A 56,608-nucleotide genomic window follows, 5' to 3' on the forward strand; every position below is an offset into this window, starting at 1 on the left:
GCAGCCAGTCCCCCGCTTCCAGCGCGGCCCGCATCCGGGCGAGGAACCCGGCCCGCTCGTCGGGCAGCAGGTTGCCGATGGTGCCGCCGAGGAATGCCACCAGCCGCCGACCGCCGGTGGGCAGCCGGTCGAGGTCGCGGGTGAAGTCCCCGACGATGCCCCGCACCCGCAGCCCCGGATAGTCGACGGCGAGGGCTTCGGTGGAGGCGCGCAGGGCACTTATCGACACGTCCAGCGGCACGAACGTGCCCAGGCCACCGCGCCGGGTGAGCGCGTCCAGCAGCAGCCGGGTCTTCTCCGAGGAGCCGGACCCGAGCTCGATGAGCGTCTTCGCGCCGGTCAGTTCGGCGATCTCGGCCGAGCGTTCGGCCAGCACCGCGCGCTCGGCGCGGGTCGGGTAGTACTCCGGCAGCCGGGTGATCTCGTCGAACAACTCGCTGCCCCGCGCGTCGTAGAACCACTTCGGGGGCAGCCACTTCGGCTCGGCGGTGAGCCCGACCCGTACGTCGTGCCGCAGGCTGCGCGCGATGTCCTGGTCGTCCAGGTGGATCTCGAGCGGCTCCGTGCCCATCTGTTCTCCCTTCTCCGTTGGATGTCGGCCCGAACGGCCGGGCTCACCGCGTCGCGATCGGCTGCTGATGCAGCTGCGTCGCGGTGGCCTGCACGAGCTGACCGTCCGGCACCGGTCGCCAGCCCGGCTCGTCGTCGTGCGGTTCCGAGGCCAGCAGCACCGAGGTCGGCGTGGTACGCACCGACAACGCGTGCCCGGCCGTACTGGCGATCACCGTGCGACCGTCGGTGAGCAGCAGGTTCAGCCGGGACCCGGGGGCGGCCACCGCGACCGAGGTGACCGTCTCGGTGACCGCGCGGGCCGGCGGCACGCCCGCCCGCAGCCGGGCGCGCACCAGCGCCCAGAGCAGCGCCGAGTCGGTGGCCGCGTCGAGGGTGAGCAGGTCACGCACGGGTAGCTTCGCGGCGAGTGGGACCACCGAGTCCGGCCAGCCGCAGACCACGCCGTTGTGGCTGAACAGCCACCGCCCCTCGGCGAAGGGCGCGGCGGCCGGCTCCACGACCGCCATGCCGACGGTGGCCGAGCGCACCGCGGCCAGCACCGCGCCGCTCGCGGTGACCGCAGCGAGTTCGGCGATCGTCGGATCGCTCCAGATCGGCTGGGCGCGCCGGTACCGCACCGGCGGGCCGTCGCCGGGGTACCAGCCGACGCCGAACCCGTCGGCGTTCACGGTCCCGCCGCCGCGCATGTCCCGCGGTGCCCAGGACTGGCGCAGCAGCGAGTGCGGCGGATCGAAGAGCAGCTCGCGCAGGCTCAACGGTGGCCCGAGATAGGCCAGGTGGCGGCACATCAGGCGACCGGCTCGACGACCGTCACGAGTGCGTCTCGTCGGGGTGGGCGGCACGGGCGCAGCGGAAGCCGCTGAAGATCTGCCGCCGAATGGGATAGTCCCAGTTGCGGAACGTGCCCCGGCAGGCGGACCGGTCGGTGCCGAACGAGCCGCCGCGCAGCACCTGGTAGTCGGCACCGAAGAAGACCTCGGAGTATTCCCGGTACGGGAAGGCGGCGAAGCCCGGATAGCCCCGGAACGGGGTGCTGGTCCACTCCCAGACGTCGCCGATGAGCTGGTGCACGCCCAGCGGCGAGACCCCGGCCGGGTAGCCGCCGACCGGTGCCGGCCAAAGGTGCCGCTGCCCCAGGTTGGCGTGCGCCGAGGTGGGCTCCTCGTCGCCCCAGGGGTAGCGGCGGGAGCGGCCGGTGGCCGGGTCCCAGCGGGCCGCCTTCTCCCACTCCGCCTCGGTCGGCAGCCGCTTGCCCGCCCAGGCGGCGTACGCCTGGGCCTCGTAGAAGCAGACGTGCACCACCGGTTCGTCGTCGCGAACCCGGTCCCACCGGCCGAAGCGCCGGTACGCCCAGCCGTCGCCGTCGCGCTGCCAGTGCATCGGGGCGCTCAGCTCGGCCGCCTGGCGGTGGCGCCAGCCGGGCGCGCTCCACCAGCGCGGATCGTCGTACCCGCCGTCGGCGATGAACTCGCGGTACGCCCCGTTGGTCACCGGCGCGGCGTCGATCACGTACGCGGGCAGCTCCACCCGGTGAGCGGGCCGTTCGTTGTCCAGCGCCCACGGGTCGGTGTCGGTGCCCATCACGAACGGGCCGGCGGGCACCAGCACCTCGCCGGTCACCGGCGTGACCGGCTCGGGTGGCGGCGGCGCGTGCAGCACGGCCGGGCCGGCGCGCAGCTGGTGGGTGGCGAGCATGGTCTCGTCGTGCTGCTGCTCGTGCTGCACGATCATGCCGAAGGCGAACCCGTCGGCGACCAGCCGGCGGCTGTCGAAGGAAACCCGGTCCAGCAGGTCGTGCACCTTCTCCCGCACGGTCGCCAGGTACGCCCGCGCCTCGGCCGGCGGCAACAGCGGCAGCGACGGGCGGTCCCGCCGGGGCTGTTTGAAGGCGTCGTAGAGGTCATCGATGTCGCACCGGACCGGTTCCCGGCCGCCGACGTCCCGGACCAGCCAGAGTTCCTCCTGGTTGCCCACATGGGCCAGGTCCCACACCAACGGCGACATCAGCGGCGAGTGCTGACGCACCAGGTCGGCATCGTCGACCGCCTCGGTCAGCAGGGCGGTACGGGCCCGGGTACGCGCCAGTTCCGCCGCGATCCGGCCGCGCAGCTGCTCCGCGTCCTCCCGGCCGGTCAAGGTGTCGGTCACCGTTGCCTCCTCATCGCGGCCTGCCGCCGTCGTACACCCTTGTCGATCTCGTCGTGCAGGGCCGCCGGCAGGTCGAGCCGGGGCAGCGCCGCCACGGCCAGGTCGAGCAGTCCGGCGGCGGCCGCGGCCAGGCCGGGGTTTGCCAGGCCCTGCCGGGCGGCGATGGTCCAGTCCTCGGCCACCGGCATGGCCACCGCGGTCGCCGCGCCGATCGTCTCGGCGTCGGCGAACAGGGCGGCGACCACCGCCAGCGGCACCACCCAGCCCCTGCCCGGCTGCGCGTCGAGGTAGCGCAGTTCGAGGTAGCCGCGCGGCCGGACCGGCGGGAAGAGGGTGCTCACGTGGTATTCCAGGTCGTCGGTGGTGGGCGGCCGGGGCAGCGCTCCGTCGAGCCAGTCGGCGAACGTCACGTCCGGTGGTGGGGTCCAGTCGCCGTCGTCCCGAACGCAGAGCAGCGGGGCGGCGAGCACGTACGCCGTCCACGCGGCGACCGGGTCCGCCTCGACCGGTCCCGGCGTCCAGACCGGGGCGGTGCGGGCCGGGTCGATGCGCCACCACGTCACCATCCGCGTCGATGCCCAGCCGGTGTCCCGGCCGGCGTGCCGCCCGGCGGTGGCGAACGCGGCGAGCAGCGGTGGCCCGATCGCGTGGGCCAGCACCCAGCGGGCGCCGAGTTGCTCGGGCTCGCCCGCGTCCAGGCAGACCTGTAGGCCGGCGCTGCTGTACATCATGGCCTGCCCGGCCGGGCCGTGCCGGTCGAAGACCCGGCGCATGGCCCGGTAGCGCGGTGTGTCGATCATCGGCTGCGGCGGCCGGTACGGGTCCATTCCGGCCTGACCGAGCCGCAGGCCAGCGGCTTCCAGCAGGCCGGTCAGCTGGGTGATGTCGCAGTGGGTGGCCTCGACCAGGGCGGCGACGCAGGCGTGCGGCGGGGTGGAGATCTCCAGTTGGCCGCCGGGCTCCACGGTCACCGAGCCGCCCCGGAGCAGTCGCCGGGCGGGGCTGGTCGGATCCAGTGTGGTGGGGCTGTACGGGCCCAGGGCCGCGGTCAGTCGCGCGGCCTCGACGGGGCGGGCAGGGTCGACGGCGTCGTGCACCGTCCATTCGAGCTCGACACCGGTGTAGGTCGGTGGGCCGGTCTTGAAGCAGATCCGGGCGAGGTGCCGAGCGGCGGCGGCACGGTCGCGCAGCACCACGACGCGGTCCAGCTCGGGCGACATCACCATGTGCTCGCTCCCTTCCCGGCGCCGGTGCGGCGCTGGCACCGTACCCTCACCGAGTGACATCACCGGGTCGCCGACGGCCACCCCTCCTGTCTATCAGGAGCCGGCCGCGTACCGAGGGTGATTCACCTTGGGTGTGTTCGCAACCGGAGCGGGCCGCCGGGCACACCGAGCCCTCGGGCCCGGTGTCCCGCCCGCGCGAGGTCAGGAATCGTCGCCGTCGGTGCCGGCGTCCGCCGAGGAGCCGTGCTTGGCCAACCACTTCGGATCGGTCTCGGCAAGCAGCTGCCGACAACGGGTCGGTACCTGCTCGGCGCCGCCGGCCGCCACCACGAGATCGTGGAAGGCGGGCGAACGCAGTGCCTTGTCCCGTTGACGCTCGGACTTGGACAGGTACGCCTTGCAGTGGCCGGCGTGCTCGGGCCCGAAGTACGCCGTCGGGTCGACGGGCGACGGGTCCGGCACGGGCTCCGCCCGGGTCGACGCCGACGGGTCGTCGGTCGGCACGTCGGTCGGCACGTCGGTCAGCGGGTCGGCGGGGGCGCTGGCGGTCGGGCCTTCGGTGGTCGTACGGGCACCGCCGGTGGGTCCGGGTGCCACCGTCTCCTGCGCCGGCGGTGCCGCCGCCGGCTCCGCCGAGTGGTCGAGGCCGGCCGCAGCCAGCGCGGCGCCTGCGGTGGCGGTGGCGGTGAGGCCGGCGAGCCAGAGCACCGCGCTGGCGGTGAACCGGCGTCGTCGCGGTCGTTTCGCGGGCTCCCTGGTGGCGGTCTGGCGGGCCGCGCGGAACGCGGCGAGGGCCGCCTGCTCACCGGCGAGTTCCTGCGGACGGGGCGCTGCGGCGGCGGCCCGCAGCAGTTCGGCCAGCGGGTCCGGCGGCCCGGACGGGCCGGCCGCAGGTCGTGGCCCGCGGGCGGCGTCGAGCAGACGATCCTGCTCGATTCGGTTTCCGGACCGCGCCAGCCGGCGCAGGATCATACGAATTTTTCCCATGTCAGCCGTCCACCGCCTCGGTGTGCGGCAGCTGCGGCGACGGGCCGCTGCGCGGCCTCGGCACATCCCGGCCGGCCGATCCGGCGGCGTCGGCGGGGTCGGTTGCCCGGTCGAGCAGCAGCGCCAACCGCCGCAGTCCGCGGTGGGCCGCGGTGCGCACCGCACCGGCCCGGCGTCCGAGCACCCGCCCGGCGGTCTCGGCGTCGAGGCCGACGACCGCCCGCAGTAGGACCGCCTCGGCCTCCCGGGGTGGCAGACTCGCGATCATGGCCAGCGCCGCCTCGGTGCCGATGCGCTCGCCGGCACGTTCGGCGGTGTCGGCGTCCCCGGCCAGGTCGGTGAGTTCCTGGACCGGCACCGGCAGCACCGGACGACGACGTTGCCGGCGCAGATGGTCCATCGCCCGGTTCCGCCCGATGGTGACGACCCAGGCCCGGAACTCGCCACCGGTGAAGGTGGGCAGGTCGCGCGCCACCTGAAGCCACGTTTCCGACGCGACGTCCTCGGCGTCCGCGCCGACCAGGGCGGTCAGGTAACGCAGCAACCCGGGCTGAAGGCCGCGGTAGAGAAGCCGAAAGGCCTCCTCGTCACCGGCCTGGGCCGCCTCGACGGCCTGACTCAGCTCACCGGTCATGGCCCTGCCGCTTCCGTTCCACCAGCCCTCTCGCGGGGACGTCCGCCGGGCCGGCGCACACGGCGCGGGCCCGGGCCTGGCGGGCAGAGCCCGCTTCCCGGCCCACCCGTCGAGCTGTTCACCGTCAACCTGTTCATCAGCTGACGGACAGGTCAGCACCGCCAACCGGACGAGCAGACACCAAGCGGCCCGGACGGCGAATCGACGGTACACGACCCCCCAGGACGCCGCCGGAACCGGGCACCGGCCGAGACCGACGGATCCCACCGGACACCCGCCGTGACCCGAGGTGCCGACGGGGTCACGTACGGGCGCGAGCAGGCATTCCGGGCCACTGGGAGCGCGGACCCGCGAACGCGCCGTTGATGACCACTGTGGGTACGGTGGAGCCGTGTTGTCTTCGGAGGTCGTACTCAGCGGTCGTTACCGCCTGGACGAGCGTGTCGCGACCGGCGGCATGGGAGATGTCTGGCGCGGCACCGACCTGATCCTGGGCCGGCAGGTCGCGGTCAAGGTGCTGCTGCCCTCGCTGGTCTCCGACCCCGACTTCATCGCCCGGTTCCGCGCCGAGGCCCGGATCATGGCCGCGCTGCGCCATCCCGGAATCGTCCAGGTCTTCGACTGCGGCGAGGACGACCTGCCCGACGGAGGCCGGGCCGACTACCTGGTCATGGAGTTCGTCACCGGCGTGCCGCTGTCCAAGCGGATCGAGGCCGAGGGCCGGCTGGACGTCAGCGAGACCATGTCCGTGGTGGCGCAGGCGGCGCAGGCGCTGCACGCCGCGCATCTCGGCGGCATCGTGCACCGCGACGTCAAGCCGAGCAATCTGCTGGTCCAGGAGGACGGTTCGGTCGTTCTCGTCGACTTCGGCGTCGCCCGCTCGACCAATGTGACCAGCATCACCAGCACCAACGCGGTCCCCGGCACCGCCCTGTACATGGCGCCGGAGCAGGCGGCCGGGCGACCGGTCTCGGGAGCGACCGACCTCTACGCGCTCGGCGCGGTCGCGTACTGCTGCCTGACCGGCAGCCCACCGTTCACCGGCGACAACCCGCTCCAGGTCGCGGTCCGGCATCTCGACGATCCGCCGCCGGAACTGCCGCACGACATTCCGGAGGCGGTCCGGATCCTGGTCGCCCAGGCCCTGGCCAAGGATCCGGCCGACCGGTTCAGCAGCGGCGCGGCGATGGCGGAGGCCGCCCGGTCGGCGGTGTCGGACAGCTCCCTGCCGACCGCGATGGTCCCGGCCGCCGCGACGCTGCGCCACGCCGGTCCGCAGACCCGCACGGAACTCACGGCGGCGGACACCCCGCCGGCCGGCCGGCGGGGACGTCGCGGCACCCTGATCGGTGCGCTCACCGCCGTCACGGTCGGGCTGGTCGCGCTCGGTGCCGCCCTCGGTGCCACCCAGGAAGCCCGTGCCCCGGCGGTGACGGTGCCGACCTCCTCGCCGAGCGCCGAGACCACGACCGACGCGGAGCCGTTGCCGAGCGCGGACCAGAGCGTGCCCGCCGAAGCGCCCTCGTACCGTCCGCCGGACTCGGCGGGCACCCCGACCGGGTCGCGTTCACCGGCGCCGACCACCACGCAGCCCAGCGAGTCGCCCACCCCCGACGCGCCCGACCCGACGCCGTCGAGCAGCGGCCCGACCGACGGCCCGACCACTCCCACCACGGAGCCCGGCACGTCGGCACCGAACTCGCCATCGCCGACCACCGCCGCACCTCCCGGGGGCGGAGATGGTGACGGGGGTGCCGGCTAGGCCCCGTCGCTCGCCACACCCCGCCGAAATCACCGAAACGGACATCGGGCATCACCGCACGCTCTAGGCTCCTCACGTGCAGTTATCGCCGACTTGTTCGGGAGTCCCGGTGAGTGTGGAGAAGTTGGTCGTCATCGGCCAGGGTTACGTCGGCCTGCCGCTCGCGGTACGGGCCGCCGAAGCCGGCCTGGACGTGGTCGGCCTCGACGTCGACACCAACCGGGTCAAGCGGCTCGCCTCGGGTGAGTCGTTCGTGGCGGACATTCCGGCCGATCGGCTCGGCCGGGCGCTGGGCAGTGGCCGCTACCGCCCGAGCAGCGAGTACGCCGACGCCGAGGGCTTCGACATCTGCGTGATCACCGTGCCCACGCCGCTGCGCGACGGCACGCCGGACCTGAGCTTCGTCGAGCAGGCGGGGGCCGGCATCGGGCCGTACCTGCGGCCGGGCTGCACGGTGATCCTGGAGTCGACCACCTACCCGGGCACCACGGAGGAGTTGCTGCGTCCGCTGCTGGAGTCGGCAAGTGGGCTGCGCAGCCCCGGCGACTTCCACCTCGGCTACAGTCCGGAGCGGATCGACCCCGGCAACCGGACCTGGCGGCTGGAGAACACCCCGAAGGTGGTCTCCGGCGTGGACGCCGCCGCCCTGGCCCGGGTCGACGGCTTCTACCGCCGGCTGGTGGAGCAGACGGTACCGGTGGACTCCACCCGGGTGGCCGAGCTGACCAAGCTGATCGAGAACACCTTCCGCCAGGTCAACATCGCCCTGGTCAACGAGTTGACCATGCTCTCGCACCAGCTGGGCATCGATGTGTGGCAGGCGATCGACGCGGCGGAGACCAAGCCGTTCGGCTTCATGCCGTTCCGGCCCGGCCCGGGGGTCGGTGGCCACTGCCTGCCGATCGACCCCTGCTACCTGTCCTGGCAGGTGAAACGCCGCCTGGGCCGGCAGTTCCGGTTCATCGAGCTGGCCAACGACGTCAATCACGAAATGCCCGAGCATGTGGCGCAGCGGGTGATGGCGGGGCTGAACCGGTCCGGCCGGTCGGTCAGCGGCGCCCGGCTGTTGCTGCTCGGCCTGACCTACAAGCGCAACACCGCCGACATGCGCGACTCGCCCGCCGTCGAGGTGGCCCGCCGGCTGCGGGAGCTGGGCGGCGAGGTCCGGGCGGTCGAGCCGTACGCCGAGCCGCACCACCTGCCCGACGGGGTGTTGACGGTCGACCTGACCGAGCACGAGGTACGCGCGGCAGACGCCGTGGTGGTGGTGACCGACCACGACGCCTTCGACTACGACCTGGTGGGCCGGCACGCCCGCTACGTCCTCGACACCCGCAACCGCTGCACCGGCCCCACCGTCGAACGTCTCTAGTCCGCGAGCGCCGCCACCACCGGCACGGCCAGCGCCCGCCGGGCCGGCAGCACCGACGCGGCCAGGGCCGCCAGCACCGCCACGGCGAGGATGCCACCGAGCTGCCCCCAGGGCACCACCAGGACGAACTGCCCACCCAGGCGGGCCAGCAGCGCCATCGCCCCGGCGGCGACAGCGGTGCCCAGGGCGACCCCGAGCACCGCACCGACAAGCGCGGTGAGCACCGCCTCGGTGGCGAGCATGGCGCGCAGCCGTCCCGCGGTCAGCCCGACCGCCCGCAGCACCGCGTTCTCCCTGGTCCGTTCCACCACCGACAGGCTCAGCGTGTTCGCCACGCCGACCAGCGCGATCACCACGGCCAGACCGAGCAGCGCGACCACGAAGGCCAGCAGCATGTCCACCGTGCCGGTGAGCATCCGCTTGTACGCCCCCTGGTCCAGCAGGTTGACCGTCGGGTAGTCGACCAGGACCTCCTCGATCGCGGCCCGAGCCGAGTCGGCCGACACCCCGGCGGCCGGATCGATCTCCGCCAGGTAGCCCCGCACCTGCGGGAAGAGCCGGCTGAAGTCGGCGGCGACCAGGTCGACCAGGTGCCCGGTCGGTGCCGAATAGATCTCTCCTTCCGCGCCGGTCACCACCGCCGCCACCTCGAACCGCTCACCGCGCAGCACGATGCGGTCCCCGACCGACAAACCGCGCCGCGCCGCCAGTTCCCGGTGCACAAGTACCCGGCCCGGCCCGAGCCGGTCGGTACGGCCGGCCAGTACGCCGTCGAGCCGCCGGTCCACCAGGGCCGGGTCGGCGGCGCGGAACACCACCTCGTCGACGGTCTGCGTACGGGTCTCGTGCACCACGCCCAGTTCGGGTCGGGTGGCCAGCGCGTCGACCACGCCAGCGGGCAGGTCGACGCCGATCCCGGTGACCAGGAAGTCCACGCCCACCTGGGCGTCCACGCTGCGCTCGATGGCCGTCTTGGTGCTCTGCGCGCCCACCACGAAGGAGGCGACCAGGCCGATGCCGATCACCAGGGCGGTGGCGGTGGCGGCCACCCGCCGTGGATTGCGCACCGCGTTGGCCACGGCGAGGGTGGCGGTCACCCCGAAGATCCGACGGGCGGGCGCGCCGAACACCCGGACCAGCGCCGGCACCAGGACCGGCCCGAACAGGACGATGCCGAGGAAGGTCAGGATCCCGCCGAGGGCGACCAGCGGGATCTGCCCGGCCCGGGCCGCGCCGGCCAGGGCCGCGACACCGGCCGCCAGGAGCACCGCGCCGAAGGCCAGGCGCACCCGGCCGGCGGGCCGGGTGACCTGCACGGCCGCGTCGGTAAGCGCCGCCACCGGAGCGACCCGGGTGCCGTGCCAGGCCGGTACGAGGGCCGCGCCGACGGTGAGCACCGTGCCGGCGACGAGACAGCCAAGCACCGTGCCGGCGGTGATCGTCAGCTCGCCGTTCAGCGGGACGGCCAGCCACGCCATCAGCGCCGTCAGGCCGGCCGCCAGCCCGGCGCCGAGCACCACGCCGAGCCCGGAGGCGACCAGGCCGACCAGTCCCGCCTCCAGCACGGTGGCCCGGAACACCTGTCCCCGGGTGGCGCCGACCAGGCGCAGCAGCGCGGTCCGGCGGGAACGCTGGGCGAGCACGATGGTGAACGTGTTCGCGATGACGAACCCGGCCACCACCACCGCCACCCCGGCGAAGGTGAGCAGGACCAGGTTGAACTGGTCGACGTCGCGCACCGCGTCGGTGACGGCCTCGTCCAGGATCGCCTGCCGGGTCCGTACCGTCGGACCAGTCCCGACGGCCGCGGTGATCCGCTCGGCGAGCGCCTGGTCGGAGACCCCCGGTTCGGCCGCCACCATGATCCGGCCGTAGCCCTCCTCGCCGCTGACGGCGAGCGCGTCGGTGCCGACCAGGCCGATGAACGGTCCGCCGATGTCCCGCGTGGTGTTTGCCACGTCGACCGTGCCGACCAGGGTGTACGGCCGGGCCGCACCGCTGGCGCCGCCGATCCGGACCGGTGTGCCGAGGTCGAAGCCCTGCTCGGCGACTGTCTGTTCGTCGAGCACCACCTCGCCGGACCTGGCCGGCAGCCGCCCGGTCACCAGGTCGTACGACTGGAGGGCCGGATCGGTGGGCACCGCGGCGAGGAACCCGAAGCCGAGCACCGGCCGGCCGTCCGAGCCCACCACCCCGGCGGTGCCGGTCAGCTCGCCCTCGGCGGCGCGTACCCCGTCGACCGTGCGCACCCGGTCGATAAGTGCCCCCGGTAGCGGTTCCTGGTCGGCGTAGACGCCGACGTCGGTGTGCCGGTCGAAGGTGGCCGCCCGGTCGTAGGTGCCGGCCCGCATCCCGTCGACGAAGATCAGTGTGCCGGCGATGAAGGCCACCCCGAGCACGACGGCGAGGGCGGACATCAGCATGCGCAGCGCCTCGGCGCGCACCGAACGCAGGGTCACCCGGAGCATGCTCACCGCCCCCTTGCCGGCGCGGCGACCGGACCGGCCGCCGCAGTGGAGTCCAGCTGGCCGAGCACGTCGAGGATCCGCTCGGCGGTCGGCTCGCTCAGGTCCCGGACCAGCCGGCCGTCGGCGAGGAAGACCGCCCGGTCGGCGTAGGCGGCGGCGACCGGGTCGTGGGTCACCATCACCACGGTCTGCCCGAGGGTGTCGACCGCCTCGCGCAGCAGCCCGAGCAGGGCGGCCCCGGAGCGGGAGTCCAGGTTGCCGGTCGGCTCGTCGGCGAAGATCACCCACGGCTTGGTGATCAGGGCCCGGGCCACCGCGACCCGCTGTTGCTGACCGCCGGAGAGTTCGGCCGGGCGGTGCCGCAACCGGTCACCGAGCCCGACCGCGGCGACCACCTGGCGCAGCCAGGCCGGCTCGGGCCGCCGGCCGGCGATGGCCAGCGGCAGCACGATGTTCTCCTCGGCACTGAGCGCGGGAAGCAAATTGAATTTCTGGAACACGAAGCCGATCCGGTCCCGGCGCAACAGGGTGAGCCGCCGGTCGTCGAGGCGGCCCAACTCGGTGTCGCCGACCCGGACCGTGCCGGCGGTGGGCCGGTCCAGACCGGCCAGGCAGTGCATCAGCGTCGACTTGCCGGAGCCGGAGGGGCCCATGATGGCGGTGAACCGGCCGGCGGCGAAGTCGACATCGACGCCGTCGAGGGCGACGACGCCGGCCGGACCGACGCCGTACTGCTTGCGCAGTCCCCGGGTGGTGACGGCGACGCTGGCGGTGACGTGGGCGGGTGGTGCGTGGGACACGTGCTGCTCCCGTACGGAAAGTGCTTCGCGGACCCTTCCGACGCTATGGAGAGCAGCGGTCCATCGAGATCAACCCACCCGCTCGAGGGCTGTCCACCCCAGGTAGTCCCGACCGGGTGCGCTCGTCCGCCTCAGGTCGTACGCCGATCCTGGACGCCCGGGGTGACCAGGCCCGTCTCGTACGCCAGCACCACCGCCTGCACCCGGTCGCGCAGATTCAGTTTGGCCAGGATCCGGCCGACGTGCGTCTTCACCGTCGCCTCGGCGACGTGCACCCGGCCGGCGATCTCGGTGTTCGACAGGCCCTCGGCGACCAGCAGCAGGATCTCCCGTTCCCGTTCGGTGAGCTGGGCCAGCCGGGGATCCTCGGCGGGGCCGGCGCCGAGCTGACCGGCGAACCGGTCGAGCAGCCGTCGGGTGATCGACGGGGCCACCACCGAGTCGCCCCGCGCGACGACCCGGATCGCGGCCAGCAGTTCCTCCGGTGGCACGTTCTTGAGCAGGAAACCGCTCGCCCCGGCGCGCAGCGCGGCGAACGCGTCGGCCTCGGTGTCGAAGGTGGTCAGCACCAGCACCCGCGGCGGCCCGGCCGGCCGGTCGGCGCAGAGCCGCCGGGTGGCCTCCACGCCATCCATTGTCGGCATCCGGATGTCCATCACCACCACGTCGGCCTCGACCCGGTCCAGCACCCGCAGCGCGTCCGCGCCGTCGATCGCCTCGCCGACCACCTCCAGGTCGGGCTGGGAGTCAAGCACCATCCGGAACCCGGCGCGGATCAGCGCCTGGTCGTCCACGATCACCACCCGCGTCATGCCGCGATCACCTCCGTTGCGGAGGACGAGGGTAGCGGCAGCCGCGCCTGCACCTGCCAGCCGCCGGCCAGCCGGGGACCGGCGGCGAGGCTGCCGCCGTACATCGAGACCCGCTCGCGCATGCCGATCAGACCGTGGCCGCCGGGCGGTGCCGGGGCCACCGGCCCGCTGCCGCCGCCGTCGTCGACCACCCGCAACTCGACGGCGTCGGCACCGTGCACCAGGGTCACCGCCACGTCGGCACCGACCCCGGCGTGCTTGAGCGCGTTGGTCAGCGCCTCCTGGACCAGCCGGTACACGGTCAGGTCCAGCGCGGTGGGCAGCGGGGTCGGCGCGCCGGTCACCGTGTACCCGACCCGCAGCCCGGCAGCGCGGAACCGGTCCAGCAGGGCGGGCAGTTCGGCCACCGCGGGACGCCGATGACCGGGCTCGCCCGGCGGCGCCCCATCCGCCGGGTCCAGCTGCGCCCCATCCGCCGGGTCCAGCTGCGCCCCATCCGCCGGGTCCAGCTGCGCCCCTTCCGCCGGGCCCGCCGTGGCGCGGGCCGGCGCCGGCCCAGGCCACCGGTCGGCGGCCGGATCCGGCGGGCTCGGATCCCGCAGTACGCCCACCAGCCGACGCATGTCCTCCAGGGCCTGCCGGCCGGTGTCCGCCACCACCTTCACCGCGTTGCGGGCCGTCTCCGGACTCTGGTCGATCATGTAGCGGGCCCCGTCCGCCTGAACGATCATGACGGCCATGCTGTGTGCCACCACGTCGTGCAGTTCCCGGGCGATCCGGGTGCGCTCCTCGGCCACCGCCGCCCGCGCCTCGGCCTCCCGCTCCCGTTCCAGGGTCGCGGCCCGCTCCTCCAGGCTGAGCACGTACAGCCGGCGGGTGCGCACGTTCAACGCCACCAACCAGACCGCCCCGGTCACCAGGCCGAAGTAGATGGCAGTGAAGTACCAGGCGACCTGTGACGGGGTCTGCACCGCGGCGAAGACCACTCCGATCATGGCGACGATCCCGGCCAGCACCCCGTCGCGCAGCCGGTCGGCGTACTTGACCACGCTGTAGAGGGCGATGAGCACCGCCACGTCGTACGGCATCGGCGCCCAGCCCAGAGCGACCTGGACGAAGGCGAGCACGGCCACCGCGACGGTCACCGCCACCGGCCGGACCCGCCGGAACAGCAGGGCCACCGCCATCGCCACGCCGATCGCGGCGGACCACCAGCCGCCCGGCTGGATGGCCGCCGGCGCCACCCCGAGCAGTATCACCACGCCGGCGACCGCGACGTCGAAGACGACGGTGGGTAGCGACCGGCGGAAAATCCGAGCATTCATCGTCACCCAGCGTAGGTGTAAGGAAGGGCCCCCTGTTAACGCCTGCGGTATAGCAGGGGGCCCCGCTTAACATTCGACAGCGGCCGAGCGGCTCGTCGTCGGCGGCGGCTCCTGGTCGGCCCACCACTACCACGGGCACAGCTACTCCTCGGACATCCAGAAGGAACTCGACGTGCTCGAACTCAACGACTGGCCGGGCTGGACGGCCAAGCTGGTCCAGTACCGCGAGTTGAACGTGCAGACCCAGCCCAGCTACCTGAACTGGTAGCCGTCCCCCGCACGGCACCGCCGCCCGATCGAGTTTCGTCGCTGCCAACCGGGGTACCTCCCCCGCCGACGAGAAAGGGGTGACGATGACGCGCAACGAGTACCACGTGGTGCCGGACGGTGGCGGCTGGAAGGTCGAACAGGGCAGCACCGTCGTCGGCACGTACGACACCAAGCAGCGCGCGGTCGAGGTCGGCCGCGAGGTGGCGCACGGCAACGAGCCCAGCCAGCTCGTGGTGCACACCGCCGACGGGCGGATCGAGACCGAGTACACCTACCGGGACGATCCGTACCCGCCGGCCGGCTAGTCGGCCGCACCGGCGACGGCCTGTCGGCACCATCCCCCTCAGGTGCTGCCGGCAGGCCGTCGCCATGCCCACCCCACACCGGCCCCATCGGCGCCGACGGGCCCTTCCCGGTGACCGTGCCGGCCGTCACCCCTGGTGACGGCGGAACCCGTGCCGTACGCCCGGCATGTCAGGATGACCGGCCGTGACCTGCACCGGGGATGCCCCGCCCGCCCCGAACCGACCGGCCTGGCGCCGGTTCCACCCACTCGACGCGATCGCCGTCGCGCTCGCGGTGGCCGGGATCGGCTGCGTCGCCACCGGAGCACTGCCCCGACCCGACGCCGCCGCCACCCTCGGGCGGATCCTGCCGCTGCTGCTCTTCCTCGGCACCGTGGTGGTGCTCGCCGAACTGGCCGCCGCAGCCGGCCTCTTCGACGTGCTCGCCACCCGGATGGCCGTCGTGGCCCGGGGTAGCTGGCCCGCCCTCTTCGCACTCTGCGTCGGCCTCGCCGCCCTCACCACGATCGCGCTCAACCTGGACACCACTGCGGTGCTGCTCACCCCGGTGCTGCTCGCGCTGGCGGTCACCCTGCGCACCGCCGTCGCGCCGCTGGCGGTCACCACCGTCTGGCTGGCGAACACGGCGAGCCTGCTGCTGCCGGTCTCCAACCTGACCAACCTGCTGGCCGCCGACCGCATCGGGCTCGACCCGCTGGCGTACGCGGAAATCATGTGGCTGCCCCAGCTGGCCGTCCTCGCGGTCACCACCGTGCTGCTCTGGTGCTGCTGGTGGCGCCGCGACCGGCCGGCCGGTGGCCGGTTCCCGGCACCGCAGGTGCACCGGCCGGCCGACCCGGTGCTGTACCGGACCGCGCTCGGTGGCTGCCTGCTCTTCGTCGGCGCGATCCTGACCGGCGTACCGGTCGGCCTCGCCTCGGCGGTCGCGGCCGGTCTGCTGGTGGCCGGCTTCGCGATCCGCTCCCCCGGTACGCTGCGCCCGGCGCTGCTGCCCTGGCGGCTGCTGCTCTTCGTCACCGGACTGTTCCTGGTCGTCCAGACGATCGGCCAACACGGGCTCAACGAGCTGGTGGCCTGGCTCGCCGGACCCGACGGCGGGGTGCTTGGCGCGCTACGCGCGGGCGGTACCGGCGCGCTGCTGGCCAATCTGGTGAACAACCTGCCCGCCTATCTGGCCGGCGAGGCGGCGCTGCCACCCGGCGACCGGCAACGGCTGCTCGCCCTGCTGGTCGGCACCAACGTCGGGCCGCTCGCGCTGCCCTGGGCGTCATTGGCGACGCTGTTGTGGCTGGAGCGGTGCCGGGCCGCCCGGGTCAAGGTGCCGATGCTCCGGTTCCTCGTCACCAGCGCCGCCGTGGCGGTGCTCGGCACCCTCGCCGCCGCCGGTGCCCTGCTGCTCACCCGCTGAGCCGACGCCGACCGGCACCAGCACCGGCCGCGCCGGCTCCGCCTGACCGCATCGACACCCGACCGCCCGGCACCGGCACCACCACCACCGGCCGCCCGCCCCGTGCCGGGCGGCCAGCGGCGTCAGGCCCGACGCACCGGCAGTTGCAGCTCGGTGACGCCCTTGTCGGGCTGGTCCGCGCAGTACTCCAGGTAGAACTCGCGGGCAAAGCCGTCCGCCCGCCAGCCGTTCTCCTCGATCCACCGGGCCAGCACCTGCAAACTCTGGTCGGCCGTGACCATCGAGCCGTGATGGATCGTCGTCGCCGCGGTGATCGCCGGCAGTTCCACAACTGTCACCTCGTGGCCCGGCGGGTCGACGTCGATCCCCACCGCGGCGTGCACCACCACAGCCTCACCGTCGTCGGCCGGGTCGTACCAGGCAAGTGCCGGCCCGGCGGGGCGGATGTCAGCGTCCGCCAGCCGACGGAACAGCTCCGGGTAGAGCGGGGTCAACGCGGGCGCGATGTCCGCCCCGTCGTAGCTGGCCGCGACCGCGGACAGCGCCGCGACCCGGATCGGGGAGATTTCCTTGATGACGACATCCTGGCTGGTCATCCGACCCTCCGTCTCGATCATGTGGAGCCTCGCCTCGACGCCGGCCAGGCGGGCGGTGTCCGCCGCCATCTGCGCCTCCAACTGTGCTCTGCGCAGCCGCAGCATGCCGCGCAACTCGGTGCTGTCGACCGCCTCGTCGAGGATCGCCCGCACCTGGCTGAGGGTCAGCCCCAGCTCCTTGAGAGCGATCACCCGATTCAGCCGACCCAGTTGGGCAGCCGTGTAGTAGCGGTAGCCGCTGTGCGGGTCGACGGCGGCCGGGCGGAGCAGCCCGAGGCTGTCGTAGTGCCGCAGCATCCGTACCGACACCCGGCCCAGGTTGGCGAAGTCTCCGATAGTGAACATGGCCCCTCCACGGTCGACGCTGACACGGTGTCAGAGTCAACCCCGGGCCACCGTCAGCCGGGCAGGGGTGCCTCGTCACCTCGGTTGCGGCGCGGGGAGACGAGCCGACGCACCATCGGGGCGGCGTTCCACCGGGCCGCGCCGACCAGGTCACGGGCGTGCTCCAGCACCGTGTAGTCCGGACGGGCCCGACCGGCGGCGATCGCCGCGTCCAGGTCGTTGTCGCAGCGCATCAGCACGCTGTCGAAGTCGCGGCGCACCGGCTCCAACAGGTGGTATCCGAACGAGCGGTGTAGCCGGGCGAAGAGCGGCTTGTAGAGCCGGGCCCGCTCGTGCAGACCCGAGGAGTACGACATCGGGTTCTTCGGCCGCCGCCGGATGTAGTCGGGCAGCAGGTCGGCGAAGGCGCGGCGGACGATCCACTTCTCCTGGCCGTCACGCATCTTCATGTCGATCGGCAGCCGCATCGCCAGCTCGACCAGCGCCAGGTCGAGGAAGGGCACCCGGGTCTCCACGCCGAAGCCCATGCTGGTCCGGTCGACCCGCTGCAACTCCGTACGACCGAGGTTGCGGATCCTGTGCAGGAAGAGCCGCCGGGACGCCTCCGGCCCGACCTCGTGGTACATCGGGTAACCGCCGAACAGCTCGTCCGAGCCGTCACCGGTGAGCGCCACCTTGACGCCCAGCTCGGCCAGCCGGCGGAAGATCGGCACCGACACCACCGCGTTGATGATGTCGCCGTACTCGGTCAACTCGGAGATCCGGATCGCCTCCCGGATCTCGGGCAGCCGGATGTCGCGCGGACGCAGCTCGATCACCTCGTGCGGCACGCCGAGTTCCCGGGCCAGCCGCCGGGCGTACGCCACGTCGGGGCTTTCCGGCACCCCGACCGTGACCGCGACGCAGTCCGGATGCAACTGGGCCGCGTGCAGCAGCGCCAGCGAGCTGTCCAGCCCGCCGGAGAGCACCACGCCCACGGTGAGGTCGGTGTCCAACCGGATCCGGATGCTGTCGGTCAGGGTGGTGCGGACGAGTCGGGCGGCCTCGTCCGGATCGGTCACCAGCGGCGCGTTCGCGCCGAGGGAGAGCAGATCGACGTACGGGCGCAGCTGGACCTGCCGATCGGCGTCGACCCAGCCATGGTGTCCCGGCGGCACCTCGACCACCGGCGCACCGAGGCGGACCAGCGCCTTGACCTCGCTGGCGAGGTGCAGGCACCCCGGGGTCCGCGACCAGTACAGCGGCTTGACCCCGAGCGGATCCCGCACCAGGTACGCCCGCCCGGTGGCCCGTTCCACCACGGCGAAGGCGTACTCGCCACGCAGCCGGCCCACCATCTGCTCGCCCCACTGCTCGAAGGCGGCGAGCACCACCTCGGTGTCGCTGGCGCTGCGGAACCGGTGGCCGAGCCCGCTCAGTTCGGCGCGCAACTCGTGGTGGTTGAAGACCTCGCCGTTGTAGCAGAGCAGTAAGCGCTCGTCGGCCGAGACCCAGGGCTGCACCGCCCGGTCCCGGTCCACCACCCGCAGCCGCCGGGTGCCGGCGAGCAGGCCGGTCTCGTACCGCGTCTCGGTGACCTCGCCGCGCGGGGCGAGGGTGCCGAGCATCCGCCGGAAGATCGCCGGGTCGGCCTCCGGGCCGAGGGTGAGCACGATGCCGCACATGCTCAGCTCCCCATCTCGGCTTCGTACGCCCGGCGCAGCCGCAGGGTGGCGGCCGGGGCGAGGCAGATGTGCCAGGCCTGGCCCTCGTCGACCACGTTGAGTTCACCGGCCCGCTGTCGGTCGAGCAGCAACTCGGCCAGGGCGTCCCGGGCACCGAAGCGGCGGTACCAGGCCATCTCCACGTCCACCGCCCAGCCCAGGCAGTGCCCGCTGGGCACCATCGCGGCGTACCCGAGGCGCCGCAGCCGGTGCTGGTGCTCGGCGCTGCGGACCAGGCTTGTCACCCAGAGCGGTGGGGTGCCCGCCGGTGCGACGGCGGCGAACTCGCGGCCGACGTCGTTGAGCAGGGCGATCACCTCGCGGCGGGCGCGGCGCAAGAGCAGACCGGCGGTACGCGGCGTGGCGTCCGGCAGCACCCGACGCCGCAGCGCCCGTACGCCCCGACCGACGATCGTGCGGGGCTGCTCGGTGTAGCGGAAGCGCAGCAGGCCCCGGCGTCGCAACCACTCCAGGTCGACCAGTTCGGGGCTGTGCTGCACGTCGACGTCGGTGAGGAAGGTCGCCGCGTCCCGCCACCACATGACGTCGATGCGGGACAGCAGGTAGATGCGGACCAGCGCGGTGAGGTCGCCGGCCGAACTACGCGCGTTCGGCTGGTACCGGGCCATCTCCAGCAGCAGGGTCTCCCGGGCACCGACCAACCCCTGCGCGGTGGCGTCGAGCACCGCGGCGATCGCCGGTTCCCGCAGTCGCTGGTCGATCAGCACCTGACGGGCCTTGGTACTGCCCGCCCCGGCCAGCGCGTTCACTTCGACAAGCAGGTCGGCCACGGCATCGCGGTACGCGTCCAGGTCCGGCACGACGGTGGCGGTCGGCTGTGGCCGTCCGGCCTGCGCACGGCGGCGGACCGGTGCCGCGTACGGGACCGGTGGGCCCGGCTGCTGTCTGGGGCTACGGCTGGGCACACGCATGGTCGGGTCCTCTCTCCGGTCGCGACATCACGGCGTATGTCACCCTTTGCGACACCGTAATCACGCGCAGCGGGAGAAGTCCGAACAATCCTCCCGTATTCCCCGGAAGAGGTCAGGACCCGCCTGGACCCCTCGAACGACCGTCATCCGGACGCGAAGCCCCCGACCGGTCTGTACCCGCCTGCCGCCCGACCCGTCGAGCCGCCGAGGCGCGGTACGCGGGGGGCCACGGATGTCACATCGATGCCATAGAGTTCGATCACGATCACTCGGGATGGGGGACGAATGATACGGATGCGTCGCATCGCCACGCTCACCTGCGTCGCGATCGGGCTTGCCCTGACCTGGGCCGCGCCCGCCAGGGCCGATGCCGACTGCGCCTGGACCAACCTGCCGCTGCCCACCGGCGCACGCTGGGCCAAGGTGCAGGCCTCCGACGGGCAGGGCAGCTACGTCGGCACGGACGATGTCGGCAACGCGATCCGCTGGCAGGGCTCCACCGTCGAGGTGCTCGGCGCCGGAATCACGCCCCGCGACGTGCACGGGGACGTCGTCGTCGGCGACAAGGCGACCGGTCTGTTCACCCGCGGCCCGGGTCGTTGGGTCGCCGGCACCTGGGAACCGCTGCCGGTGCCGGCCGGCACGTCCGGCACGGCCACCGACGTCTCCGCCAACGGAGACATCCTGGGCACCCTGAACTACGGCCGGCTGATCCGCTGGCCAGCCGCCGCACCCGGGACCTACGAGCTGCTCACCGGCCCGTTCGCCGGGTACGCGGAGCCGACCGGGATCGCCGCCGACGGCACCATCATCGCGTGGGCGGTGATCGATTCGACCCGTCCCCGGGCCGGCCTGGTCCGACACCCGGACGGCACCTGGACCACGCTGGCCAGCCCATCCCCCACCGCCGACGTGTTCCCGCTCGCCATCAGCGGCGACACGATCGTCGGTAGCAGCGGCCCGGACCTGCTCGAATGGAACGCCACCGACGGTCACCTGGTGCGCGTCATTGCCGACGCGGCGGCCGTCGACGTCAACTCGGCCGGGCAGGTGCTCGGCACCGGCACCGGCACGACCGTCTGGCAGGACGGCGCGATGCTCGCCGTACTGCCCACGGTTTCCGGCCTGACCGTCGAGCCCATCGCGATCGACGAGGACGGCACGGTGGTCGGCCAGCTGCCCTGGGGCGACGGCTTCGATGACCTGACCAGGCCGATGATCGCCCACTGCGACTGAGGCCGACCGGGCCGGGCGCGCCGAGCCGGGTCCCGCCCGCCCGCTTCACAGCCAGCCGTTCTCCCGCGCGACGCGGACCGCCTCGGCGCGATTGTCGACGCCCAGCTTCTGCACGGCGATGGCCAGATAGTTGCGGACCGTGCCGGCGGACAGGTGAGCCCGGCGGGCGATCACGGCGACCGGTGACCCGTCCTCGGCCGCTCGCAGCGTCTCCAGCTCACGGGGGGTCAGCGGGCACGGCGGGATGGTAAGGGCGTCCGCCGCGAGCGCCGGGTCGACGTACCGGCCGCCGGCGTGCACCCGGCGGATGACGTCGGCAAGCGCGCCGCCCGGCGCACCCTTGGGCAGGAAACCCCGGGCGCCGGCGGTCAACGCGCGGGCCAGGTGCGGCGGACGCCCCTGACCGGTGAGGATGACCACCGCGCAGGCCGGCAGCGCCCGGGCGAGTTCGGCGGCGACCTGAAACCCGTCCCGCCGGGGCATGGCCAGGTCGACCACTGCCACGTCCGGCCGGTACGCCAGGGCGGCGGTGACCGCCGCCTCGCCGTCGGCCGCCTGCGCGACGACCGTCAGGTCGTCCTCCAGATCGAGCAGGGCCGCCAGGGCGGTGCGGATCAGCTCCTCGTCGTCGGCGAGCAGGACCCGGATCATGCGGCGGTCGGTACGGTCGCCTCAAGGGTGAAAACACCGTCGACGCAACGGGTCCGCAGCCGCCCGCCGGTCGAGGCGAGACGATCCGCCAACCCGCGCAGGCCGTGGCTGTGCCGATCCGGTTCCGCCGGGGCGGTCACCCCGTCGTTGGTCACGGTCATCCGGGCCACGTCGTCCTCCTGAGCGATCTCGATTCGGCACCAGCCGGCCCGGCTGTGCCGCAACACGTTCGTGCCCGCCTCGCGCAGCACCGCCGCGAGCTGGGTCGCCGCCTCCGCCGGCAGGTCCGCCGCCGGCGCCACGACCGTGCACCGTACGCCGGAGGAACGCAGCACCTCCCGCATGGCGGTGAGCTGCTCGGCGAGGTCGACCCGGCGGTAGCCGTGCACCGCCCGACGTAACTCGGTCAACGCGGTGGCCGCCAGCCGCTGCGCCTCACCAGCCTCCCGGCCAGCGCGGGCCGGGTCGTCGGGAGCCAACCGGGCCGCCAGTTCGGCCTTCAGGGCGATCACGGTCAGATGGTGCCCGAGCAGGTCGTGCACGTCCCCGGCGAAACGCAGCCGCTCCTGCGCGGCGACCAGCCGGGCCTGGGCCGCCCGGCCCTGCTCCGCCTGCACGAGCAGCCGCCAGAACCACACCTGGAAGCCGTTGATCGCGGCGACGCCCGGACCGACCACGCCGGTGACCAGCAACGACCGGCCGATCGACGCTCCGGTGACGGCGGCCACCGCGCCGGACACCGCCACCGTGACCAGCGCCACCGGCAGCACCAGGCGAAACGGGCCCAGCAGCGGAACGCCGCCGATCACGGCCACGCCCAGCCAGGCCCAGGTGGGCCAGGTACCCGCCGCGACCGGTGCGAGCAGCGGCACGCTGAGCAGCGCCACGGCGGCATACCCGAACCGCAGCCGACGACGCAGCCGCTCGGCCGGCCCGGCGCTGACCGCGGTGCTCAGCGCGACCGCGAGCACCAGCGAGAACGCGGCGAGCCCGAGCGCGCCAGCCGCCACCCGCCAGGCGACCGGTTCCCGGGCCAGCCCGATGCCCGGCAGCAGCAGGGTGGCGGCCATCCCGGAGGCGAGCGAGACCAGCGTCGCCGTCCGGGCGCGCAACAGCGTCCGCCCGCCCACCGGCGGTACCGCGTCCGGCGCCATGCTCGTCGGGGTAGCGCGGGCCAGCAGCACGCTCGCCAGGGTAGGGCGGGCCGCCGCACCGACGGAAGCAGCGGATCGCCCGGTCCGGCCGGGCATCGCGCCCGGAGCACCGGTGACACCCGACGGCTGGTTCCCACACCGGTACGCCACGACGCTCGATGGCATGACAGAGCTGACCTCCTGTGCCCCGACGATTCCCGGGCACCGCTCCGGGCTGACGCGACGCCTCCGGCCCCGGCCACTGCTACGGCACCTGCTGGAGATGGTGCTGGCCATGGTGGCCGGCATGCTGCTGCTCGGTCCGGCGCGGGCCGCCCTGGGCGCGGCGCTCGGGCTGGCCCCGGCCGCACCCGGCGTCGGTGCGCTGCTGATGGCCACCGACATGAGCGTCGGCATGACGCTCTGGATGGCGTACCGGGGGCACTCCGCCGCCGCGATCGGCGAGATGGTGCTGGCCATGTACGCGCCGGTCGGGCTGCTGCTCGTCGCGTACCGGATCGGGCTGCTCGACGCGGGCACCCTGCTGGCCGGCACACACCTGCTGATGGTGCCGGCGATGGCGGCGGCGCTGCTGCGCCGACGCGCCGAGTACGCCCACCACCCGACCGCCCGCCCGGCCCCGCGACACCCGCTGGCGCGGGCGCTGGTGCAGCGCTGGCCAGCCGGACTGGCGCTGCTGATGACCGCCGACAACTGGACCTCAGCGGCCCCGCTCGGCGCGTACACGCTGCTGATCCTGCCGGCCGGCTACCTGGTCATCGGCACCGTACGCCGGCAGTGGCACGAGGCCGGCAACCTGCGGCTCCAGCTCGCCGGTCTGGCCGGATGGGGAACCCTGGCCCTGCTCGCCGCACTGCTCGGTGGCGCCGTGGGACAGTGGCTGGTGGCTCTCGGCTGGCTGGCCCACGCCGGCTGGGACTGGTTGCACCACCGCACCAACCGGGTGGTGCCGCGCGCCTACAGCGAGTGGTGCGGAGTCATCGACGCCGTACTGGGGATCACCATCATCCTGGCGTTGCTCGCCACCTGACCCGGACCGGCCGGGACCGTCAATGACGGTCCCGCCGGGCCACCGGCCACCGGCCGCCGGTGGCGGTCTCGCCCACACGTTCCGGTGGTCGCCGCAGCGCACTCGTGGGCGTGATGAAAGGCTTGACCCATGAGTTCCACGCCCGTACCCCCGGACCCCAACACCGACCCGTCCCTCTTCGCGGACCTCGGCCTGCGGCCCGAGCTGCTCGCCGCGCTCGCCGCGCTCGGCTACGAGGAGCCGACGCCGATCCAGCGGGAAGCCATCCCGCCACTGCTGGCCGGCCGGGACCTGCTCGGGCAGGCGGCGACGGGCACGGGCAAAACGGCCGCGTTCGCGCTGCCGGTGCTGCAACGGATGCCGGAGGATCGGCCGGACGGCAACCCCATCGCGCTGGTGCTGGTGCCGACGCGCGAGCTGGCGGTGCAGGTCTCCGAGGCGTTCCACCGCTACGGCAAGGACCTGGGCACCCGGGTACTGCCGATCTACGGCGGGCAGCCGATCGGCCGGCAGCTGCGCGCCCTGGACGCCGGGGTCGACGTGGTGATCGCCACCCCGGGCCGGGCACTCGACCACATCGCCCGGGGCACGCTGCGTCTGGGCGCCGTCGGCACGGTGGTGCTGGACGAGGCCGACGAGATGCTCGACATGGGCTTCGCCGAGGACATCGAGGCGATCCTGGAACACGCCCCGCAACAGCGGCAGACGGTGCTCTTCTCGGCGACCATGCCGGCCCGCATCGACGGGATGGCCCGGGCGCACCTGACCGACCCGGTACGCATCCTGATCGCCCGCGAGCAACCCGTGGCCGGCGAGGCTCCCCGGGTGCGGCAGAGCGCGTACCTGGTGGCCCGGGCGCACAAGCCGGCCGCGCTGGGCCGGGTGTTGGACGTGGAGTCGCCGACCGCGGCGATCGTGTTCTGCCGCAGCCGGGAGGAGGTCGACCGGCTCACCGAGACGATGAACGGGCGCGGCTACCGGGCCGAGGCGCTGCACGGCGGGATGAGTCAGGAGCAGCGGGACCGGGTGATGGGCCGGCTGCGCGCCGGCACCGCCGACCTGCTGGTCGCCACCGACGTCGCCGCTCGTGGACTGGACGTCGAGCAGCTCAGCCACGTGGTCAACTACGACGTGCCGTCCGCCCCGGAGTCGTACGTGCACCGCATCGGCCGGGTGGGCCGGGCTGGCCGGGAGGGGGTGGCGATCACCCTGGCCGAGCCCCGGGAGCACCGGATGCTCAAGACCATCGAACGGGTCACCGGGCAACGGATCACGATCGACAAGATCCCCACCGTGGCCGATCTGCGTACCCGCCGACTGGAACTGACCCAGGCCGCGCTGCGGGAGAGCCTGCTCGAGGACGACCTGGAGCCGTTCCGGGTGATCGTCGAGACGCTCAGCGACGAGTTCGACCTGATGGAGGTGGCGCTGGCCGCGGTGAAGCTGGCGCACGAGGCGAGCCTGCCCGGCTCCGACGATGCCGAAGAGGAGATCCCGCAGGTCGCGGTCCGCCCGTCCCGGCCGGTCCGCCCCGAGTACGAGGGACGGGGCGAACGTCGGAGCGGACGCCCCCGCGCCGGAGGCATGACGCAGGTCTTCGTGGGGCTGGGCCGGCGCGCCGGTGTCCGGCCGCAGGATCTGGTCGGTGCCATCACCGGAGAGACCAATGTGAGCGGGCGCGAGATCGGCTCGATCGAGATCGCCGACCGCTTCTCGCTGGTGGAGGTGCCCAACGCGCTCGCCGAAGAGGTGATCGCTGGGCTGCGCGGCAGCACCATCAAGGGCCGGCGCGCCACCGTCCGCCGCGACCGCGACACCCGCACCTGACCCCGGTGCAAGGAAGGGCCCCTTATTAACGCCTCAGGTATAGAAGGGAACCCTTCTCACCCCCACTCCGGGCGAGGTGCGGCGAACCGGTGCCGCCTGAACGGTGGCACCGGTTCGCACGGTTCTTGTTAATAGGGGGCCCCTGCTATGCGTAATGCGTTAACAAGGGCCCCTTCCTTACATCTCAGGCGGCGGTGAGGTGTTCGCCGCCAAGCGCCGCCGGGTCGAGCTCGGCCGGGCGGAGCGCCAGGGCGAGTACGTCGGCGACATCGGCCAGGGTGTGCACGGTCAGCGCCTCGCGTACCTCGGTGGGCAGGTCGTCGAGGTCCGGCTCGTTACGGGCCGGGATGACCACCTCGGTCAGGCCGGCCCGGTGCGCGGCGAGCAGCTTCTGCTTCACCCCGCCGATGGGCAGCACCCGGCCGGAGAGCGTCACCTCGCCGGTCATCCCGAATTCGGGGCGTACCGGGCGACCGCTGGCCAGCGAGGCCAGGGCGGTGACCATGGTGATGCCGGCGCTGGGACCGTCCTTGGGCACCGCACCGGCCGGCACGTGCAGGTGGATCCGCCGCCCGGCCAGGGCGTTCGGGTCCAGACCGAGCCGACGGCCGTTGGCCCGCAGGTAGGAGAGGGCGATGTGCGCCGACTCCTTCATCACGTCGCCGAGCTGACCGGTGAGGGTCAGCCCCGGCTCGCCCGCCATGCTGGTCGCCTCGATGAACAGCACGTCGCCGCCGGCACCGGTGACCGCCAGGCCGGTGGCCACGCCCGGCACCGCGGTACGCTCCGCCGATTCCGGCGTGTGCTTCGGCCGGCCGAGGTAACGGACCAGGTCGTCGGCGCCGACCCGGACCGGCGTCGGATCGTCGGTGAGCGCCACCGCGACCTTCCGCATGATCTTCGCGAGGGCGCGTTCCAGCTGCCGTACGCCGGCCTCCCGGGTGTACTCCCCCGCGATCCGGCCGAGGGCCGACTCGTCCACCTCGACCTCGTCGGCGGTCAACCCGCCGCGTGCCCGCTGCCGGGGCAGCAGGTGGTCGCGGGCGATGGCGACCTTCTCGTCCTCGGTGTAGCCGTCCAGGGTGACCAGTTCCATCCGGTCCAGCAGCGGGCCGGGGATGGTCTCCACCACGTTGGCGGTGGCCAGGAAGAGCACGTCGGAGAGGTCGAGGTCGACCTCCAGGTAGTGGTCGCGGAAGGTGTGGTTCTGCGCCGGGTCGAGCACCTCCAGCAGCGCGGCGGCGGGGTCGCCCGCGTACCCGACGGAGAGCTTGTCGACCTCGTCGAGCAGCACGACCGGGTTCATCGAGCCGGCCTCGCGCAGCGCCCGGACGATCCGGCCGGGCAGCGCGCCCACGTAGGTGCGGCGGTGACCCCGGATCTCGGCCTCGTCCCGGATGCCGCCGAGGGAGAGCCGGACGAACTTGCGGCCGAGTGCCCGGGCGACGGACTCGCCGAGGCTGGTCTTGCCCACCCCGGGCGGGCCGGCCAGGGCGAGCACCGCTCCGGAGCCGCGACCGCCGACCACGCCGAGGTCACGCGCGGCCCGCCGGTTGCGCACCGCGAGGTACTCCAGGATGCGGTCCTTCACATCGGACAGTCCGGCGTGGTCGGCGTCGAGCACGGCCCGCGCCGCGGCCAGGTCGGTGTTGTCCTCGGTACGCGTGCTCCACGGCATTTCCAGCACCGTGTCCAGCCAGGTACGGATCCAGCCCGCCTCCGGCGAGGCGTCGCTGGCCCGTTCCAGCTTGCCGACCTCGCGCAGGGCCGCCTCGCGTACCTTCTCGGGCAGGTCGGCGGCCTCGACCCGGGTGCGGTAGTCGGCGGAGCCGTCCGGGGCGTCCTCGCCGAGTTCCTTACGGATCGCGGCGAGCTGCTGACGCAGCAGGAACTCCCGCTGCGACTTCTCCAGCCCCTCGCGTACGTCGGAGTTGATCTGTTCGGTGACCTCCTGCTCGGCCAGGTGGTCCTTGACCCAGCCGACGAGCAGTTCCAGCCGGGTCGTGACGTCCGGCGCGGCCAGCAGTTCGGTCTTCTGCGCCAGGCTGAGCCAGGGCGCGTAGCCGGCCGAGTCGGCCAGCTCGGAAAGGTCGGTCATCCGCTCCACCGCGTCGATGACCTGCCACGCGCCCCGCTGCTGGAGGACGGAGGTCACCAGGGCGCGGTATTCGCGGCCGAGTTCCCGGGCCTTGCCGGCCGGGGCGGGTTCGTCGAGCTCGGTCGCCTCGACCCAGAGGGCCGCGCCGGGGCCGGGCACGCCGGTGCCGATCCGGGCGCGGGCCAGGCCGCGGATCACCGCCGCCGGCTCACCGCTTGGCAGCCGGCCGACCTTCTCGATGGTGGCGATCGCGCCGACGGAGCCGTACTCGCCGTCGAGGCGGGGCACGGCGAGCAGCTTGTGGTCGCCGGTGGCGCGGGCCGCGTCGACCGCGGCCTGGGTGGTCGGGTCGAGGGTCACCGGGATGACCATGCCGGGCAGCAGCACGGCGTCGGTCAGTGGAAGTACCGGAAGGGTTGCCATCGAACACCTACTATCGCATTGAGTTGAGCGTGTATGGCTCAAGTCGCGACGAGGCACCGATGTTCCTCGTTGTGACCCAGGACACCACGTGGCTCCGCGCCGCACACCCCGGGCCCGACATCAGCACCCCGGCCGACCACGACCGGGAATCGGGATTTCGATGTCACGCAAAACGCAGGCGGCAACACATAGCTTTTCTTGCGCAATTGCCGGGCGATGAGTCAAAATTTGATCCACACCCCCCGAACACAAGGAGTAATCGGCGATGGCGCGAAAAGTAATCACGGTGCTTACCGACGACCTCGACGGCGGAAAGGCCGACCGCACGGTCGAGTTCAGCCTGGACGGCGTGGCGTACACCATTGACGTCTCCGACGAGAACGCGGGCGTCCTGCGTAAGTCGCTGGATCCGTTTATCAATGCCGGACGCCGGCTCGGCCGTGGCGGTGTCGACACCGCCCGTAACCCTCGCCGCACCACGGGTCCGGCCACGCCGGGAATGAACCGCGAGCAGAACCGCGCCATCCGGGAATGGGCGGTCAGCAACGGCTACAAGATTTCCGAGCGGGGTCGCATCCCGGTCGAGGTGGTCGAGGCGTACAAGAACCGCTGAACACACCGCCTGCGGCCGGCATCGCCGGGGGCCGGCGAACAGTGCTCGGCAAACATGCAGTGGGGCCGTCCGGAGTAGATTCCGGACGGCCCCAAGGCTTCTCGCGTCAGTTCAGTTCACCGCGTCAGTTGACGTTGATCCGCACCGCGTCGAAGGCGGGGGTCTGGTTGGCCCGCTCCGACATCGGGATGCGGTGCGAACCGTCACCGGCCCAGACCGCGCACTGTGCGGTACCCGACTCCGGCAGCCCCGGGATCTGGATGACCACGCTGTCCGGCTGGCTGCCACCACCACCGTCCTCGGTGGCGACGAAGAAGGCCGGCACCGGCTCCGGCGCGGGCGCCTCGTTCGTGTTGTTCAGCATCCGGCAGGCGGTGTGGAAGTGACCGCGGGTCAACCCCTCATCGGTGAGCAGCGAGCTCTCCAGGTAGTAGCCACCCTGACCGGCCGGCAGGAACCGGTCCCGGATCAGGTTGCGGGTGCTCACCCGGAGGGTGAAGCCCTCGTTGCGGTTGACCTGCTCCGGGAACTCGGTGATCAGCAGCGAGGGGTTGTTGGGCGCGGCGCCGACCTCGCCGAAGGCGGTGCTGATGCAACGGTTACCGTTCTGGAAGCCGTCGTGCGGCTGAAGCCGGCTGTTCTCGCAGTTGTTGGCGAGCACATCAAGGCCGTTGTTGCCGTTGTTGGGGTTCTCCCCGCCACCGTTGTTGTTGCCGCCGCCGTTGTTGCCGCCGTTGTTGCCGCCGTTGTTGCCGCCGTTGTTGTTGTTGACCGGCTGAACCTGGCAGGCGGCGAGGTTGGCCAGGCCGCGCGGGCGCGGACCGAACCGGTCGATGGCGATGGTGATCCGGTCCAGGGTCGCCCGACGCTTGCTGGCCAGCGGGCCGAGGATGGTGTTGTTGATGAACGCCTGGCCCTTGTTGCCCTCGGCGGCGAGGCGCTGGTCAGCCTCGGTGATCTGAGTCTGTAGCTGGCCCAGGTTGCGGTCCACTTCGGCGCGGGCCCGGTCCGGCACCTGCGGCAGCCGGCTCACCACGTCCGGGCAGGCCACGGCCACGGCGCCGGTGGTCGCACCCCCGGTGCCGTTGCGGGTCTCCTGACACTCTTCGATGGTCTGCTGCCCGTCACCCCAGTGGTTGGTCACCCAACGACCGTTCTGGAAGGTACGGGTGGTGGTGGCACCACGAGCGGTCGGCGCGGTGGCACCCGGGCTCGGCGCCACACATTCGGCCGAAACCGGCCGGGTCTGCTTGTTCGGCCGTCGGTCACCGGCCGACGAGATCTGGGTCACGGCGACCACGCCGCCGAAAACGGCAAGCGTGGCACCGACTGCCAGAAGTCGTTTGGTCCGCGCGTTACCGGATGGCCGGCGCGACCGGGGGGACCTGCGCATCGAATTGCTCTCCTTCTCGATCCGGTACCTGATTCGTGACTCGACGGACCGAACGGAATCGTGGTGGCACGCTCGGCGGACATCCGAGCGGACCGGTGGCACGTCGACTTCCGACGATGCCCTTTCCGCACCGTCTCCCGCGCCTGCCGGTGCGGGTTGGCGAGATCCTGTCCATTCGCGGTGAGGTACGGAGCGCGTGCGGCGGGGGTTCAAGGGAACGTGACTTTTTTTTCGGCCCGGCCGGGTGCGGCACGCGAAACCCGGCGGCCGAGGGTCAGTCCTGACAGAGGTGGTCGTACGCGAAACCGTCCGCCAGTTCGTCGCGGCGGTCGCGCAGCCGTCGGATGTCGTCGCGGAGTTCCTCGCGACCAACCAGCGGCGAGCCGCCGAGATCCGACCGCCGGATCCGGTCGCCGACCGCGAGGGCGGCGAGGTCCTCGGCGAGCCGGTCCGCTTCGATGCCGCAGGCGAGCCGGTGGGTGTGCACCGAAACCCGTTCCACCAGGCACTCGCCGGGACGTACCTCCACCCAACTCCAGCCCTCTGCCGGACCGTCCAGCCACCGGACGTGCAGCCCACGCAGGATCGGGTCCGCCAGCCGCCGCGCCACGTACGCCTCGACCGCCTCGGTCCGGGCGAGCGCGCCGAGATCGTTGACCGCGCCGGTCCGCCCGTCGGGCAGCCGACCCACGATGTCGCGGAACCCGACCGCCGGGACATCCGACCCGGTCGCGCCGTCGGCGTACCGGCGGGCGTCGAGCACGTACGAGACGATGGCCGGCCCGTGCTCGGCGGCGCGCAGCGTGGGCGAGACGATCCGGAGCACCGGCAGGCCGACGGCGGCGGCGACCGCCGCCATGACCCGCTCGGCTCGGCGGGCGGCCGGGTCGGCGGGCGGGGGCCGGAACTCGACGGCGAACTCCGGATGGCCGGTCTCCTCGGCGCAGATCACGAAATCGAGCACACTGCGACTGGCCAGGTTCCACTGATGTCCGGTGAGCCCGGTCGGGCGGCGCCGGACCAGGTCGGCCAGGCGTAGCCCGCCGAGCACTCGTCGTCCCCCACGGGTCAACGCCGTACCACGGCCGGCCCCGACCGGAACCATCGACAGCCAGGAATCGTCACCACTGGTCATCGTCGTTTCCACCCAATCCTGCCGCCGACCGTCCGAGTCTAGGATGACGATCATGTCTGCCGGCTCGCGCGGTGGCCGCCGGATCACCACCTGACCGCAGCGGCCCCGCCCAACCGGTGATCACGGCTCGCGCGGGCCGCGTGGGGCGACGTGGCCACGTCGCAGGTCGACCGGATCACCGACCGGAGGGTCCCGGACCAGAGGGGTCGAAGGTCCCGCCCGGTCCCGGCCCGGTCGGCCCTGCCGGCACCCGCCCCGGGGGGCGTCAAATAGAGATGCCACCGGGACAGCGGTGCGAAGCAGCGAAGGGACGTGGAGACCATGACCGCGATGATGGAGCGGAACACCGCCGCCACCAACACCCGGGCGGCCGAGACCATCCGAGAGCGGGCCGCCGGGACGCGGGCCGCCCGCTACCTGCTCGGCGGGCTACGCCTGGCGCTCGGGTGGATCTTCCTCTGGGCCTTCCTGGACAAGCTCTTCGGCCTGGGGTTCGCCACCGAGGCGAAGAACGCCTGGATCAACGGGGGCAGCCCGACCAAGGGTTTCCTGACCTTCGGCACGGCCGGCCCGTTCCAGGGCTTCTACAACGGCATCGCCGGCGCCGCCTGGGCCGACTGGCTGTTCATGATCGGTCTGGCGGCCATCGGTACCGCGCTGATGCTCGGCATCGGGGTGCGCGTCGCCGCCGCAGCCGGTGGCCTGATGCTGGTGCTGATGTGGACGGCCGTCCTACCGCCCGCGAACAACCCCTTCATGGACGACCACCTGGTGTACGCCGCAGTGCTCGCCCTGATCGCGGTGACCAACGCGGGCGACACCTGGGGCCTTGGCCGCACCTGGGCGCGGCTGCCGATCGTCAAGCGCTTCGGCTGGCTCCGCTGACCCGAACACCCTCCCCGCGCGGCGGGCGTCACCACAGGTGACGCCCGCCGCTTCATGCGTACCCCCGCCCCACCCCGCACGTCCGGTCGGCGACATGGGCGTACGCCCGGAGCGCCGCGACCGGACGGCAAGATCGGCGGCTCGTGGGGTGGGTCAGGGCTTTCTGGAAGGGCTGCTGAAGCGTTCGTGGGCGGACTGTTTGCTGACGCCGAGCGCGGCGCCGATCTCGGCCCACGACCGACCCGCCGTCCTCGCCTCGGCGACCGCCTGCCCGAGGAGGGCCTGCTGCCAGCGCTCGACGTGGGCGAGTACGCCAAGCGCCTGCAACGGCCAGGTGGTGGCGAGTTCGGCGACGCTGTCGCGCAGCCCGTCGGAGCGCTGCACCAGCCAGGCGGGCGGCGCGGCGGCCCAGTAGGGCTTCATGTGGGCGACCCAGTCCGAGGTCGCCGACATCCGGCCCGTCTCGCCGGGCGGATGCTCACCGGACCCGTTCCAGCCGCACGAACACCGCGCCCGTACGGCGACCGCCACGCCGGCACTGTCCTCCGCCGCCACCAGCGAGCCGTCCGGCAGCCGAACGACCACCGAGCCGGCGTGCCCCGGCAGTTCGTCGAACTGGATCTCCATGCCGAGCAGGATAGCTCCGTCAGGACATCCTGACAAAATACATCCAGGTTGCCTGACGGAATCGGTCCGGCTAGCCTGCCGATCATCCGACGAGACGCAGGCACGGCAGTGCCGCAGGCACGCAGTGACGGAGGTGTGGCAAGTGACGGAGATCCACGGCATGGTGGCACCCGGATACGAGGTCGTACGGGAGGCGTTCGCACAGAACTTCGTCACGCACGGGGAGGTGGGCGCGGCGGTCTGCGTGTACCGCCACGGGCGACCGGTGCTCGACCTCTGGGCCGGATCGGCGGACCCCAGAACCGGCCGCCCGTGGCAGCAGGACACCCTCCAGGTGGTCTACTCGACCACGAAGGGTGCCACCGCCGCCTGCGCCCATCTGCTGGCCCAGCGCGGACAACTCGACCTCGACGCGCCGGTCGCCGCCTACTGGCCGGAGTTCGCCGCGGCGGGCAAGGAGCGGATTCCGGTGCGCTGGTTGCTCTCGCACCAGGCGGGCCTGCCCGCCCTCGACGCACCCGTGACGCTCGCCGACATCCGGTCGTGGGAACCGGTGGTGACCACGCTTGCCGGCCAGGCGCCGATCTGGACGCCGGGCAGCGCGCACGGCTATCACGCCTTCACCTACGGCTGGCTGGTGGGCGAGGTCGTCCGCCGGGTGTCCGGGCGCAGCCTCGGCGACTACTTCGCCGAGGAGATCGCCGCTCCGCTGGGTCTGGACTTCTGGATCGGGCTGCCGGAATCCGAACTGCACCGGGTGAGCCGGATCGTCGAACCGCCCCCGGCCGCGCCGCCGACCGCCGCCGAACTCGACGCGATGCCCCCGGAACTGCGGGACACCCTGGCCCTTTACCACGACCCGGCCGCGCTGCCCGTACGCGCGCTCTCCCCCGCCACCGAACCGGTCGACCTCAACCGCGCCGACCTACAGACCGCCCAGATACCGGCGGTCAACGGCAGTTGCACGGCGCACGCACTCGCCCGCTTCTACGCCGCACTCGTCGGGACCGTCGACGGCCACCGGATCCTCGACCCGGCGACGCTCGCCGTCGCCACCGCCGAGCAGGCCGACGGCCTCGACCGCGTGCTGCACCTGCCGACCCGACCCGCCCTCGGTTTCGGCCTCCCGCCGGCCGGCGTGCCCTGGTGGAGCCCGACCGCCTTCGGTCACGGTGGACACGGCGGCTCGCTCGGCTACGCCGATCCGGACAGCGCAATCGCCTTCGGCTACGTGATGAACCGGCTGCACGTCAGCCCGGAACCGGACCGGCGGGCCGCCGAACTCATCCAGGCCCTCCGGGCCTGCGTCGCCAGTTCCGTGCCGTAGCGCGCTGCCCGCCGCTGGACGGGGGCCGCCGCGCACGAAGCGACCGGTCTGGCGAGGCCGTTGCCAGGTGACGGGCGGGCGGCGACGGTTCCTGCCGTAGCATCCGGCAGGATTGCGCTGACCGGGTAACGACGTACAGGAGAATCCACATGAACCAGGCGAGCAAGCCCGAGATCGGTCCGATCGAGGGCGCCCCGCCGGCGGACCTCGTGATCGAGGACATCACCGTGGGTGAGGGAGCCGAGGCCCGGCCCGGCCAGGTGGCCCGCGTGCACTACGTCGGGGTCTCGCACTCCACCGGTGCGGAGTTCGACGCCTCCTGGAACCGCGGCCAGGCGTTCGAGTTTCCGCTCGGCGGCGGGCGGGTCATCGCCGGCTGGGACCAGGGCGTGGTGGGGATGCGCATCGGCGGCCGGCGCAAGCTGACCATCCCGCCGCACCTCGGCTACGGCAGCCAGGGCGCCGGCGGCCTGATCAAGCCGAACGAGACCCTGGTCTTCGTGGTCGACCTGCTCGACCTGCGCTGAGCCGCGGTGTCCGGCGCCGGCCCCCGTGCCCGGCGCCGGACTGGTCGGCCACGGCTCACACCGCGGCGAGCAGACGCTCCGGTGCCGCCTGGGCGACCACCGGGATGACCCGACGCAGGCCGGTGGCGCGCAGCACCCGCTCCACCATCGGCGACGGGTTCACCAGCACCAGTTCGCCCCCCTGGGCCCGCACGCGCAGCCGCGCGGCGACCAATGCGCGCACCCCGGCAGCGGAGAGCATGAGCAGGTCGGACAGATCCACCCGCAGCTCCGGTCGGGCCGGCGCCGCCCAGAGCGCGCCACGGAACGCGGCGACGGTGGCCACGTCGACGACGCCTACCGCCCGGATGCACACCGCCTCGTCGAAGACTGTGGTCTCGACGTGGAACCGCTCCTCGCGCTCTCGCATGAACCGAACCTATCGTCCGGCACCGACACTCTGCCCCTGTCCAGCGGCGGTTCCGGGGTAATCCCAGGGCAGGACCCGGGCGACCTGGGTGTCCACCCTAGGGCGGATCCCCAAGGGGCTCCGGGCGCAGCGTACGGCCGGGCGGGTCCACAGCGGACCGGCCCGGCGCGCGTACGCCTCCGGTCAGCCGCCGCTCGCGGAGGGCGTCGGCTCCGGCGAACCACCGGCCACCGCCCCCGGGTCGGGGGCCTGGGTCGGGGTGGGCCGCAGCCCCGGCGGCACCGGCAGGGCGCTGCCCTTGGCGAACTCGTCCCAGCTGACGTTCCAGGCCGTCCAGCCGTTGCCCGCGTCCAGCGTCACCTCGGTGCCCTTGACGGTGACCAGGTCGCCGACCTGGGTGACGCCCATCAACCAGTCGGCGTTGGCCGCGGAGAGGTTGGTGCAGCCGTGCGACACGTTCGTGTAGCCCTGGTCCCCCTCCGACCAGGGGGCCCCGTGGATGAACTCGCCACCCCAGGTGAGCCGCTGGGCGTCCTCGACGTCGACGACGTAGGGATCGGCCGAGCCCCGGGTGTCGAAGGTGGTGAACTCGTGCTTCTCCATGATCACCATCTTGCCGCTGGAGGTCGGCGTACTCGGTTTACCGAGGCTGACCGGCAGCTTGCGCAGCAGCTTGCCGTCGCGCAGCACCGACATCTGCTTGGTCGCGTTGTCGATCTCCAACTCGACCTGCCGGCCGATCTTCGAGGTGGCGCGCCGGTCGGCGTCACCGACGTTCTCCTTGCCGATCGGCAGGCCCTCCAGGGCCGCCCGGACGTTTATCGTCGTGCCGGGTCGCCAGAAATCGGGTGCCCGGTAGTAGACCTGGCTACCGTCGGACACCCAGGACCAGGCACCCGGCTGGGGCGGGTCCGTCTTCACAAACAAACGGCGCTGCACATCCGCCCTGGCCTCTTTCGGAATTGGCGGGTCGAAGGCGACGGTTACCGGCATCGCCGTACCGTACGTCCGGTTGCCGGCAAAATAAAGAGTGCTGGTGATGGCCGGTTTTGACGATTTCGGCTGGGTGGTGAAGGTTGTCTTTCGGGTGACCGTCTTTCCGGAGTCACCGGTCGCGGTCACCTCTGCGGTGTAGGTCCGCTTCGGCTGAAGGACCTTGTTCGGCACCCAGCCCGAGCCATCCTCGCGCGGCTCCCCCGCGACCGTGCCGCCCTTGTCGTCGGTGATCCGCACGTCGGTGATCCGACCGTGCTTGACCAGGGTGCCGATCTCACCGCTGAGCGGCACGTCCCGGGTGCCCTCGGCCGGCGTCACGGTCAACTCAGGTGCCGCCGCCCGCCCCTCGTTGCCCTGCCTACGATCGCTGGTGCAGGCACCCAGCGCCAGCGGTGCCGCCGCGACGGTCACCGCCAGCAGCGTCAATCGCCCCCTCAACCTCATGATTGTGTCCCCCCGTTTGCTGCTCCGTCCTCCGCACATTCTCACCGCCAACACGGTGCCGGCTTCGCATTTCCCCAAACCGCGCGATTATTACCCGTGGACGATTTCAGAAATCGCACCGCCAGGGGCGACGAATACCTCGACGCACCGGCTCGGTAGGTTGCTCGACGAATTGGCGGCAGGTGTCCGCAGGCGCGCCGTTCACGGCCCTTGTCACGCCCGTACGCCGACGTGCCCGGCGTCCGGTGCGGAGACGCCGGGCACGAGCGGAACCGGTCAGACGGCGTTGATCAGCAGCGCCGGCTGTTCCACGCAGTCGGCGACGTGCCGCAGGAAGCCGCCGGCCACCCCGCCGTCGCAGACCCGATGGTCGAAGGTGAGGCTGAGCTGCGTCACCTTACGCACCGCGAGCTGGCCGTCGACCACCCACGGCTTGTCCACGATGCGCCCGACCCCGAGCAACGCCGCCTCCGGGTGGTTGATGATCGGCGTGGAGCCGTCGACCCCGAAGATCCCGTAGTTGTTGAGCGTGAAGCTGCCCCCGGTCAACCGGGCCGGCGGCAACTCACCGGCGCGCGCCGCCGCGGTGGTGGCGGCGAGTTCGGCGGCCAGTTCCGCGGTGGTGAGCCGGTCGGCGTCGCGCAGCACCGGGACGACCAGACCACGCTCGGTCTGCGCGGCGATGCCCAGGTGCACACCGGCGGACTGGATGATCCGCTGTCCCTCGGTGTCGACCCGGGAGTTGAGCTGCGGGTACCGACGCAGCCCGGACAGGCAGATCCGGGCGAGCAGGGCCAGGATGCTCACCGGGCGGTCGGCACGCGCGGCGTTGATCGCGGCCCGGGTCTCCAGCAGCGCGGTGGCGTCGGCGTCGACCCAGATGGTCACCTCGGGGATCTCCCGCCGGCTACGGGAGAGCTTGTCGGCGATCGCCCGGCGGATGCCGGTCAACGGGATGACCACGTCCGACGCGCCGGGCGGGGCGAGCCCGACGTGCGGCGCCGGCAGGTCGGGAACGACGGTGAGCCGGCCCGCGCCATTCGCCGGGCTGGTCCCCGCGCCGAGCGATGCCACCGCATCGGCGCCCGTGGGCCGGGCCACCATCGCCGCGTCGGCCGCCGCCTCCACGTCGGCGCGGCGGACCACCCCGCCGGGACCGCTGCCGCGCAGGGTGGTCAGGTCCACCCCACGCTCGCGGGCCAGCCGCCGCACGATCGGCGAGATGACAAGTGCCGGCGACCGGTCCGGCAGGACGGCCGAGAGCGCCGGGGCGCTGGCGGGCGATTCGGATACCGGGGCGGGTTGCGGCTGGGCGGACGCCGACGGGCCGGCCGGCGCGGCGGCGTGCACCCGGGGACGGCGGCGCCGTCGCGCGCTGCCGGGACCGGTGCCGTACCCGATCAGCACGTTGCCGGAGCCGGCCCGCTCCTCCTCGCGGTAGACCGCGTGCCCGACCGGCTCGTCCGGCGCCGAAGGGGCAGCGGCCGGCGCGGCGCCGTCGGCCGCGGGCGCGGCCACGGTGATCAGTGGCTGGCCGACCGGACGCACCTCGCCCTCCGCGCCGTGCAGGGCGACGACCCGGCCGGCGTACGGACAGGGCACGTCCACGACCGCCTTGGCGGTCTCCACCTCGACCACGCTCTGGTCGACGGTGACGAGGTCGCCGACCGCGACCCGCCACTGCACGATCTCCGCCTCGGTGAGCCCTTCCCCGAGATCGGGCAGAAGGAAAACCTGCTCACTCATGCCGGCACTCCGCTTCGCTCCGTGCCACCACGAGGCACCATCGCCCTGCATTGATGATTCGCTCGCTGACACTCACTCATGCCGGCACTCCGCTTCGCTCCGTGCCACCACGAGGCACCATCGCCCTGCATTGATGATTCGCTCGCTGACACTCACTCATGCCGCGCTGCCTTCGGTCAGCCAGCGCGGGTCGGGCTGGTCGTCCCACTGCAACCGGGCCACGGTGTCGAGCACCCGGTCGACCGAGGGCAGGTGGGTGTGCTCCAGCATCGGCGCCGGATAGGGAATGTCCAACCCGGACACCCGCAGCACCGGGGCGTGCAGGGCGTGGAAGCAGCGTTCCTGCACCCGGGCGGCGATCTCCGCGCCGACGCCCGCGAAGCCCTGTGCCTCCTGCACCACCACGCAGCGGCCGGTGCGGCGTACCGAGTCGGTCACTGTGGCGTCGTCGAACGGCACGATTGTGCGTACGTCGACCACCTCCAGGTCCCAGCCCTCCGCACGGGCGGCCTCGGCGGCCTCAACCGCGACCGGCACCGCCGGCCCGTACGCGACCAGGGTGGCGTCGCGGCCGGGCCGCCGGACGACCGCCCGGCCGAACGGCTCGGTACGCGCCGGCAGCTCCGCCTCGGCGCTGGCGAAGTAGAGCTTCTTCGGCTCCATGAACACCACCGGGTCCGGGTCGTCGATCGCCTCGCGCAGCAGCGAGTACGCGTCGGCGACGGTCGCCGGGGTGACCACCTTCAGGCCCGGGGTGTGCGCGTAGTACGCCTCGGACGAGTCGCAGTGGTGCTCCACGCCGCCGATGCCACCGGCGTACGGCACCCGGATCACCATCGGCACGCTCAGCGCGCCCCGGGTCCGGTTGCGCAGCTTCGCCACGTGCGAGGCGATCTGTTCGAACGCCGGATACGCGAACGCGTCGAACTGCATCTCGACCACCGGGCGTAGCCCGGACATGGCCAGCCCGACGGCGAAGCCGACGATCCCGGCCTCGGCGAGCGGGGTGTCGAAGCAGCGCTTGTCGCCGAAGCGGGCCTGCAACCCGTCGGTGATCCGGAAGACCCCGCCGAGTTGGCCGACGTCCTCGCCGAAGACGACGACCCGCTCGTCGTCGAGCATCGCGTCGGCAAGTGCGGCGTTGAGCGCCTTCGCCATGGTCACGGTGGCCATCAGGCGTCCTCCTCCTGCGCCGCCGCCAGTTCGGCGCGGACCTGCTCCCGCTGCTCCACCAGTTGCGGGGTGGGCTGGGCGTAGACGTGCTCGAAGAGGCTGAGCGGGTCGACCGTGGGCTGGGCGTTCATCCGTTCGCGCAGTTGCGCGGCGGACGCCTCGGCCTGCTCGGCGATCTCGGCGACGGCGGCGTCGTCGAGCACGTCGCGGGCGCGCAGGTAGCTCTCCAGCCGGGCGACCGGGTCACGGTCGCGCCACGCCTCGACCTCGTCGGCGTCCCGGTAGCGGGTGGCGTCGTCGGCGTTCGTGTGCGGCTCCATCCGGTAGGTGTGCGCCTCCACCAGGAAGGGACCCTTGCCGGCGCGGGCGTGCGCGACGGCCCGGTTCAGCACGGCCAGCACGGCGACCGGGTCGTTGCCGTCGACCTGCTCGCTGGGTACGCCGTAGCCGACGCCCTTGTGGGCCAGCGTGGGGGCGGCGGTCTGCCGGGACAGCGGCACGCTGATCGCGTACCTGTTGTTCTGGACGAAGTAGACCACCGGCGCCTTGAACACCGCGGCGAAGTTGACGCCCTCGTGGAAGTCGCCCTCGCTGGTGGCGCCGTCACCGATGTAGACAAGTGCCACGGTGTCGCGCCCCTGGTACGACTCGCCGTACGCCAGACCGGCGGCGTGCACGCACTGCGTCGCGAGCGGGGTGCACTGCGGTGCGGTGTGCCGGGCAGCCGGGTCGTAACCGCAGTGCCAGTCGCCGCGCAGCAGGGTGAGCACCTCGACCGGGTCGATGCCGCGGGCGGTAAGCGCCATCGACTCCCGGTAGGTGGGGAAGACCCAGTCGTCGTCGCGCAGCGCCAGCACGCCGCCGACCTGGCACGCCTCCTGGCCTCGGGAGGACGGGTAGACGGCCAGCCGACCCTGCTTGGTCAGCGCGGTGGCCTGGGCGTCGAAGCGGCGGCCGATCACCATCCGCCGGTACATCTCGCGCAGCGCCTCGATCGGCGGCTCGGGATAGTCGGCGCGGGCCGGCAGCGGGCTGCCGTCCGGGTTCAGCAGCCGGACCGGCTCGGCCTGCGGCAGCAGGGCCGCCGTCGGGTCAGGCGCGGCCGGGGTGGCCGGTCGGCGCTTCCGCGGAGTTGATCTGCGGACCGCCTGGGGGGTGGTCGTCACGGCGGGACCTCCTGGACGTGTGGTGGCCCTATGCTCCATGCGTCGGATGATTGACTCAAGGTGCCCGGAGAACGCGGGACGGATGGCACGGCCAGGGGGAAACGATGGGGCAGGATGCCAATCCGATGCCGGACTCGGCGGCCGGAACGGGACGATCGGCCGCCGGGCTGGACGAGGTCGACCGGCGCATCCTCGACGAACTGGTCCGCGACGGCCGGATCTCCATCCGTACGCTTGCCGAACGGGTGCATGTCTCCCGCACCAACGCGTACGCCCGGGTGGAACGGCTGCTCCGCGACGGTGTGCTCACCGGGTTCGGTGCGCGGATCGCGCCCGAGGCGGCTGGGCTGGGCACCTCGGCGTACATCGCGCTCACCATTCAGCAGAACACCTGGCGCGAGGTGTCCGCGGAGCTGGCCCAGGTGCGCTACGTCGAACACGTGGCGCTGCTCAGCGGCGAGCACGACGTGCTCGCCCTGGTCCGGGCGCCGGACAACGCCACCCTGCGGGACGTGGTGCTGGACCGGGTGCAGGGCATCGCCGGGGTGCTCGCCACCCGCACCTGGCTGGTCTTCGACGAGTTCGACGGCGAACGCGGCCCCTGGGGATGACCGACGCCGGGCGGCTCAGCGCTCCGGCGGGGCCGCCAGGCCCTCCCGGTCGGCCAGATCCAGCAGCGGTTCGAGGGAGAAGCGGCGCTCGTCGAGGCCGGCGTGCGGGTCGCCGTGCTCGGCGAAACGGGCGGGCATGGTGGTGACGTCGAAGTCCTCCGGCCGGGCGTCGTCCAGCTCGGTCCAGTGCAGCGGCGCGGAGACCAGCGCCGCCGGACTGGGTCGGATCGAGTACGCCGAGGTCATCGTGTGGTCGCGGGCCATCTGGTTGTAGTCGACGAAGACGGGACGATCGCGCTGCTCGCGCCACCAGGTGGTGGTGACCAGGTCGGGGCGGCGGCGCTGCATCTCGCGCCCGAGCGCCAGCACGGCCCGCCGGCAGTCACCGAAACTCCACCGTGGCTCGATCGACACGTACACGTGCAGGCCGCGCCCGCCGGTGGTCTTGGGATAGCCGACCAGGCCGAGTTCGTCGAGAAAGGCGCGTACCTCGTGGGCCACCGGCACCACCTGGTCGAACCCCACTGCGGGCAGCGGGTCCAGGTCGATGCGTAGCTGGTCCGGCCGCTCGACGTCGGCCCTGGTCACCGGCCACGGATGAAAGCGCAGCGTGCCCAGGTTGACCGCCCAGATCACCACCGCCAGCTCACCCGGCGCGACCTCGTCGGCCGTCCGGCCGCTCGGGAAGGTGATGTGCGCCGTGCCGACCCAGTCGGGTGCGCCCGCCGGCACCCGCTTCTGGTAGAACGCATCACCCCGGTTGTCCTGCCGGGTGGCGATGGTCGCCCCTTCGAACACGCCCCGGGGCCACCGCTCCAGCATGGTCGGCCGGTCCCGCAGCGCACGCAGGATGCCGTCACCGACGGCGAGGAAGTAGCGCACCACGTCAAGCTTGGTCAGCCCACGTTCCGGGAAATACGGCTTGTCCGGGCTGGAGACGCGCACCGTCCGCCGCCCCACCCGGATCTCCTCGGCCGTGCCTGCCACCTGCTCACCGTACGTCCCGTGGTGGCCGGATGCGACGTGTCACCACCCAGCCACCCCGGTGTCACCTCAGCGGTAGTCCCGCTGGAGGCAGGGTGTCCTCGACCGGGCTGGCCGGCTTGCTCACCATCGTGGCCACGGTTCACCTCCTGGTCGCTACCGTCAGGTCCGGCCGCATACCCGCAGCCCTCCGCCGACACCCTCGGCTGCAGGCTTCCTCGATCAGAAGCCGGCGCACGGTCTCGGCCGACCCGCAACGCTGCGGTGCCTGCCCGGGGCCGAACCGACCACCATCGGTCCGCCCGCCACACGGCGGGCGCGACGGTGTGACATCGGCGTACCCGGTAGGATCGTCTCGGGCCGTGACTGGCGCATTGGAGATGGATAACCATCGGGGAGCGGCCCCGTCACAAGGACGCATGCCGAGCGCCTGGGCCTTCCGCACGTCATGAGGAGGTTCCATGCCGCACAACGCCGAGTCCACCGCCTTCCGCAGTGCGCTGGAGGTCATTCGCGCCGTGGAGCCGCGCGTCGCCGACGCGATCGGCGCGGAGCTGGCCGACCAGCGCGAGTCGCTCAAGCTGATCGCCAGCGAGAACTACGCGTCGCCGGCCACCCTGCTGGCGATGGGCAACTGGTTCAGCGACAAGTACGCCGAGGGCACCGTCGGTCGCCGGTTCTACGCCGGCTGCCAGAACGTCGACACGGTCGAGGCGCTCGCCGCCGAGCACGCCCGGGAGCTGTTCGGCGCGACCCACGCGTACGTGCAGCCGCACTCGGGCATCGACGCCAACCTGGTGGCGTTCTGGGCGATCCTGGCCGACCGGGTGGAGGCCCCCGCGCTGAAGCGGGCGCAGGCCCGGCACGTGAACGACCTGACCGAGGCGGACTGGTTCGCGCTGCGCCGGGAGTTGGGCGACCAGCGGATGCTCGGCATGTCGCTGGACGCCGGTGGCCACCTGACCCACGGCTTCCGGCCGAACATCTCCGGCAAGATGTTCGACCAGCGCAGCTACGGCACCGACCCGGCGACCGGCCTGGTCGACTACGACAAGGTCGCCGAGGCCGCCCGCGAGTTCCGGCCGCTGGTGCTGGTCGCCGGCTACTCGGCGTACCCCCGGAAGGTCAACTTCCGGATCATGCGGGAGATCGCCGATTCCGTCGGCGCCACCTTCATGGTGGACATGGCCCACTTCGCCGGCCTGGTCGCCGGCAAGGTCTTCACCGGCGACTTCGACCCGGTGCCGCACGCGCACATCGTCACCACCACCACCCACAAGTCGCTGCGCGGCCCGCGCGGCGGCCTGGTGCTCTGTGGTCCGGAGCTGGCCGACCAGGTGGACCGGGGGTGCCCGATGGTGCTCGGCGGCCCGCTGCCGCACGTGATGGCGGCCAAGGCCGTCGCGCTGGCCGAGGCTCGCCGTCCCGACTTCGCCGACTACGCCCAGCGCGTGGTGGACAACGCCCAGGCCCTCGCCGAGGGACTGCTGCGCCGGGGCGCCACACTCGTCACCGGCGGCACCGACAACCACCTGGTGCTCATCGACGTCACCGGCTACGGGCTGACCGGCCGGCAGGCCGAGCAGGCGCTGCTGGACTCCGGCATCGTCACCAACCGCAACGCGGTGCCGCAGGACCCGAACGGCGCCTGGTACACCTCCGGCATCCGGATCGGCACGCCCGCGCTGACCACCCGCGGGTTGGGCCCGGCGGAGATGGACGGCACCGCCGAGCTGATCCACACCGTGCTCAGCCAGACCACCGCCGGCACCGGCCCGGACGGCGCGGCCAGCAAGGCCAAGTACGTCCTCGACCCGGTCCTCGCCGACAAGATCAGCCGCCAGGCCACCGACCTACTCGCCAGCTTCCCCCTCTACCCAAACATCAACCTAACCTGACCCACCCCCTCCTCCCCTCCCCTCCCCCTCCCTCCTCCTCCTCCTCGTCCCCCCACTCCTCCACCCTTCCCCGTTGATCATGAGGTTAGCGGCACTGGTCGATCTTCAAAGTGCCGCCAACCTCATGATCAACAAGGGAAAGGGTGGGGGTGGGGGGTGGGGGTTAGTTGAGGGGGCGTTTTAGGTGGTAGCGGTGCACCTCGGTGCTGCCCTGGACATTGTTCACGTCCTCGGCCGCCGTCACGAGTTCCCAGCCCTCCCGGCCGACCCGGTTGAGATGCGCGACCGCGGTGTCGCCGTACGCCGTGACGTCCTTGCGGGACCCGTCCGGCCCGTACCAGACGAAGGTGACGTGAAAATTCCGGCCCTGTCCCTGGTAACGGCGGACCAGCAGGGCGTACTCCCAGGCAATCATGCCGCCCATTATGACCGTCCAACCAGGACGACGGCAGGGTGGCAGTCACAGGTTGCCAACCGGTGAACACGGCGAGTCGATCTGCGGCTCAGCGCTCCCCAGCCTAATCCTGGGCAGGTTCGACGAGCGGCACGGTACGCAGCTCGCGGGCGGCGGCCGGATCCGCACAGCCGGCAAGCGCCAGCGCGTCGCGCAACTCCTCGGCGAGCAGAGCCAACCCGGCGTGCGCCCCGGCCGCTCCCCCGGCAGCCAGCGCCCAGAGCATCGGCCGACCGACCAACACCCCGTGCGCCCCCAGCGCCAAGGCCCGGAGCACGTCGAGGCCGCCCCGGACCCCGCTGTCCAGCAACACCTCGCAGCGGTCGCCCACGGCGGCAACCACCTCGGGCAGCATCGTGGCGCTGGCCGGCACCCCGTCAAGTTGCCGTCCACCGTGGTTGGACACCACCACCGCACGCGCACCGGCGTCGACCGCCCGCACCGCGTCGGCCGGGTCGAGGACGCCCTTCACCACCAGCGGCAACTCGCAGTGCTCACCCAGCCAACGAAGGTCCGCCCAGCTCAGGGCCGGCGCGAAGGCCGCGCCGCTGGTCACCGGGACCGGCGTGACGCCGGGCGTACCACCATGGGCCAGATCGTCCCGCCCGCCGGGCAGGTTCGCCGCCACCAGCTCCGGCGGCAGCCGGAAGGCGTTGCGCAGGTCGCGGTACCGCCGCCCGAGCACCGGCACGTCGACGGTGACCACGAGCGCTCGGCAGCCGGCGTCCCGCACCCGGGCCAGCAACTCCGTCACCATCCTCCGGTCGCGCAGCCAGTACAGCTGGAACCACACCTCGGCACCGGTCGCGGTGACCTGCTCGATCGGGGTGCTGCCCAGAATGCTGGCCAGATAGGGCACCTCGGCGGTCCGGGCCGCGCTGGCCAACCCGATCTCGCCGTCGGGATGCACCAACCGTTGGTACGCCATCGGCGCCACTCCGACCGGCATGGCGTACTCCCGGCCGAGCAGCCGGGTCCGCAGGCTGGCGGCGGCCACCCCGGTCAGCACCCGGGGCAGCACACCGACCCGGTCGAGGGCCCGCCGGTTCGCGCCAAGTGTGAGCTCGGTGCCGCTGCCACCGTCCAGGTAGTCCCACACCTCCGGCGGCAACACCGCCTGCGCCCGCTCGGCAAAATCCGCAAGACAAACCGGCACCCTGCTCTCCATAGGACCACCTTAAGGAAGGGCCCCCTATTAACGCCTCGTGCATAGGAAGGGCCCCTTATTAACACGTGCGGCAGCGGTATCGTCGGGCGATGGCCAGTTGGGAAGACGTACGCCGGATCGCGTTGAGCCTGCCGGAGTCCGGCGAGCGACCCTCGTACGACGGGCTGCCCGCGTGGAAGGTCCGGGACAAGTCCTTCGTCTGGGAGCGTCCGCTGCGCCGCTCGGATCTGGAGGCGCTCGGGCCGGCGGCACCGGACGGGCCGATTCTCGGCGTACGGGTGGCTGACCTCGGGGTCAAGGAGGCGCTGCTCGCCGACGACCCCGCTCTCTTCTTCGCCACGCCACACCTCGACGGCTATCCCATCGTGCTGGTCCGGCTGGACCCGATCGAGATCGACGAGCTGACCGAGTTGATCGTGGAGGCGTGGTATGCCCGCGCCCCGAAACGGCTCGCCGCCGCCCACCGAGCCGCGTCGACACCACCCCCGACCTGACCCGAGCCTCGCCGAGACCGCCCTGCACCGCCGGGCGCGTTACGGAGGAGGGCACGGCGACCGAGGACCGCCGGGCGCGTTACGGAGGAGGGCACGGCGACCGAGGACCGCCGGGCGCGTTACGGAGGAGGGCACGGCGACCGAGGTCTACGCCGGGTCGCCGTCGCACCGGGTCCGGGGTGGACGAGGGCAGCACCGCCACCGTGGGGCTACTCTCGCATCGGCTGGTCGTTTCCCAGTACCTGTCCGTCGGCGGTCGAGAAACAGATCAGGGTGCCAGCGTCGGTCCTGCCGAGCAGCGCCTCCGACACGGCGTTCTCGGCCGACACGTCAAAAACGAAGATCGGCATGCTGTTGTCGCGGCACAAGGCAACCGCCGTCGCGTCCATCACCTGCAAGTTCTGCGACATCACCGAGTCATAGTCGATTGTTTCGAACTTGACCGCATCCGCGAATCGCCGCGGGTCCTTGCTGTAGACGCCGTCGGTGCCGAACTTGGCCAGCAGGAGAACCTGGGCTCCGATCTCGGTTGCGCGCAGCGCGGCAGCGGTGTCGGTCGTGAAGAACGGGCTGCCAAGACCGCCGGCAAAGATGATCACGCGGTTCTTTGCCAGATGACGCATGGCCCGGCCGTAGATGTACGATTCGGCGACCATAGGCGCCTCCATGCCGCTCATCACCCGGGAGTCAAGGCCGGCCCTGGTCATTGCGTCCTGGAGCGCGAGAGCATTTATGATCGTGGCGAGCATGCCCATGTGGTCGGCCTTCGTGCGGTTCACCCCAGGCAGCATCTTGCCGCGGATGATGTTTCCGCCGCCAACCATGACTGCCACTTTCAGGTCAGGCTCCGCCTTGCGGGCTATCGCGATCTGGGCAGTGAAGTAATCCAGCCTCTCGGCACTTACTATGCTCTCGCCCTCGATGTCCGCAACCGCTTCCCCCGACATCTTGAGCAGGACGATCCGGTCCACTCTAGCTCCTAAGTAGCTTGCGAACATCCTCGGTGTACATTTGTTGCACCACGGCGCCTCCGGTCAACGACAGAGCCTTGTCTCCCAGCACGGGACTGAACCGCCGCCAAATGAATGGAAACTTCCTGACATACACTGCGACAATTGGGCCGTCGCTGCTCCTCGGATCTCCCCACCGCCACCTGCGCAGCCGGGCCCGGTCACCAGACACCATTCGGACGCGCCGTTCGGCGGCCATCGTGAAATCGGATCCCTCCGGCTGAAGGTTGAGCACCTTACGCGACGGAAGGGACAGGATTCCTGCGATGGCCAGCAGCCGGAAGCCCAGGAGGAAGAGCACCGCCAGCGGCAACAGCGCAAGCGCCAGCTGCCAGGGATGCAGGCTCGAAAACCAGAGTGGCACGTCCGCCAGCACGACGATGCTCAGCAACAGCATCCCCACCCGGGGGTCACCGAACATGATCTCGTGACGCAGTCGCCGGACCGGGCGAATGTAGGACAAGACCGTGAGGTGCGGGAACTCGGCTTGGCTCGCTGCTGCACAACGCCGGACGTACGGCAGCGCGATTGCCAGGGTCCCAGCTAGTCTGGTGCCGCGAATCGGCCATGCGTCCACCCAACGTTCCGCCGAGTTCGTCAGTGTCGCTCGGCCAAGGAACGACCTGCGGGGCGGCGGCGCCAAACTGTTGGAGAAGAGGGACGAACGTAGTGCCGCCTCGGCGACGATGGCGGCGAGGCGCGGGCTTCGGACCACCTCTTCATGGCGTACGCGCTCACCAACCGTCGGCTCGTAAAGGGCCACGATCGCGTCCTCCGGCGAGGTTGCAAGCAGGATGGAGTGCACGTTGTCGTGGTTGGCGATCTTCATGGCCAGGTCCACATCGAGCTGGGCCACCTGTAGCGCGGTCAGGCCGGTGCTCTCAAAGAACTCGCCCAGCTCACCGACAACGGTGACCTCTGCCTTTCGCCCTAATGCGGCACATGCCTGCTCGTAATCGACGAGGACCGCCACGAGATCCCGGAAGAGTACCGGATCCTCCTGATTCTGCTGCCACCAGTTGCAGTAGAAACGGATCCGCTCCGGAAATTGCGGCAGGAAGTACGCCTGCGCCTCAAGCATCGCCCGGGGGTAGTAGCGGCCGACGAAGGTGCTGTTACTCAGGTCGTGCAGCACGGTCTGCAAGTGAAGCGAGTTGCGGCTCGCCATCAGTCCGCAGGCCAGGTAGAAACCCTCCAGGTAGCGCAGCGGATCCGATTTCAGTGGGCCGATCAACAGCCGCTGAATCTCTTTCTTCCTGGCGATTGCGGCAAGCGAGCAGGCCAGGAAGTAGTCGAGAAACGAACGGTGCACGAAACTCCAGGTTTCGTCCCTGTCGTTTCGGACGATGATGCCCGTGTCCTTGGCCAGCTCGTATAGTGCCTGCTCAGCCGTCTGCCCGTCCTTGACCAACGCGGCGGCATGCCGGAGTATGTTCTTTTCGCTGATGGCGTTGAAGGGCTCGCGGGACCGGATGTGATGGTCGACGACAGCGACGAAGAAGTTCGTTCGCGCCTGCCGGAACGGCCGGTTGGGAGATCGCACGCCGACCCGGTCGGACCGGGTCCGGATCATCAGATAGTCGACGACGTCGCTGAAGAACGCCGCTCTGGTTTCCGGCTGAGATGACAAGTTGCCCGGCCCAAGATCGCGCAAGCGTTGATCGTGGTTCACGTACAGTGCCAGCGCCAACGGGTTCGCGCAGGTCTCCACAAGTGTGGAGTTCAGCCGGAGCTGGTTGAAGATGCGCCGCGCCTCGTCGGAACTCTTCTTGCCAGGCGGGTAGGGCCAGCGCAACAGGAACGAGTAGATGGCGGCCGGCGTGAACGGCTTGAGTTCCACCGGCACCAGGTTTTGGATTCCTCCACCGGTCAGGCGTGGCGCGAAGTCAAGGGCTTGCCGGCGACTCGCGATGATGAGCAGGTTGCTCCCCCGCGACGACGACAGATATTGATCCAGGTCCAGCAGGAATTGTTCGACAGCGCCGATGGTCTCTGCGGCGATTTCGTCCAGTCCGTCGAGGAGCACGACCAGCCCATTCTTCTGGCTGGTCGCGAACGTCCGCAGCATTCCACCGGAGTCGAAAAGCTCCATGGGGCTGATGGTGAGCCGCTCGAAGCATTTCTCAAGCACCGCGAAGGATGCCTCCGGCGAAGCGGCTGTGCCGCTCGCTCCGCTGAGAATCGGGCCGATGTGCTGCAAGGGCAGGTACACGGGCAGGCGGGCTCGATCCTTGTTCTCCCGCGCTTTCCAGCACAGGTCGCGAATGATTCGGGACAGCAACGCACTCTTGCCCGTCCCCGGATCACCCAGGAGCAGGATCGTTCCGGATTTCGAAAGAAGTTGGATGGCCTCCGTCATCTGGCCCGCCCGCAGTTCGAGCGGAATGTAGCAGCGGTCGATAGGAAGCTCGACGCGCCCGGGAACCACCAGCCGTTGGTGACGCCGGTAGAGCGACTGGAGATAGATATCCAGGCTATAGCGCAGTAGGAACTGTCGCCGCAATCCTTTCCCCACGAAGTGGGCGGCTGCTCTCCTGAGCCAGGCGGCGGCCTTCGGCCGCAGTAGGTCTATTTCCCGCGACGCTTTGCGATCGGGTCGCCTGGCGAAGGCCCACACACTTCGCACGAGCGTGGCGGCGGCCGCGACCGCGGCCGTCACCGCCGCCGCCACAACGGGCTGAGGATCCATCAGTATTCCGATCTTGCGTCGGAAGGAGCCGTGTGCGTCCGGAAACTGCATCCTGCCGCCGTACCGCATTGTCGTGTCGTCGTGCTGGACACCGCGAGGTGCCATGCGCAGCCCTCGCCGCGACCGGCGGCATGCCATGAGTAGACAACGGGACACTGTGGATGGCAGTCGGGTCAACGGCTCCCGCGACTGGCCCTTTCGGTCGCCGATTCGCCGACGGGTGGCCGAATACAGCGAACGGTCAGAGTTCCGGTGTCGTCAATGGCCGTCATTGCCGACCGGCCCTGTTGCCGGCATTGCCTAGTGGTCGCCTGGTCACGGCGTCAATGAGGTCGCCGATGGCGACGGCTGAGGATCACCACGTAGCGGCAGGGGCGGTCGGTGACGTTGCGGTAGGAGCAGGGGGCCGGTTCGCCGAGCTCCAGGCAGTCACCGGGGTTCAGGTCGTGCTCGACGGCGCCCTCCTGGAAACGCAGGTGGCCCTGCAACACCCAGATCTGGTGGTCGGCCAGCGCGTACGCATCGGCCGGATAGGCCACCTCCGCGCCGGGCGGAAGGTCCACCTCGACCAGTTGGACCGCGCCACCGGCGGGTGACACCGAGCGACGCCGGTAACCGGTCTGGGGATCGACCCAGAGGTGCTGATCGGCGCTGCGGGACAGCCGAGGGGCCCGCTCCTCGGTGCGGGCGAACAACTCGGAGAGGGTGAGGCCGAGGGCCGCGCTGAGCCGGCCGAGGAGGACGGCGGTCGGTTGCGCCGTGCCGCGTTCGACCTTGGCGATCATCGCCCGGGAGACGCCGGAGCGCTCGGCCAGGGCATTTACCGACAGGCCCTGAGCGGTGCGGGCGGCCCGGAGGGCGGCGGCAAGATCGGTGGTCAGGCGGTCCGACATGGTGACACTATACTCACGACGATCGCTACTATAGTGGCATGCCGCTGACGATCCGCGATGCCGGGCCGGGTGACGCCGTCGCCTGCGCGGCCATCTACCGGCCGTACGTACTGGACACCACAATCACCTTCGAGACCGAGCCGCCGACCGTCGCCGAGATGGCCGAGCGGATCGAGCAGGCAACCCGGTCGTACGCCTGGCTGGTGGCCGAGCTCGACGAATGCGTCATCGGCTACGCGTACGCCCGGCCCTTCGCCGCCCGGCCGGCGTACCGATGGTCCTGTGAGGTGAGCGTCTACCTGGAAACGGGCCGTCGGCGCACCGGCGCGGGCCGCGCGTTGTACCGGATGCTGTTGCCCCGACTGGTCGAACGCGGCTACCGGGTGGCGGTGGCGAAGACGACCCTGCCCAACGACGCGAGCCTGGGGCTGCACGCGGCGCTCGGCTTCCAGCCGGTCGGAGTGCATCGGCGCATCGGTTGGAAGCACGGCGCCTGGCACGACGTCGCCATCACCCAACTCGCCCTGGTCACCGACGACGGGCCACCAGCACCCTTGGCCACCAGCGACGGACCACCGACGCCTCTGGTCACCGACGACGGGCCACCAGAGACGAACTGATTTGGCTACCCTCCCGGTCAGGGAGGCGGCGACATGTCCAGCACGCAGTTGTACGACACCATCGGAGCCACCTACACGGTGACCCGGCGCACCGAGCCGCGGATCGCCGCGCAACTCTGGGCCGCGCTCGGCGATGCGCGGACGGTGTTGAACGTCGGTGCCGGCACCGGCTCCTACGAGCCCACCGACCGCGCGGTCACGGCGGTCGAACCGTCGGCGCTCATGCGCACGCAGCGCCCCGCAGACGCGGCGCCCTGCGTGGCCGCCGCCGCGGCGCACCTTCCCTTCGCGGACCACACCTTCGACGCCGCGATGGCCTTCGCTACCATCCACCACTGGCCGGACCCGATCGCGGGCCTGCGCGAGCTGCGGCGGGTCGCGCGTCGGGTGGTGGTGTTCACCCACGACACCGGTGACCAGGAATGGCGTGATCGGTTCTGGCTCACCCGCGACTACCTGCCCGAAGTCGCAGACCTCCTGGCCGGTCGGCCCTCGCTTGGCGAGTTGACCGAGGCCATCGGAGCCCGTCAGGAACCGGTGCCCATCCCGTGGGACTGCGTCGACGGCTTCTTCGAGGCCTACTGGCGCCGGCCCGAGGCGTACCTGGACGAGCAGGTCCGTCGCGGGATCTCGGTCTGGGCCAAGGTCGGGCCGGAGGCCGAGCAGCGGGCGGTGCGGCACCTGCGCGCCGACCTCGCCTCCGGTCGATGGGTGGCACGCAACCGCGACCTCGTCGATCTCGACGCGGCAGAGCTCGGCCTGCGCCTGCTAATCGCCTGACGCGGCAGCGCCCAGGGCGGCGGGCAGCGGCGCGTGGTGCAGCACGACCAGGGTGTCGACGGCCCGGGTCAGGACGACGTACAGCCGGTTCATCCCGCGCGGCTCAGCGGCCACGATCTCGGCCGGCTCCACCACGATGACGTGGTCGTACTCCAGTCCCTTGACCAGGCTGGCCGGGACCACCGTGACGGTGGGCGCGGCGATCAGACCGACGATCGTCTCGGCCCGGTCGTCGGCGGCGATGACGGCGACAGTGGCGTCCTGCGGTGCCCGCCGGATCTCATGCTGAAGCGCGGCGGGCAGGTCGTCGACCTGCCGCACGGAGAGCGTGCCGCCGGGCCGGTACGACCGGGTGGGTGCGATCCCCGCAGCGAGGGCCTGTGCCGCGTACTCCGCGATGACCTGCGGTACCCGGTATCCGGTGTGCAGCTCCAGGGTGCGGATCTCCCGCTTGCCGATCCGGGCGAGCAACTGCGGCCAGGATTCCGCCGCCAGCGGGTGGGTGGCCTGCCCCAGGTCACCGACGACGGTCATCGAGGCGTACTCGACGCGCCGGGCGATCATCCGGCATTCCATCGGCGACAGGTCCTGGGCCTCGTCGAGGATGACGTGCAGGTACGGCTCGTCGGTGACCGGGTCGTCGTCGGGTTCCTCGACGGGCAGCGGTTCGGCCAGCACCGGCACGTAGCCCTCCTCGCCGTGCGGGTCGAAGCCGTCGGTCCAGCCGACCACCCGGTGCCCCTCCCGGAGGATGACCGCCTCCGCCCAGCGCTGTGCCGCGCCGACCGCGTCGTTGTCGATGCCGGGCCCGGCCAGCGCGAACGGGGTGGCGAGGTTCGGGGCGTACAGCTCCCAGCCCTGCTGTAGCCCGCAGCTGAGCACGAAGCTCGCCACCGGCCGGGTGCCAGTGGTCAGCTCGCGCAGCTGCCACTCGGGTTCCGGTGCGCGCGGCGCGGCGGGCGGCGGGCCGAGCAACACGGCCAGTTCGTCCAGGAGCGGCACGTCGTCCACGGACCAGTCCGACCGGCTCCGGTACGTCGCGGCAAGCGTCTCCGCGGCCTCGGGGTCCACACCCATCACCCGACTGGCGTCGCCGAGCCAGCCGAGCACCTCCGTCGGGGTCAGCACCGGCCACCACGCCCGCCGGAAGCCGTGCAGCTCGTTGCGCTCGCCGACCTCCTCGGCGAACAACTCCCGGTCGAGGTGCCTCCCCTCGACCTGTTGCCACAGCGCCGCCACCAGCACGGTGGCGGCGGTCGGGCCGGCGGCGTTGGGCTTGGTGCCGCTCGCCTCGCAGCGGGTGCGGACCTGGTGGCGGGCCGCCGCCAGGTCCGCCGCGTCGAGGGTGAGCACCTGGCCGGCGTACACCAGTCGCAGCCGGCGTGGTGCGGTCGGCGGCGGCTGCCAGATCAGCTCGACCAGCACGTCCCGCATGCGGTCGTCGCCCTTGATCCGGGCCACCTGCGCGCGGTCGCGGCGGGTGGCGGTGACACCCTCGACCAGTTCACCGAGGGCCCGCAGGTGCACGCTCTCCTCGCCGAGCGAGGGCAGCACCCGGCCGATGTAGCGGGTGAAGACCGTCGAGGGGCCGACCACCAGGATGCGGCCGTCGGTGAACCGGCCCCGGTTGGTGTAGAGCAGGTACGCCGCCCGGTGCAGCGCGACCTGGGTCTTGCCGGTGCCCGGTCCGCCGCTGATCAGGGTGACGCCCCGGGCCGGCGCCCGGATGGCCTCGTCCTGTTCGCGCTGGATGGTGCTGACGATGTCGCGCATGTGCGGTCCACGGGAGCGGCGCAACGCGGCCAGCAGCGCGCCCTCGCCCAGCACCCGCAGGTCACCGGCCTGGTCCGGGGCGAGCACATCGTCGTCGAGGTCGACGACCTGCGGACCACGGCAGATGATGACCCGGCGGCGGACCACGCCGAGCGGCTCGCCCGGCGTCGCCCGGTAGAACGCCGCGGCGGCCGGCGCCCGCCAGTCGACAAGCAGCGGTTCCAGACCGTCGCGTACGCCCAGCCGGCCGATGTGGAAGCTCTCCCCGTCGTCGAAGTCGAGCCGACCGAAGACGATGCCCTCCGCCTCGACGTCCAGCGCCCGCAGCCGTACGGCGGCCCGGTGCACCATCGCGTCCCGCTCCACCAAACCGGTGGCCGGGCCGCCGGCCGCCCGCCGGTGGCCCTCACCGGCGAGGTCGTTCGCCCGTGCCCGCATCCCGTCAAGCAACTCGTAGACCCGGTCCACGACCCGCTGCTCGGCAGCGATCTCCCGGCCCCTGACGTCAGACACGATGACCCCCCGCGACGCATGGCTTGACTGACCGGCGAAGCGTATGACCAGTTCAAGGGGGGATAAATCGTTCTTCGCGACGATCCGAAGGCCCGCTTTCGCCCCTACAATGAAAGTGGCACCGCGGGGCGGGTCACTCCGGGCCGGGGCGCTCCCGCGCCGCGCCGGCCTGCGTCGGTGCCGCAATCATCCGGGCCTCGCCCCGCCCCTTCCGGGTGTCGGCCGGGGCGGTGGCCGGCGGGATGAGCCGAGGTCCAGCGTCGGTGGGCTCGGTCGGAAAATGCAGCGGGCCGGTCATGGAATTGCCACCCCCACGTCGGTACGCGCGGCACATCACGCGGTTCCTCGATGCGAAAACCCTAGGGCAGCACCGATTGGCGTTGCCAGATGCAAATGGATAACCGAAATGAGCGACTGGCGGGATTGCCGAGACGGTTCTCGCCGGGCATGATCGGTTCCGTCTACCAGGTGCCGGCGCCGGCGCGGCCCGGTGGCGCGGGTCGTCGTCGGCCCCGGGTCGCTGATCGACGCCACCGGGTACCGCCACTGCTGCGGCGCTGCCCACCGTCCGGCCCGCCGGCACCCAGCAGGGACTAGTCGGCGGGCAGCCAGCTCTGCCACACGTCCGGGTTGGCGTCCAGCCACTTTTCGGCCGCCTCGTCGTGGGACAACTTGTCGACCGTGAGATAACGCGCCACCTCGTTCTGGTCGGCGGCTGTCCACTGAAAATTCTTGATCAGTTCGCCCCTTCCGCTCGCCCTCCCGGAACGCCTCGATCAGCTTGTCCTCGCTGCAGGTGGTGTCGACAGCGAAGTCGAGTTTGAGTTGAGGATCAGCGCCCGGTCGTTTGTCTCGTAGGAGGGGTCCCCGTTGAGCAGTACGCCCTCACCGCCGGAGGTGGGAGCCCGCACCTGTCGGTGCCGCGCCACGCAGCACCAGCGCGCTGTTGAATCCGTCGAAGCCCCGCGCGCAGACCAGCGCCACCCGGGTACGCGGGCGTCGGCGCTCGCGGAGAAACTCCAGTTCACAGCCGTCGGCGACCCGGTCCGGGCCGGCCGACGCGGGAAGCGTGTCGTGCCGGTAGGCGAGCAGGGCGGTGGCCACGTCCAACGCCGACCCACCCTGGTGTGCCCGCCCGGTCAACGCCTTGTGGGTGCTCACCGGCGCCGCGTCGCCGAAGACTGTCCGCAGTGCGGTGGCCTCGGCGCGGTCGTAGCGGGGCACCCCGAGGGCGTCGGGCACCACCAGGTCCACCTCGGCCGGTTCGGCGTCGGCCCGGCCCAGCGCCAGCCGCATGGCCCGGGCGTACTGGTGGGGGTCGCCGGCCGACTCGGCCGAGGTGTGTACCGCGTCGTGGGTGGCGCCCCACCCGGCCACCTCGCCGTAGCTGCGGGCGCCCCGGGCCACCGCGTGACCGTACTCCTCGACCACGAAGACCGCGCCGCCCTCGGCCGGCAGGTAACCGCACGCCCCGGCGTCGAACGGCCGGTAGGCCCGCTCCGGGTCGGTGGCCTCGCTGAGCAGGCCGGAGCGCGCCTGGCAGGCCAGCGCGTACGGGCTCAGCGGGCACTCGGTCGCCCCGGCCAGCACCACCGATGCGCCGCGCCGGATGGTGCGTACCGCGTGGGCGAGGCTGTCCAGGCCACCGGCCGACTCGGCCACCAGCACCCCGCACGGTCCCTTCGCCTGGTGCCGGATGGAGAGCTGACCGACGCTTGCCGCGTAGAACCAGGCGATCGACTGGTACGCCCCGACGGTGCGGGCCGCAGACGACCAGAGCCGTTGCAGTTCCCGCTGGCCGAACAGGTTGCCGCCGGAGGAACTGGCCAGGGTGACCGCCCAGCCGTACGGATCGGGTGCCTGCTCGGGCAGGCCGGCGTCGGCAAGTGCCAGCCGGGTGGCGGCGAACCCGAGGTGGGTCCACCGGTCGGTCTGCACCAGCGCGCGGTTGTCGGTGTAGCGGGACGGGTCGAAGTCCGCCACCTCGCCGCCGAACCGGGTCGGATAGCCGCTGGCGTCGAAGAGCGTGATCGGGCCGGTACGCCGCTGGCCGGCGAGCACGGTACGCCAGTGCCGCTGGGCGCCCACCCCGCTTGGCGCGACCACACCGATCCCGGTCACCACCGCCCGCCGCTGCTCGGTCACGCCGACACCTCGCGGGCGAGCCGGCGGAACAGCATCGCCGACTGGAAGCC

General features: G+C 72.0%; 49 protein-coding genes, 2 pseudogenes and 1 riboswitch (2 of these 52 running past the window's edge). Of the genes and pseudogenes, 17 read left to right on the plus strand and 34 right to left on the minus strand.

What is annotated here, in order from left to right; genetic code table 11:
* From egtD to QQG74_RS18725, 6 genes are all read right to left on the minus strand, one after another.
* Window positions 1-571 carry the 5' portion of an L-histidine N(alpha)-methyltransferase gene (gene egtD / locus QQG74_RS18700; protein ID WP_341716055.1) on the minus strand. 395 nt of this gene lie to the left of the window's left edge, so the window shows 571 of its 966 coding nt (coding positions 1-571); the start codon lies at window positions 569-571; its stop codon lies off the left edge, out of view.
* Between the two features lie 43 nt (window positions 572-614).
* Window positions 615-1,361: an ergothioneine biosynthesis protein EgtC gene (gene egtC, locus QQG74_RS18705; RefSeq protein WP_341716056.1), complete on the minus strand. Its 747-nt coding sequence runs from the start codon at window positions 1,359-1,361 to the stop codon at window positions 615-617.
* A gap of 22 nt (window positions 1,362-1,383) precedes the next feature.
* On the minus strand, window positions 1,384-2,721 hold the full coding sequence (egtB, locus tag QQG74_RS18710; RefSeq protein ID WP_341716057.1) for an ergothioneine biosynthesis protein EgtB: 1,338 nt from the start codon (window positions 2,719-2,721) through the stop codon (window positions 1,384-1,386).
* Complete coding sequence (gene egtA, locus QQG74_RS18715; protein WP_341716058.1) at window positions 2,718-3,947, minus strand: ergothioneine biosynthesis glutamate--cysteine ligase EgtA; 1,230 nt, start codon at window positions 3,945-3,947, stop codon at window positions 2,718-2,720. Before egtA ends, egtB begins: the two co-directional genes overlap by 4 nt.
* Before the next feature lie 201 nt (window positions 3,948-4,148).
* Window positions 4,149-4,934 carry a hypothetical protein gene (locus QQG74_RS18720; protein WP_341716059.1) on the minus strand — a complete coding sequence of 262 codons (786 nt, stop codon included), beginning with the start codon at window positions 4,932-4,934 and terminating at the stop codon, window positions 4,149-4,151.
* Window position 4,935: 1 nt separating this feature from the next.
* The gene (locus tag QQG74_RS18725) at window positions 4,936-5,568 is read right to left on the minus strand and encodes an RNA polymerase sigma factor (protein ID WP_341716060.1); all 633 of its coding nucleotides are present in this window, start codon (window positions 5,566-5,568) and stop codon (window positions 4,936-4,938) included.
* 391 nt (window positions 5,569-5,959) lie between these two features.
* Between QQG74_RS18725 and QQG74_RS18730 the strand changes: the two genes are divergently transcribed.
* The gene (locus QQG74_RS18730; protein ID WP_341716061.1) at window positions 5,960-7,330 is read left to right on the plus strand and encodes a protein kinase; all 1,371 of its coding nucleotides are present in this window, start codon (window positions 5,960-5,962) and stop codon (window positions 7,328-7,330) included.
* A gap of 109 nt (window positions 7,331-7,439) precedes the next feature.
* On the plus strand, window positions 7,440-8,702 hold the full coding sequence (locus QQG74_RS18735; RefSeq protein ID WP_341716062.1) for a nucleotide sugar dehydrogenase: 1,263 nt from the start codon (window positions 7,440-7,442) through the stop codon (window positions 8,700-8,702).
* Here the strand turns inward: QQG74_RS18735 and QQG74_RS18740 are convergent.
* The 4 genes from QQG74_RS18740 to QQG74_RS18755 all read right to left on the minus strand — a co-directional run bounded on the left by QQG74_RS18740 (window position 8,699) and on the right by QQG74_RS18755 (window position 14,107).
* Window positions 8,699-11,170, minus strand: coding sequence for an FtsX-like permease family protein (locus tag QQG74_RS18740; protein ID WP_341721280.1), 2,472 nt, complete (start codon window positions 11,168-11,170; stop codon window positions 8,699-8,701). The two genes, QQG74_RS18735 and QQG74_RS18740, sit on opposite strands and share 4 nt — an antisense overlap.
* A gap of 2 nt (window positions 11,171-11,172) precedes the next feature.
* Window positions 11,173-11,970, minus strand: a complete 798-nt coding sequence (locus tag QQG74_RS18745; protein ID WP_341716063.1) for an ABC transporter ATP-binding protein — start codon at window positions 11,968-11,970, stop codon at window positions 11,173-11,175.
* 131 nt (window positions 11,971-12,101) lie between these two features.
* Entirely contained in the window at window positions 12,102-12,782 is a 681-nt protein-coding gene (locus tag QQG74_RS18750; RefSeq protein ID WP_341716064.1) for a response regulator transcription factor, read from the minus strand.
* Window positions 12,779-14,107 carry a histidine kinase gene (locus tag QQG74_RS18755; RefSeq protein ID WP_341716065.1) on the minus strand — a complete coding sequence of 443 codons (1,329 nt, stop codon included), beginning with the start codon at window positions 14,105-14,107 and terminating at the stop codon, window positions 12,779-12,781. The genes QQG74_RS18750 and QQG74_RS18755 overlap by 4 nt, the downstream gene beginning before the upstream one ends.
* Window positions 14,108-14,189: 82 nt before the next feature.
* Between QQG74_RS18755 and QQG74_RS18760 the strand changes: the two are divergent.
* The 3 genes and pseudogenes from QQG74_RS18760 to QQG74_RS18770 form a co-directional block, all read left to right on the plus strand.
* Window positions 14,190-14,375 (plus strand): annotated as a pseudogene (locus QQG74_RS18760) (hypothetical protein); the annotation flags it as partial.
* Window positions 14,376-14,460: 85 nt separating this feature from the next.
* Window positions 14,461-14,682, plus strand: a complete 222-nt coding sequence (locus QQG74_RS18765; RefSeq protein WP_341716066.1) for a DUF2188 domain-containing protein — start codon at window positions 14,461-14,463, stop codon at window positions 14,680-14,682.
* Between the two features lie 184 nt (window positions 14,683-14,866).
* Window positions 14,867-16,090, plus strand: a complete 1,224-nt coding sequence (locus QQG74_RS18770; protein WP_341716067.1) for an SLC13 family permease — start codon at window positions 14,867-14,869, stop codon at window positions 16,088-16,090.
* A 122-nt stretch (window positions 16,091-16,212) separates the two neighbouring features.
* Here QQG74_RS18770 and QQG74_RS18775 read toward each other — a convergent pair whose 3' ends face one another.
* Genes QQG74_RS18775 through QQG74_RS18785 form a run of 3 tightly spaced genes read right to left on the minus strand, consistent with a single transcriptional unit; the run spans window position 16,213 to window position 19,666 of the window.
* A complete protein-coding gene (locus QQG74_RS18775; protein ID WP_341716068.1) occupies window positions 16,213-17,031 on the minus strand; it encodes a MerR family transcriptional regulator in 819 nt (272 codons plus the stop codon).
* 53 nt (window positions 17,032-17,084) lie between these two features.
* Entirely contained in the window at window positions 17,085-18,695 is a 1,611-nt protein-coding gene (locus QQG74_RS18780) for an asparagine synthase-related protein (RefSeq protein ID WP_341716069.1), read from the minus strand.
* Window positions 18,696-18,697: 2 nt separating this feature from the next.
* The gene (locus QQG74_RS18785) at window positions 18,698-19,666 is read right to left on the minus strand and encodes a DUF5715 family protein (protein ID WP_341716070.1); all 969 of its coding nucleotides are present in this window, start codon (window positions 19,664-19,666) and stop codon (window positions 18,698-18,700) included.
* Between the two features lie 294 nt (window positions 19,667-19,960).
* On the opposite strand from QQG74_RS18785, the gene QQG74_RS18790 reads away from it, so the two are divergent.
* On the plus strand, window positions 19,961-20,902 hold the full coding sequence (locus tag QQG74_RS18790) for a hypothetical protein (RefSeq protein WP_341716071.1): 942 nt from the start codon (window positions 19,961-19,963) through the stop codon (window positions 20,900-20,902).
* Between the two features lie 45 nt (window positions 20,903-20,947).
* Here QQG74_RS18790 and QQG74_RS18795 read toward each other — a convergent pair whose 3' ends face one another.
* Window positions 20,948-21,553: a response regulator transcription factor gene (locus QQG74_RS18795; RefSeq protein ID WP_341716072.1), complete on the minus strand. Its 606-nt coding sequence runs from the start codon at window positions 21,551-21,553 to the stop codon at window positions 20,948-20,950.
* Entirely contained in the window at window positions 21,550-22,737 is a 1,188-nt protein-coding gene (locus tag QQG74_RS18800) for a histidine kinase (RefSeq protein WP_341716073.1), read from the minus strand. The genes QQG74_RS18795 and QQG74_RS18800 overlap by 4 nt, the downstream gene beginning before the upstream one ends.
* A 133-nt stretch (window positions 22,738-22,870) precedes the next feature.
* On the opposite strand from QQG74_RS18800, the gene QQG74_RS18805 reads away from it, so the two are divergent.
* Together QQG74_RS18805 and QQG74_RS18810 are read left to right on the plus strand one after the other, a co-directional pair.
* Window positions 22,871-23,737: a hypothetical protein gene (locus tag QQG74_RS18805; protein ID WP_341716074.1), complete on the plus strand. Its 867-nt coding sequence runs from the start codon at window positions 22,871-22,873 to the stop codon at window positions 23,735-23,737.
* A 129-nt stretch (window positions 23,738-23,866) separates the two neighbouring features.
* On the plus strand, window positions 23,867-25,564 hold the full coding sequence (locus tag QQG74_RS18810; protein WP_341716075.1) for a DEAD/DEAH box helicase: 1,698 nt from the start codon (window positions 23,867-23,869) through the stop codon (window positions 25,562-25,564).
* Window positions 25,565-25,748: 184 nt separating this feature from the next.
* Here QQG74_RS18810 and lon read toward each other — a convergent pair whose 3' ends face one another.
* The gene (lon, locus tag QQG74_RS18815) at window positions 25,749-28,085 is read right to left on the minus strand and encodes an endopeptidase La (RefSeq protein ID WP_341716076.1); all 2,337 of its coding nucleotides are present in this window, start codon (window positions 28,083-28,085) and stop codon (window positions 25,749-25,751) included.
* Window positions 28,086-28,350: 265 nt separating this feature from the next.
* Here lon and QQG74_RS18820 point away from each other — a divergent pair, with 265 nt between their 5' ends.
* Window positions 28,351-28,698, plus strand: coding sequence for an Lsr2 family protein (locus QQG74_RS18820; RefSeq protein WP_341716077.1), 348 nt, complete (start codon window positions 28,351-28,353; stop codon window positions 28,696-28,698).
* Between the two features lie 124 nt (window positions 28,699-28,822).
* On the opposite strand, the gene QQG74_RS18825 is transcribed toward QQG74_RS18820, so the two are convergent.
* A complete protein-coding gene (locus QQG74_RS18825) occupies window positions 28,823-30,091 on the minus strand; it encodes a hypothetical protein (protein WP_341716078.1) in 1,269 nt (422 codons plus the stop codon).
* Between the two features lie 274 nt (window positions 30,092-30,365).
* On the minus strand, window positions 30,366-31,226 hold the full coding sequence (locus QQG74_RS18830) for a DUF2726 domain-containing protein (RefSeq protein ID WP_341716079.1): 861 nt from the start codon (window positions 31,224-31,226) through the stop codon (window positions 30,366-30,368).
* A gap of 312 nt (window positions 31,227-31,538) precedes the next feature.
* On the opposite strand from QQG74_RS18830, the gene QQG74_RS18835 reads away from it, so the two are divergent.
* A complete protein-coding gene (locus QQG74_RS18835; protein WP_341716080.1) occupies window positions 31,539-32,111 on the plus strand; it encodes a hypothetical protein in 573 nt (190 codons plus the stop codon).
* Window positions 32,112-32,264: 153 nt separating this feature from the next.
* Here the strand turns inward: QQG74_RS18835 and QQG74_RS18840 are convergent, their stop codons facing one another.
* On the minus strand, window positions 32,265-32,732 hold the full coding sequence (locus tag QQG74_RS18840; RefSeq protein ID WP_341721281.1) for a hypothetical protein: 468 nt from the start codon (window positions 32,730-32,732) through the stop codon (window positions 32,265-32,267).
* Window positions 32,733-32,880: 148 nt separating this feature from the next.
* On the opposite strand from QQG74_RS18840, the gene QQG74_RS18845 reads away from it, so the two are divergent.
* Complete coding sequence (locus tag QQG74_RS18845; protein WP_341716081.1) at window positions 32,881-34,065, plus strand: serine hydrolase domain-containing protein; 1,185 nt, start codon at window positions 32,881-32,883, stop codon at window positions 34,063-34,065.
* Between the two features lie 149 nt (window positions 34,066-34,214).
* Entirely contained in the window at window positions 34,215-34,592 is a 378-nt protein-coding gene (locus QQG74_RS18850; protein WP_341716082.1) for an FKBP-type peptidyl-prolyl cis-trans isomerase, read from the plus strand.
* Between the two features lie 55 nt (window positions 34,593-34,647).
* Here QQG74_RS18850 and QQG74_RS18855 read toward each other — a convergent pair whose 3' ends face one another.
* The 5 genes from QQG74_RS18855 to pdhA form a co-directional block, all read right to left on the minus strand.
* Window positions 34,648-35,001, minus strand: a complete 354-nt coding sequence (locus tag QQG74_RS18855; protein WP_341716083.1) for an STAS domain-containing protein — start codon at window positions 34,999-35,001, stop codon at window positions 34,648-34,650.
* Window positions 35,002-35,184: 183 nt separating this feature from the next.
* A complete protein-coding gene (locus QQG74_RS18860; RefSeq protein ID WP_341716084.1) occupies window positions 35,185-36,441 on the minus strand; it encodes an Ig-like domain-containing protein in 1,257 nt (418 codons plus the stop codon).
* A gap of 276 nt (window positions 36,442-36,717) precedes the next feature.
* Window positions 36,718-38,187 carry a dihydrolipoamide acetyltransferase family protein gene (locus QQG74_RS18865; protein WP_341716085.1) on the minus strand — a complete coding sequence of 490 codons (1,470 nt, stop codon included), beginning with the start codon at window positions 38,185-38,187 and terminating at the stop codon, window positions 36,718-36,720.
* Window positions 38,188-38,343: 156 nt separating this feature from the next.
* A complete protein-coding gene (locus tag QQG74_RS18870) occupies window positions 38,344-39,360 on the minus strand; it encodes an alpha-ketoacid dehydrogenase subunit beta (RefSeq protein WP_341716086.1) in 1,017 nt (338 codons plus the stop codon).
* Complete coding sequence (gene pdhA / locus QQG74_RS18875) at window positions 39,360-40,526, minus strand: pyruvate dehydrogenase (acetyl-transferring) E1 component subunit alpha (protein ID WP_341716087.1); 1,167 nt, start codon at window positions 40,524-40,526, stop codon at window positions 39,360-39,362. The genes QQG74_RS18870 and pdhA overlap by 1 nt, the downstream gene beginning before the upstream one ends.
* A gap of 104 nt (window positions 40,527-40,630) precedes the next feature.
* Between pdhA and QQG74_RS18880 the strand changes: the two genes are divergently transcribed.
* Window positions 40,631-41,137 carry an Lrp/AsnC family transcriptional regulator gene (locus QQG74_RS18880; protein ID WP_341716088.1) on the plus strand — a complete coding sequence of 169 codons (507 nt, stop codon included), beginning with the start codon at window positions 40,631-40,633 and terminating at the stop codon, window positions 41,135-41,137.
* Between the two features lie 15 nt (window positions 41,138-41,152).
* Here the strand turns inward: QQG74_RS18880 and QQG74_RS18885 are convergent, their stop codons facing one another.
* Complete coding sequence (locus QQG74_RS18885; RefSeq protein ID WP_341716089.1) at window positions 41,153-42,124, minus strand: DNA primase small subunit domain-containing protein; 972 nt, start codon at window positions 42,122-42,124, stop codon at window positions 41,153-41,155.
* A gap of 349 nt (window positions 42,125-42,473) precedes the next feature.
* Window positions 42,474-42,564, plus strand: a riboswitch (ZMP/ZTP riboswitch).
* Between the two features lie 18 nt (window positions 42,565-42,582).
* Here QQG74_RS18885 and QQG74_RS18890 point away from each other — a divergent pair.
* Window positions 42,583-44,019, plus strand: a complete 1,437-nt coding sequence (locus tag QQG74_RS18890) for a glycine hydroxymethyltransferase (protein WP_341716090.1) — start codon at window positions 42,583-42,585, stop codon at window positions 44,017-44,019.
* A 163-nt stretch (window positions 44,020-44,182) separates the two neighbouring features.
* Here QQG74_RS18890 and QQG74_RS18895 read toward each other — a convergent pair whose 3' ends face one another.
* Together QQG74_RS18895 and QQG74_RS18900 are read right to left on the minus strand one after the other, a co-directional pair.
* A complete protein-coding gene (locus QQG74_RS18895; RefSeq protein ID WP_111242354.1) occupies window positions 44,183-44,443 on the minus strand; it encodes a hypothetical protein in 261 nt (86 codons plus the stop codon).
* 94 nt (window positions 44,444-44,537) lie between these two features.
* Window positions 44,538-45,641 (minus strand): alpha-hydroxy acid oxidase, encoded by a 1,104-nt coding sequence (locus QQG74_RS18900; protein WP_341716091.1) that lies wholly within the window; start codon window positions 45,639-45,641, stop codon window positions 44,538-44,540.
* 89 nt (window positions 45,642-45,730) lie between these two features.
* Here QQG74_RS18900 and QQG74_RS18905 point away from each other — a divergent pair, with 89 nt between their 5' ends.
* Window positions 45,731-46,135 (plus strand): MmcQ/YjbR family DNA-binding protein, encoded by a 405-nt coding sequence (locus QQG74_RS18905; RefSeq protein WP_341716092.1) that lies wholly within the window; start codon window positions 45,731-45,733, stop codon window positions 46,133-46,135.
* A 209-nt stretch (window positions 46,136-46,344) separates the two neighbouring features.
* On the opposite strand, the gene pyrH is transcribed toward QQG74_RS18905, so the two are convergent.
* The 3 genes from pyrH to QQG74_RS18920 form a co-directional block, all read right to left on the minus strand.
* The gene (pyrH, locus tag QQG74_RS18910) at window positions 46,345-47,106 is read right to left on the minus strand and encodes a UMP kinase (protein ID WP_341716093.1); all 762 of its coding nucleotides are present in this window, start codon (window positions 47,104-47,106) and stop codon (window positions 46,345-46,347) included.
* A gap of 1 nt (window position 47,107) precedes the next feature.
* Window positions 47,108-49,885 (minus strand): NACHT domain-containing protein, encoded by a 2,778-nt coding sequence (locus QQG74_RS18915; protein WP_341716094.1) that lies wholly within the window; start codon window positions 49,883-49,885, stop codon window positions 47,108-47,110.
* A 272-nt stretch (window positions 49,886-50,157) separates the two neighbouring features.
* A complete protein-coding gene (locus tag QQG74_RS18920) occupies window positions 50,158-50,727 on the minus strand; it encodes an XRE family transcriptional regulator (protein WP_341716095.1) in 570 nt (189 codons plus the stop codon).
* Between the two features lie 38 nt (window positions 50,728-50,765).
* On the opposite strand from QQG74_RS18920, the gene QQG74_RS18925 reads away from it, so the two are divergent.
* Both QQG74_RS18925 and QQG74_RS18930 read left to right on the plus strand, forming a co-directional pair.
* Complete coding sequence (locus QQG74_RS18925; RefSeq protein ID WP_341716096.1) at window positions 50,766-51,347, plus strand: N-acetyltransferase family protein; 582 nt, start codon at window positions 50,766-50,768, stop codon at window positions 51,345-51,347.
* A 45-nt stretch (window positions 51,348-51,392) separates the two neighbouring features.
* A pseudogene (locus tag QQG74_RS18930) lies at window positions 51,393-52,127 on the plus strand (methyltransferase domain-containing protein); the annotation flags it as partial.
* On the opposite strand, the gene QQG74_RS18935 reads toward QQG74_RS18930, so the two are convergent.
* The 4 genes from QQG74_RS18935 to QQG74_RS18950 all read right to left on the minus strand — a co-directional run.
* Window positions 52,116-54,413 carry a UvrD-helicase domain-containing protein gene (locus tag QQG74_RS18935; RefSeq protein ID WP_341716097.1) on the minus strand — a complete coding sequence of 766 codons (2,298 nt, stop codon included), beginning with the start codon at window positions 54,411-54,413 and terminating at the stop codon, window positions 52,116-52,118. The pseudogene QQG74_RS18930 and the gene QQG74_RS18935 overlap by 12 nt on opposite strands.
* A gap of 133 nt (window positions 54,414-54,546) precedes the next feature.
* Complete coding sequence (locus QQG74_RS18940) at window positions 54,547-54,711, minus strand: hypothetical protein (protein ID WP_341716098.1); 165 nt, start codon at window positions 54,709-54,711, stop codon at window positions 54,547-54,549.
* 587 nt (window positions 54,712-55,298) lie between these two features.
* Window positions 55,299-56,558: a beta-ketoacyl synthase N-terminal-like domain-containing protein gene (locus QQG74_RS18945; protein WP_341716099.1), complete on the minus strand. Its 1,260-nt coding sequence runs from the start codon at window positions 56,556-56,558 to the stop codon at window positions 55,299-55,301.
* Window positions 56,555-56,608 carry the end of a beta-ketoacyl-[acyl-carrier-protein] synthase family protein gene (locus tag QQG74_RS18950; protein ID WP_341716100.1) on the minus strand. Its footprint extends 1,221 nt past the window's final position, so the window shows 54 of its 1,275 coding nt (coding positions 1,222-1,275); its start codon lies beyond the right edge, outside the window — the gene reads right to left on this strand; its stop codon occupies window positions 56,555-56,557. The genes QQG74_RS18945 and QQG74_RS18950 overlap by 4 nt, the downstream gene beginning before the upstream one ends.

Source organism: Micromonospora sp. FIMYZ51 (assembly GCF_038246755.1).
Classification (GTDB): Bacteria; Actinomycetota; Actinomycetes; order Mycobacteriales; family Micromonosporaceae; genus Micromonospora.

What these genes read in the sequence shown, in the direction of transcription:
- QQG74_RS18925 (WP_341716096.1), top strand. Translation starts at nt 50,766, where the DNA reads ATGCCGCTGACGATCCGCGATGCCGGGCCGGGTGACGCCGTCGCCTGC.
- QQG74_RS18725 (WP_341716060.1), bottom strand. Translation starts at nt 5,568, where the DNA reads ATGACCGGTGAGCTGAGTCAGGCCGTCGAGGCGGCCCAGGCCGGTGAC.
- QQG74_RS18915 (WP_341716094.1), bottom strand. Translation starts at nt 49,885, where the DNA reads ATGCAGTTTCCGGACGCACACGGCTCCTTCCGACGCAAGATCGGAATA.
- QQG74_RS18740 (WP_341721280.1), bottom strand. Translation starts at nt 11,170, where the DNA reads ATGCTCCGGGTGACCCTGCGTTCGGTGCGCGCCGAGGCGCTGCGCATG.
- QQG74_RS18775 (WP_341716068.1), bottom strand. Translation starts at nt 17,031, where the DNA reads ATGTTCACTATCGGAGACTTCGCCAACCTGGGCCGGGTGTCGGTACGG.
- QQG74_RS18860 (WP_341716084.1), bottom strand. Translation starts at nt 36,441, where the DNA reads ATGAGGTTGAGGGGGCGATTGACGCTGCTGGCGGTGACCGTCGCGGCG.
- QQG74_RS18820 (WP_341716077.1), top strand. Translation starts at nt 28,351, where the DNA reads ATGGCGCGAAAAGTAATCACGGTGCTTACCGACGACCTCGACGGCGGA.
- QQG74_RS18830 (WP_341716079.1), bottom strand. Translation starts at nt 31,226, where the DNA reads ATGACCAGTGGTGACGATTCCTGGCTGTCGATGGTTCCGGTCGGGGCC.
- QQG74_RS18755 (WP_341716065.1), bottom strand. Translation starts at nt 14,107, where the DNA reads ATGAATGCTCGGATTTTCCGCCGGTCGCTACCCACCGTCGTCTTCGAC.
- QQG74_RS18855 (WP_341716083.1), bottom strand. Translation starts at nt 35,001, where the DNA reads ATGCGAGAGCGCGAGGAGCGGTTCCACGTCGAGACCACAGTCTTCGAC.
- QQG74_RS18750 (WP_341716064.1), bottom strand. Translation starts at nt 12,782, where the DNA reads ATGACGCGGGTGGTGATCGTGGACGACCAGGCGCTGATCCGCGCCGGG.
- egtC (WP_341716056.1), bottom strand. Translation starts at nt 1,361, where the DNA reads ATGTGCCGCCACCTGGCCTATCTCGGGCCACCGTTGAGCCTGCGCGAG.
- QQG74_RS18765 (WP_341716066.1), top strand. Translation starts at nt 14,461, where the DNA reads ATGACGCGCAACGAGTACCACGTGGTGCCGGACGGTGGCGGCTGGAAG.
- QQG74_RS18810 (WP_341716075.1), top strand. Translation starts at nt 23,867, where the DNA reads ATGAGTTCCACGCCCGTACCCCCGGACCCCAACACCGACCCGTCCCTC.
- QQG74_RS18785 (WP_341716070.1), bottom strand. Translation starts at nt 19,666, where the DNA reads ATGCGTGTGCCCAGCCGTAGCCCCAGACAGCAGCCGGGCCCACCGGTC.
- QQG74_RS18920 (WP_341716095.1), bottom strand. Translation starts at nt 50,727, where the DNA reads ATGTCGGACCGCCTGACCACCGATCTTGCCGCCGCCCTCCGGGCCGCC.
- egtA (WP_341716058.1), bottom strand. Translation starts at nt 3,947, where the DNA reads ATGGTGATGTCGCCCGAGCTGGACCGCGTCGTGGTGCTGCGCGACCGT.
- lon (WP_341716076.1), bottom strand. Translation starts at nt 28,085, where the DNA reads ATGGCAACCCTTCCGGTACTTCCACTGACCGACGCCGTGCTGCTGCCC.
- QQG74_RS18825 (WP_341716078.1), bottom strand. Translation starts at nt 30,091, where the DNA reads ATGCGCAGGTCCCCCCGGTCGCGCCGGCCATCCGGTAACGCGCGGACC.
- QQG74_RS18940 (WP_341716098.1), bottom strand. Translation starts at nt 54,711, where the DNA reads ATGACCGGCCCGCTGCATTTTCCGACCGAGCCCACCGACGCTGGACCT.
- QQG74_RS18905 (WP_341716092.1), top strand. Translation starts at nt 45,731, where the DNA reads ATGGCCAGTTGGGAAGACGTACGCCGGATCGCGTTGAGCCTGCCGGAG.
- QQG74_RS18805 (WP_341716074.1), top strand. Translation starts at nt 22,871, where the DNA reads ATGACAGAGCTGACCTCCTGTGCCCCGACGATTCCCGGGCACCGCTCC.
- QQG74_RS18865 (WP_341716085.1), bottom strand. Translation starts at nt 38,187, where the DNA reads ATGAGTGAGCAGGTTTTCCTTCTGCCCGATCTCGGGGAAGGGCTCACC.
- QQG74_RS18890 (WP_341716090.1), top strand. Translation starts at nt 42,583, where the DNA reads ATGCCGCACAACGCCGAGTCCACCGCCTTCCGCAGTGCGCTGGAGGTC.
- QQG74_RS18790 (WP_341716071.1), top strand. Translation starts at nt 19,961, where the DNA reads ATGCGTCGCATCGCCACGCTCACCTGCGTCGCGATCGGGCTTGCCCTG.
- QQG74_RS18850 (WP_341716082.1), top strand. Translation starts at nt 34,215, where the DNA reads ATGAACCAGGCGAGCAAGCCCGAGATCGGTCCGATCGAGGGCGCCCCG.
- QQG74_RS18870 (WP_341716086.1), bottom strand. Translation starts at nt 39,360, where the DNA reads ATGGCCACCGTGACCATGGCGAAGGCGCTCAACGCCGCACTTGCCGAC.
- QQG74_RS18720 (WP_341716059.1), bottom strand. Translation starts at nt 4,934, where the DNA reads ATGGGAAAAATTCGTATGATCCTGCGCCGGCTGGCGCGGTCCGGAAAC.
- QQG74_RS18880 (WP_341716088.1), top strand. Translation starts at nt 40,631, where the DNA reads ATGGGGCAGGATGCCAATCCGATGCCGGACTCGGCGGCCGGAACGGGA.
- QQG74_RS18900 (WP_341716091.1), bottom strand. Translation starts at nt 45,641, where the DNA reads ATGGAGAGCAGGGTGCCGGTTTGTCTTGCGGATTTTGCCGAGCGGGCG.
- QQG74_RS18795 (WP_341716072.1), bottom strand. Translation starts at nt 21,553, where the DNA reads ATGATCCGGGTCCTGCTCGCCGACGACGAGGAGCTGATCCGCACCGCC.
- QQG74_RS18895 (WP_111242354.1), bottom strand. Translation starts at nt 44,443, where the DNA reads ATGGGCGGCATGATTGCCTGGGAGTACGCCCTGCTGGTCCGCCGTTAC.
- QQG74_RS18780 (WP_341716069.1), bottom strand. Translation starts at nt 18,695, where the DNA reads ATGTGCGGCATCGTGCTCACCCTCGGCCCGGAGGCCGACCCGGCGATC.